This is a genomic window from Nonomuraea sp. NPDC052634 (assembly GCF_040678535.1).
Classification (GTDB): Bacteria; Actinomycetota; Actinomycetes; order Streptosporangiales; family Streptosporangiaceae; genus Nonomuraea; species Nonomuraea fastidiosa.
On sequence record NZ_JBFATY010000001.1, the window covers coordinates 55,632 to 111,024 of the forward strand.

Here is a 55,393-nt window from a genome sequence, read left to right on the forward strand (position 1 = left end):
TGGGTTCGGCGTCGACGATGATGATGGCGATCGGCAGGTCGTCGCTGAGGTGCCACAGGTGGCCGGTGTGGATGAGGGAGGAGGCGCCGAAGCCCTCCAGGCCGCGAAAGACGCTGGCGCCGCCCAGGCCGGCCTGCTTGGCGCGGTGCACGATCTCGGTGAACAGGGGCCGGTGGTGGTACTGGTCGCGCTCGCCCACGATCACGGTCAGCCGGCAGGCGCTGCCTTCGAGCCTCATGGCACGCTCCTTCGCCTAAGACCTCACCGCCCGCCCTCGGCAGGGGCTGTGCCTTTCTCATGAGACCTTGCCCGCCTGGCGCGAAATGACGCCAATGGGTCGCCTTATGGCAGCCCGGTCGGCTGCCGGGATGCGTCCCTCAGGTCAGAGTGCGCCCTTGTGGTGGTGCGGGGAAGCGGCGCGCCTATACTCGTAGGCGGCGATGGATCCCGCCGGAGCCCCCGCGAGCAGCACGTCGCGTGAGGGTTCGAACCGCCGGATGCGGCTGATGGCTTCCTGGCCGCACCTCAGCGCGTCCGGGAAGGGGAACGGATCCAATGGGCAGTTCGCTGTTCGTCGCCGCCGCGCTCGCGATGACCATCCTGATCGGCGGCATGATCTCGGTCGAGGCCGGGCTGCCGGTGTCCATCATCGATCGTCGCCGGGGTGGCGCTGGGCGACACGCGGCACCTGGCCACCCGGATCCGGGCCGGGCACCCCGCCCACGAGATCCTGGCCGCCGCCGAAGCCTGCCACGTCGGCCTGATCGTGCTCGGCCGCAGCGGTCACTCCCGGCTGTGGGGTCGCCTGATCGGCAGCACCACCGAACGCGTCAGCCGGCGCGCACACTGCTCGGTCCTCATCGTCGATGAAGGAAGACTCCACACGACCATGACCTCTGTGACACCAGGCCAGGACCATCCTGGCCCGCCGATGCCCACCGACGCCGGCTTCACCCTCGCCAGGGAGCAGGACGAGCAGCAGGCGCGGGACGTCTTCGCCGTCCGGCCGGCCCGCCACCGCGCCCGCACCGCCGTCATCCTGGCCGTGATCGGGCTGGGCGGCGGCCTCGGCAGCAGCGCCCGCTACCTGCTCGCCCAGGCGCTGCCCACCCCGGCGGGCGGCTTCCCGTGGGCCACCTTCGTCACCAACGTGGCCGGCTGCCTGCTGCTCGGCGCGCTGATGGTGTTCGTGCTGGAGGTCTGGCCAGCCGGCCGCTACGTGCGGCCCTTCCTCGGCGTCGGCGTGCTCGGCGGCTTCACCACCTTCTCCGCCTACACCAGCGAGATCGTCCACCTTGCCCAGGGCGGGCACTGGGCGCCGGCCGGCTCCTACGCCCTGGACAGCCTGGTCGCGGGCCTGGTCGCCGTCTGGTGCGGCATGGCCGCCGCCCGCCGCTTGACCCGCACCCGCCGTACCCGGCAGGCAGGAGGAACCGCATGAGACCGCACGGCAGCGCCGTCCGGCTGACCATCCTCATCGGAGAGGACGACCACTACGAGCACCGCCCGCTGTGCGGCGAGATCGTCCGCCGCGCCCACGCGGCCGGGCTGGCCGGCGCCAGCGTCTTCCGCGGCGTCGAGGGCTTCGGCGCCTCCTCCCTCATCCACACCAGCCGCATCCTGTCCCTGTCGGAGGACCTGCCCATCGCGATCGTCATCGTCGATGCCGCGGAGAAGATCGACGACTTCGTCACCCAGCTGGATGAGCTGGTCACCGAGGGGCTGGTCATCATGGACGAGGTCGAGGTCCACCGCTACGCCGGCCGCCCGGGACCGCGCGCCGGTGAGGGCCGGGAGCGGGCATGACGCTGCTGCTCGTCTTCGCCGGCGGCGTCCTCGGCGCCCCGATCCGGTACGTGCTGGATCGCTCCATCCAATCCCGCCACGACAGCGTCTTCCCCTTCGGCACCGTGGCCGTCAACCTGATCGGCTCGCTGCTGCTCGGCATCCTGCTCGCCACTGCCCCGCCCGGACTGCTCGCCCTGGCCGGCACCGGCTTCTGCGGCGCGCTGACCACGTTCTCCACCTTCGGCTTCGAAACGCTGCGCCTGCTTGAAGAAGGCTCCCTGGCCCAAGCCGGGCTCAACGCCCTGGGCAGCCTGACCGCCGGCATCGCCGCCGCGCTGGCCGGCTACCTGCTGGGCGGGCTGCTGTGAAACGGGGGCCTGGCTAGCACCGGCCGCGCCACCCCCGTCTCTCCCCCTGACAGCGGCGTGGCGGGCACCCGGCCCAGCGCCGCGGCGCACGGCCTGCCTGCCGCTGCCGCCTGGGGCGGCCGGGGCCGGCGCGGCCGGCCGCCGCCCTCGTCGCCTGCGAGGCGTGGCCGTCGGTGGGTGAACCGGAGGCGCGGGCCGTGCGTACCCGTGTACACGCGGCCGGCGGGAGCCGCGGGTGGCCTCTCAGCGGCGGCAGGAGCGTAGATGGCGGTTTCCTTAAGGGTGGACGCGCGGCCGGGTGCGCGGCGCAGCGCGCGCTGGTACCCGGCGCTGGTCGCCGGCGCGTTCGTCGGAACGGGCGCGCTGGTGCTGGTGGCGGCGCTGCGGTTCGGCGGCGGAGCGGGCACCCCGCGGATCGCCGGGTTGCCGACGGCGGGCCCGGTCACCGAGTGGGGGCTGCCGCTGGCCCGGCTGGCGTACGAGCTGTGCGCGGCCGCCTGCGTGGGCACGCTGCTCGCGGCCTGCGTCCTGGCCCCGGCCGCCGCGCCGGAACGCGAGCGGTGCCTGCGCGCGGCCGGATGGTGGGCGCTGGGCTGGGCGTTCTGCTCGCTGCTCACCTACCTGCTGACGTTGTCCAGCTTCATCCCGATGCCGGTGGCGAACCTGCTGGCCGAGCCGGGGATGCTCGGGTTCGGGGCGGGGCTGCCGCAGACGCGGGCGTTGCTGCTGGTGGTGGCGATCACGTTCGTGGTGGCGACGGCGACGATGGCACCCCGCCTGCCGCGCTGGCTGCCCTTGGTGCTCGCGGTGGCGGGGCTGCTGCCTCCCGCGTACGTCGGCCACGCCGCCTCCGCCGGCGACCACGATCTCGCCGTGTCCGGGCTGATGGTGCACCTGGCGGCGATGGCGACGTGGGTCGGCGGGCTCGGCGCGGTGCTGGTGCACTTCCGCCGCTCGCGTGACCTGCCGGTGGTGCTGCGGCGCTTCAGCGCGGTCGCGCTGTGCTGCTTCGCCGCCGTCGCGTTCTCCGGCGCGGTCAGCGGCTGGGTGCGGCTCGGCACGCCGTCCGGCCTGTGGCAGACCCCGTACGGGCTGCTCCTCCTCGCCAAGGTCGCCACGCTGGCGGTGCTCGGATGGTTCGGCTGGACCCATCGCCGCCGCACGGTCGGCGGCGTCGCCGATCGCGGGGTGCGCAGGACGTTCGTCCGGCTGGCGGCGGGCGAACTGGTCGTGATGGCGGTGGCGATGGGGCTGGCGGTCGGCCTCGCACGTACCCCGCCACCGGCGGGCGGCGACGCCGGGGGTCACGCCCATCCGGCGCTGGAGTACGCGCTCGCGCCCTTCTCCCCGGCCGCGCTGCTCACCGAGGTGCGGCTGGACCCGCTGCTCGTGCTGCTGCTCGCGCTGCCCGCCGCCGCGTACCTGATCTGGACGCGCCGGGTGCCCAGCTGGCCGCGCGCCCGCACCGCCGCCTGGTACGCCGGTCTTGCCCTGGCCGCGCTGGTGCTGATCGGCGGGGTGAGCGGGTACGCGCGGGCGATGGTGTCGGCGCAGGCGCTGCAACACGCCGTGCTGGCGCTGGCCGTGCCGCTGCTGCTGGCCGCCGGGGCGCCCATGACGCCGGCCGCGCGGGCGATGTCCCGGCCGCTCGGCGGGGTTTCGTCGAGCCCTCGCGTCCTCGCCCTGCTGGCCACCGCCTGGCCCGCTCTAGCGTTCTTGCTGTACGGCACGGACTGGCTGACCTGGTCGCTCACCGGCTACGCCGAGCATCTGGTCACCGAACTGCTGTTCCTCGGCGTGGGCCTGGCGACGGCCTGGGTGCTGGTGGGCGCGGACCGGCCCGCGGTGCCGCCCGCCTGGCGTCGCGGGCTCGCCGCGGTGGCGGGCCTGACGTACGTGGGAGTGGGGGCGTGCCTGCTGCTCGGGTCGCCGGTCGCGGCGCGGTGGTTCGCGCTGGCCAGGCCGCACGACGCCCCCGACCTCATCACCGACCAGTACCTGGCCGGCGCGGTCTTCTTGATCGTGCCGCTGCTCACGCTCGCACCGGTCGTCCGGCTCCTGGGCCCCAGCAGGTCGTCCGAGAGGGGGTGAGCGTTCAGCCCGCCGCGTGGGACCAGGCGTCGAACACGGTGTACGGCGCCGTGCCCAGCATCTGCTCCCATGCGGCAGGGCGTATCGGATCTCCTTTGTAAAGGCGTCGGCTCCGGCCACAGAACGTCGTCGGTCCGCTGCTCATAAGCGGCGAGAGCCTTGAATGTCGGGGCCGACCGGTCGGGGCAGTCCGGCAGCCGCGACGCGGGCAGCCTCGGCCCCGGCGCCGCCTCGATTTCCTTTGCGGATGCGTCGTAGTCGTCCTTCGCCATGGTGGATGCGGAGGAATCCCGGTATCCGCTGGGGACGAGCCCTGCGCGCGGGCGTCACGTCTCGTCGGTGGCCTCGCGGACGAAGTAGACGCCGTCGGTCACGGCGATGTGGGCGGGGTCGAGGGGGAAGTACGCGAAGTCGGACGAGACGCGCGGGCTCAGGCCGGATACGGCGGCGGCGAGTTCGGCGCCGTCGAGGAGGCAGCGGTCCCAGGGGAGGGCGGCCATCAGGCCCTCCACGGTGCCGGGGGCGGGGGCGTCGCCGGAGACCGTGCCGAGTGCCGAGGCCAGGAAGGCGTAGCCGTCGCCGAGCCGGGTGCCGGCGATCGCGCCGGCACTCGACCAGCGCAGCACCTCGTCGCCGAACCGCATGTGGGCCTCGTTGCGCTGCAGGTGCAGGTTGTGGGAGAAGAGCAGGGCGGGGCCGTGCCGCTCGGCGATGGCGACGAGGTTGGCGGCCATCATCGCGTCGCGCAGGGCCGACAGGCGGCCCCAGCGGGCGGGCGAGTCGTCGGCCAGCCAGTAGTGGTAGCGGAGCAGGCCGGTGGCGGTGCGGGCGTACAGCTCGGCCTGCTCGCGCTCCTCGGCGCTGAGCTGCGGCGCCTGCATGTCGAGGCAGGCGGCCAGGTCGTCGGCGATGATCCGCAGCTCGACGGCCTCGGGGGAGCGGCCGATGGAGCGGGCGGGATTCATGGCCGACTCCTCGTCCTCCCAGCGCTCGTCGGCGCCGAGCAGCGAGTCGAGGGTCTCGCGGGTGCAGGGGAGGGGCTCGTGGAGGAGGTCGTACAGGCCGGTCAGCGCCTCGCGCGGGCTGCGCGCCCAGTATTCGAGCGGGCCGTCGAAGCCGAAGAAGCGCAGCTTCGCGTCGTGCTCCTCGTTGTAGGCGCGCATCCACTGGACCAGGTCGCGGTTGCCGGACATGGCGCCGAAGCCGTGGCTGAAGCCGTGCTCCATGACCTCGTCGAGGCTGCCCTTGCCGGTGGTGACGTAGTCGTCCACGATGCGCGCTTTGAGGCAGTCGATCTCAAGGGCGATCGCGCGGTAGCCCTCGTGCTCGACGAGGTGGGGGAAGAGCTCGTTGCGCAGCGCGCGCAGCTCCTTCACGCGGTGGGTGGCCTCGCCGAGGCCGAGCAGGCGGGGGCGGGAGGGCAGGGAGTCGAGGAACGCCGACAGGGCCGCGCCGTCGAGGGGGTGCGCTGTGTCCTTGATGTCCATGCCCTCAACGGTATCGTTGAACCTCCAGTGTGAACTTGGCTGACGAACAGGCCGGACTCTTCAGCCAAAGTCTCAATCGTGGAGTTCAGGTGGTCGGTTCGGCATCCGGGCGCGTCCGCTATCCGCAGCGGGTCATCGTGGTCGCCCGATCTCGAGACGGCCGCCGTCTCGAGGTGCGCGTGCCCGCGCGCGCCCGCAGTGGGCACGCGTCTGGCCGCCGGGGCGATGGGTGCCGCGATCGCGCACGGCGTCACGGGTGCCTTCACCGACGCCGTGCCCGGCGTGGTCAGGTGGGGAGGCGGTCGCGGTCGGGCCAGGCGACGTCGTCCACCGAGAGGAACGGCGTGGCCGCCACCGCCGCCGGGGTCATCCCGCTGAACGCCACCACGTCCCGGTGCAGGTGCGACTGGTCGGCGTAGCCGCTGTCGGCCGCCACCGAGGCGGCATCCTGCCCGGCGGCCAGCCGGTGCACGGCGTGGTCGAAGCGGATGAGCCTGGCCACCCGCTTGGGCGTGAGCCCGGCCTGCGCGCGGAACCGCGACCACAGCCGCTTGCGGCTCCAGCCGACCTCGTCGCCGAGCCGCTCCACGCGGATCCGCCCCCGGCGGGCCACCATCCGCCGCCAGCAGTGCGCCACCTCCGCGTCCACCGCCCTGCGGGCGTCCTCGCGCCGCCTGATCAGCGCTGACTCGGCGATCGCGAACCGCTCCTCCCACGTCGGGGCGGCGGTCAGGCGTTCCTGGAGACGTACGGCATCGCGTCCCCACAGGTCGTCGAGGGAGACCACCGCGCCGCCCAGCTCCGGCGACGCGCCCAGCAGCTCGTGGGCGAGCAGCGGCGTCAGGCGCAGCTGGAGGCAGGAGGTCTCCTTGGTGAGTCCCCGCCCCCGTACGCCGTTGGGGGCGAGGCCGGAGACGACGCGCCCGCTCTCTCGTGCGCCGAGATCGTCCTCGATAACGAACGACGGCTCGCCCAGCTCGATGAGGACCGTCACCGCGGGATGGGGCACCAGCGCGAGCTCGTGGTACTCGTTGGCGTGGTCGCTGAACCCCGCCATCGCCAGCCCCGGCAGGCGGACAGGTCGCGACGGGACCACGATGTCCCACCGCGGCCCGCGAACCGGTTCCGCCGAACGCACGCCGACATCGTACGTCCGGGCATCACGGCCGGAGCGGCCACCCGGACCTGCCCGATGGCCCGTCTTCGGCCTGGCTCCTGGGCGGGTCGGCGGCCGTTGCGACGTCCCTGGTCTCGCGCGCGATTCCCCGGACGTGATCTGCGCGTGCCAGGATGCTCGGCATGTCGCAACGCGCCCTGAGCTTCGGCATGATCGCCGCCGCCTACGAACGCTTCCGGCCCGGCTACCCGGACGAGCTTGCCGACCTGGTCATGGCGTACGCCGGCCGGCCGGTCACGACGGCGCTGGAGATCGGGGCGGGGACCGGCAAGGCCACGCGGCTCTTCGCCCGCCACGGCGTCGCCGTCACCGCGACCGACCCCGACCCTGCGATGCTCGCCGAGCTGCGCAAGCACGTACCGGCGAACGTCACCACCGTGCGGGCCGCGTTCGAGGACCTGCGGCCGGGCGAGACGTACCCGCTGGTGTACGCGGCGGCGGCGCTGCACTGGACGGACCCGAGCGAGCGCTGGTCGCGCATGGCCGCGCTGCTGGAGCCGGGCGGCGTGTTCGCCTCGGTCGGCGGGCCGCTGCGGCTGTGCGATCCGGCGCTGGAGGAGGCCGTGACCGAGGCGAGGAGGCCGTTCATCGCCGACGACACGATCCCGGCCCCCGACGGCACGCCGTCCGACGCGCCCATGCAGTGGCCGGGCAGCGAGCTTGAACGGTCGGAGTGGTTCCGCGACGTGCGGCAGGAGGTGATCCCGCGGCGTGTCGTGCTGAGCGCCCGTGACTACGCCGGTCACCTGTCCACGGTGTCGGCGTACCTGATGCTGCCGGACGAGCGGCGCGAGCAGGTGCTGGGCCGCATCCTCGAGGTGCTGCCCGAGACCGTGGAGCTGAGCGGCGACCTCACCGTCCACCTGGCCCGCCGCATCGGCTGACCAGGGGGAGACGCGCAGGTCGCGAGCACGCGGGGCGGGCGTCAGGCGCGCACGGGCGTCATGCGCGGATGCGGGCGGCGAGCAGGGCGACGTCGTCCTCGGCGCTCTCGCCCGCCATCGTCCGCACCACCGCGTCGCAGAATCGTTCGAGCGGCAGCGCGGCGGCCGCCTCTAGGGCTGTGCCGAGCCGGTCGATGCCCGCCTCGATGTCGGCCTCCCTGGTCTCGATCAGGCCGTCGGTGTAGAGGACGATCCTGCTGTTCGGCGGCAGGTCCACCTCGATCGAGTCGAACCCGCCGAACCCGAGGCCGATCGGCGTGCCGGTGGGCGGGCGCGGGAAGGAGACGCGGCCGTCGGGGTGCACGACGGCGGGCGGCGGATGCCCGGCCGAGGCCAGCCGGCAGCGTCCGGTGGCCGGGTTGTAGACGACGTACAGGCAGGTGGCGCCGGCCATGCCGAGGCGTGTCCCCGGCGGGTCGGAGTTCTCGTCGGCGAGCCGGATCAGCAGGTCGTCGAGGCGGCCGAGCAGCGCGCAGGGCGGCTGGTCCACGTATGCGAGCGTGCGCACCGCCATCCGCAGCCGCCCCATGGTGGCCGCCGCGTGGATGCCGTGGCCGGTCACGTCGCCGACCACCAGCGCGAGCCGGCCGTCCGGCAGCGGGATCGCGTCGTACCAGTCGCCGCCCACGTCGTGCACGTCGGACGGCAGGTAGCGGGAGGCCAGATCGACCGAGTCGATGCCGATCAGGCGCGGCGGCAGCATGTTGCGCTGCAACGCCAGGGCGGCGGTGCGCTCGCGGGTGTACTGGCGGGCGTTGTCCAGGCTCAGCGCGGCTCTGGCGCCGAGCCCTTCGGCGAGCCCGAGGTCGCTCGTGGTGAACGGCACCCGGTTGTCGGTCCGGACGAACACCGCGACACCGAGGATGTCGCCGCGCGCTTTGAGCGGCACGATGATCAGCGAGTGCATGCCGACGGCGTGGATGATCCTGGCCCGGTCGGGGTCCTGGTCGAGCCAGGTGCCCGGCGCGGTGTTCAGGAACGGCTCGAAGTGGGAGCGGCCCGATGCCAGCACGGCGGTGAACGGCGACGACGGCGGCACGAACACCGCCTCGCCCCGCTCCCACAGCGACTCCGGCAGCCCGTCGTGGATGGAGGCCACGCCCGCCCGGTAGAAGGCGGGCACGCGCATCTCGGTCGCCTCCAGCCGCTGCAGGGGCTCGACACCGGGCAGCACCGCCTCGGCCAGGTCCACGGTGACGTAGTCGGCCAGCGCCGGCACCGCCAGGTCGGCCAGCTCCTGCGCGGTGCGGCGGACGTCGAGCGTGCTGCCGACGCTGATGCTGGCCTCGTGCAGCAGGGTCAGCCGGTCGCGGGGGTGGCTGTGTCCGATGTCCAGCACCATCGAGCACAGGCCGACCGGGCGGCCGTGCTCGTCGTCGAGCCGGAAGAACGAGGTGGACAGCTTGTGCTCGTCGTGCCGGCCCGGCGACGTCCAGTGCGCCTCGCGGTCGATCTGCGGTACGCCGTCGGCGAGCACCTGCAGCATCGCCTCGCGGGCGGCCCGGGCGTCCAGGCCCGGCTCGGGGTCCGAGAGGCGGCGGCCGACCTGGTAGTAGGGGAACACGTGCTGCAACGCCTGCGCGGCCCTGTTGCGCCAGACGCAGCGCAGGTCGGTGTCCCAGATTGCGATCGCCATGGGGGTGCGGTTGAGCAGCGGCTCCAGGAAGGGGCGCATGGCGGGCAGCTCGGCGGCCGGGGCGCGGGGCTCGTCCGGCGGCGCGCCGTCGAGGCGGACGAAGACGCGCCCGCCCTCAGGGTTGCGGATCTCCAGCAGGCCTTCGCGCCTGTCCGCTTGCGGGGATGCGGGGAAGAGGAGTTGCGCCAGCTCGCGGCCGAGCGCCGTCTGGAGCGGGATGCCGAGCAGGTCCTCGGCGGTGCTGCTCCAGCCCGTCACGGCGCCTTCGATGTCGATCGTGACGACCGCCGGCTCCCTGCTGGGGCGGCTCGCGGGTGTGCCCATGAGGCATCCATATCCCGTCAAAGCTGTAAATATGCCACTTTACCTGCGCAAATGGATCCGCCGTCCGGAGCCGCGCCGTCCGGTGCCGCCCCGTCCCGCGTCGCCCTGTCCCGCGTCGCCCTGTCCCGCGTCGCCCTGTCCCGCGTCGCCCCGTCCCCTGTGGCGCCGTCTCGCGTGTGGCCCCCCGGGGCGGGACGCGGTTCTGCGTGCGGCACGCGTGGGATCGGGGCGGGGCACGGTCCTGCGGGCCGGACGCGCCGGACGGGGCGCGGTGCTGGGGCACCGTGCGCGGCGGATGGTGGCGCGGTCCCGGGGGGTGCCGCGTGCGCCGGGTCTTCCCCGGCGCACGCGGCGGGTCATCGCCGGTCGGTCAGGTGAGTTCGATGTAGTCCAGCTCGGCGTACCCGGTGCCGCCGGAGAAGTACGGCGACCCCTTGGCCAGGCGGATCACGTTGTACCCGGCGCGCAAGGACACCGTGGTGCTGACCGTGGCGCCGAACTGGCCCCACGACGGCGTCGGCGGGTAGCTGACCGTGGTCCACGGCCCGCCGTTGTAGGCGAGCCCCTGCGTGGCGGTCGCCCCGGTGGCGTTGGCGTAGCCGATGGTCAGCGTGTACGTCCGTGCGCTCGGCACGTTCACCACGAAGTCCACGTAGCTGTCGGTACGCGGGGTGCCGGAGTTGTCGATCCGCCCCACGTACCCGCCGCCCGAGGCGCTGGAGGAGGTGAGCCGCTGGGCGCGGAAGACGGAGGCGTTCTCGGCCTCGTAGCGCTGCTGGTAGGCGGGAACGCCCGAGACCGGCTCGACGAGGAGCTGGTAGGCGCTGGTCGCGACCATGTCGGGCACGGACACGCTGAGCCGCCCGTCACTGACCTGCCGGGTGGTGGTGGAGACCACGGTGGGCGCGGAGACGGCGGTGAAGCGGCCGCTGGACGGCGTGGACAGCAGCGTGACGCGCACGCTTGAGCCGAGCGCGCCGATGCCGGTGAGGTTGACGGTGTTGGTGCCGGACTCGTTGCCGAAGACGACGTTGACGACTTTGCGCGTGGGGTCGTAGGCGGCGAAGCCGTCGAGGCCGGACGAGGTGGTGGTGGTCGTGACCATGTTCCCGGCCATGTCGCCGTACCACTTGTACAGCCACCACGTGCCGGTCGGCTGGGAGTTGCCGGTGACCAGGCCGTTCATGGTGCCGTACTCGTACCAGAAGGCCCGGTGCGCCGACTCGACGCCGCCGCGCTCCAGCTTGGCGACGTAGCTGGCGATCCTGCCGGGCACGTCCACCTCGGAGGGCGCGGCGTACTCGTTGATCGACAGGCGGCGCGGGCTGATGCCCAGGGACGCCTCCAGGTTGCGGTAGTCGGCGATGTCGGCGGCGATCCTGTCGGGGTTCTGCAGCTCGTGCCAGCAGATGATGTCGGGCAGCGTTCCGGTGTCGCGGGCGTGGGTGAGGAACGACTGCATCCAGGAGCGGCTGTAGGTGGCGGTGCTGGGGCCGACGATCGGGGTGAGCGGGTCGAGCGCGCGCACCGCCCGGTAGGTGCGCACCCAGCCCTCGTTGAACGGCCCCGCGGCGGAGGTGTTCCAGGTGTAGTCGGGCTCGTTCCACAGCTCCCAGGCCAGGACGTTGGTGACGGTGGTGGCCGCCAGCCGGGCCCTGACCATGGTGTCGACTTTGGCGAGCCAGTCGTTCCAGCTCACCCACCGGTAGGGGAAGTCGGGGTAGATGTCGGGCATCCGGATGTACTGCCCGGCTCCGACGCGGTCGGCCTGCGGGGCGATGAGCAGGGAGTCGCCGCCGGGCGGCTGGCCGTTGGGGCGCTGGCCGACGCCGGGCGCGGGCTGGGTGAGCGAGTTGACCCTGAGCGGCAGCAGGGTCGAGTCGGCGGGGCGGTTGTTCTCCGCCAGGCCGTAGAGCCCGCCGGTGGCGGCGTGGGTGACGGGCCGGAACGGCCGGGAGACGTCGACGGTGAGCGTCGCGCCGGCCGCCGCGGCGGGGGTTGCTTCGGTCACCACGGTGGCGGCCGTGGTGACCAAAGCTAAGGCGAGCGCGGTGAGCGTTCGGGCCATGGGGGTCAGGCTCCTTCCTGTATCGGGGGGTGCGAGGGGCGCAGGTCGGTGGCGAGGGGCAGGAAGATCCGCATGGCGGCCGGGCCGCGCCGCGCCCACCCGTGGTAGGGCCGCAGCGGCACGTCGAACCAGTCGCCGCCGTCGCCGTCCACGGGCCGGTCCCGGTACGACCAGGGGGCGTCGGGGAAGGCGCGGGCCCGGCCGCGGACGAGCGCGCCGCCCTCGACGGCGCGCGGCGCGGAGCCGGGATCGATGACGAGGGTGTCGAGCAGGCCGGGGTCCGGCAGGTCGTGCGACTCGACGCACAACACCTCGGGGCCGCGCTCGACCGCGACGCAGCCGCGTACGGCGTCGATGCGCGGATCCGGCCAGGTGAAGCGGGGCGTCACCGGCAGCTCCAGCACGATCTCCGCACCGGCGGCGAACGCCCGCCGCACCCGCACAAAGCCCGGCTCGACCGGCCGGGTGCGCCCGCCCTCGGTGAGCGTGGCCCCGGAGGCCCAGGCGGGCACGCGCAGGGAGAGCGTCCACGGCCGGTCCGAGCCGTCCACGACGCGGACGCGGACAGTGCCGCCGCCGGGGTAGGCGGTCTCGACGTCCACCGCCACCGGCGGCCCGCCGGGCAGCTCGGCGCGGATGCGGCAGGAGGCGTACTGCAGCAGTTGCAGGCCGTCGTCGTCGCTGGTGGCGAGGTAGCCGTGCAGGCCGGCCAGGGTGCGGGCGACGTTCGTCGGGCAGCAGGACACGTCGAACCACGCCGCCCGCTCGCCCGCCTCGGCGCGCGGGCTCACCTCGTCGGGGTCGGCGGGCCGCCCGGCGGCGCGCTGGTGCAGCGGGTTGGCGTAGAAGAACGCCCGCCCGTCGGCGCTGGGCGAGACCGCGACGACGTTGTAGAGCGTGCGCTCGATGAGGTCGGCGTAGCGGACCTCGCCGGTGGCCAGGTAGAGCCGCCAGGACACCATGATCGAGGCGACGCCGGCGCAGGTCTCGCAGTAGGCGCGGTCGGGCGGCAGCTCCCAGTCCTCGCCGAAGCCCTCGTCCTGGTGGCGCGAGCCCATGCCGCCGGTGATGTACGTGCGCCGCGCGACCGAGCGCTCCCACTGCCGCCGCACGGCATCCAGCAGCTCGCCGTCGCCGGTCTCGACCGCGACGTCCACCGCCGCGGCGGCCAGGTAGAGCGCCCGCACCGCGTGGCCGCGCCACACCTCGGCCTCGCGTACGGGGATGTCGTCCTGGAAGTACGCGCGGCCGAGCGGGATGTCCTTCAGCCTGCCGTGGCCGCGCCGCTCGATGAAGAGCCTGGCCTGGTCGACGTAGCGCGGCTCGCCGAGCGCGCGGCCGAACTCGGCGAGGCCGACCTCGATCTCCGGATGCCCGCACACGCCGTCGATCCCGCCGGGCCCGAACGCGCGGCACACGTGGTCGGCGGCCCGCCGGGCGATGCGCACCAGGTCGTCCTCGCCCGCGGTGCGCAGCCGGGCCACGGCGGCCTGCAGCAGGTGGCCGGTGTTGTACAGCTCGTGCCCCATCTCCAGGTCGCTGTAGCGGGGCGGCCGTCCCGGATGGCCGAAGCAGGTGTTGAGGTAGCCGTCCGGGTCCTGGGCGCGGGCGATGCGGGCGGTCAGCCGCTTGATGGCCGCTTCCGCCTCCGGGGCGCCCGAGCGGGCGCTCTCCCAGGACAGCGCCTCCAGCAGCTTGTAGACCTCCGAGTCGGAGAACGACCAGCCGGGCCGGTCGGGCCCGGTGGTGCCGTCGGCGACCCGGTCGAAGTTGGCGAGCCAGCCGAGGCGCTCCATCCACGACTCGCAGTGGGCGAGGGTCGCCGTGGCGTTCACGGCCTGGCGTTCGCCCCAGAACCCGCCGGTGAGCGAGACCTGCGCGAGCCCGAGGGGGCGCACCCGGCCGTGGGAGGGCAGCACGGGGCTGGTCATACGGCGTGTACCTTTCTGTCAGTCCTTGACGGCGCCCGCGGTGACCCCGGCGGCGATGTACCGCTGCGCGAGGACGAGCAGGACCGCCGCGGGCAGCGACGCGATCACGGCGGTCGCCATGATCGAGTTCCATTGCGTGGTGTTGTTGCCGATGTAGCGGAAGATGCCGAGCGTGATCGGGATGACGTCGCTGCTGCGGTTGAGCGTGGAGGCGAAGATGAAGTCCGACCACGCCCACAGGAACGCGAACAGCGACACGGTGATCACGGAGTTGCGGCTGAGCGGCAGCACGATCGAGCGGAACGCCCGCCACGTGCTGGCCCCGTCGATCTGCGCCGCCGCCAGCACCTCGGCGGGAATGCCCGCCATGAACGCGCGGAACAGCAGCACTCCGAACGGCACGGCCAGCGTCGAGTCGGCCACGATCAGGCCCCAGACGGTGTTGAGCAGCCCCAGCCGCAGGTAGACGGCGTAGAAGCCCATGGCCATCACCACGGCGGGGATCATCTGCGCGGCCAGCAGCAGGAAGTCGAGCAGGCGGGTGCCGCGCGGCCGCAGCCTGGCGAGGGCGAACCCGGCCGGCAGCGACACCACCAGGGTCACGACGACCGTGCCGAGGCCGATGAACAGGCTCGTCGCCAGCGCGGGAAGCTGCTGGCCGAGCGCGTCGGCGTACCCCTCGAAGGTGGGGTTCCACGGGAACCAGTGCGGCGGGTCGGCGCGCAGGTCGCGGGTCTTGGTGAGCGAGACGTTGACCATCCAGTAGACGGGGAAGAGCATCACGCCCGCCAGCACGACGCCCAGCGCCGTCTTCCAGCCGCTCCTGGCGGTCTTCACATGGCGGGTCTTCATGCGGTCTCCTCCCTCTGCAGGCGCACGTGCGCGAGCCCGGCGACGAACGCGATGAGGATGAGCAGGTTGCCGACGGCCGCCGCGGGCGAGAAGTCGGGCTGGCCGGTGCCGAACGCCTCCCGGTACGACCAGATGGCCAGCGTCGTCGAGGCGTCGGCGGGGCCGCCCCGCGTCATGATCCAGATGATGTCGACGACCTTCAGCGTGTAGATCAGCCCGAGCAGCAGCGTGATCAGCGACACCGGCCGCAGCAGCGGGAACGTGATGCGGGTGAAGCGCTGCCACGGCCCGGCCCCGTCGAGCCCGGCGGCCTCGTACAGGTCGGAGGGGATGTTCTGCAGCCCCGCGTAGAGGATCACCAGGTTGAACGGCACGCCGAGCCAGATGTTGGCGATGGTGACCGCGAGCAGCGAGGTGCCCGGCGAGGTCAGCCAGTTGATCTGGCCGATGCCGAACGCCTGCAGCGCCGCGTTCACGATGCCGTTGTCGCTGTTGAGCAGCCACGACCAGGTGGAGGCCGAGACGATCAGCGGCAGCAGCCACGGCACCAGGAACAGCGCCCGCAGCACTCCCGACAGGCGGAAGTTGCGGTGGAAGAAGACCGCCAAAGCCAGGCCGATCGCGTACTGCGCGGCGATGGAGGCCAGCGTGAAGACGGCGGTGTTGCGCAGCGCCCGCAGGAAGGTGTCGTCGGACAGGATCGCGCGGTAGTTGTCCAGGCCGGTGAACTCCGCGTCGCCCTGGATGAACGCCCGCGGCGTGTAGTCGTGCAGGCTGAGGTCGATGTTGCGGTAGAGCGGATAGGCGTAGAAGACGAGCAGGTAGACGATGAGCGGGGCGAGGAAGGCGGCGGCCGTCCAGCGCCCCGTCCGCCGCCCGCGGGAGGCGGCGTGCGCCGCCCCGCGCACGGCGCCCGTCCGGGTGTGCGACTGCGAGATCATGAGCCGCTCAGCCGCCGGTCGCCTGCTTCGCCTGGGCCTGCGCCTGCTTGAGCGCGTCCGCGGGGCTGGCCGCGCCGCTCAGCGCCTTCTGCACGCCGGTCCACAGCGCCTCGGAGATCTTCGGGTAGTCGGTGCCGAGGTTGTCGCTGGTGCGGCCCTTGGCGGTGCGGACCGCGTCCACCCACGGCTTCAGGCTCGGCTCGGCGTCGAGGATCTGCTGCTGCCCTTCGGCGGTGGAGGGGATGTAGTACGCGAACGTCTTACCGGTCTCCACCAGCCCCTCGGGCGTGGTCATGCACTCGAGGATCTTCTTGGTGACCTCGTAGCGCGAGGTGTCCTTCTGCACCGGGACGGTGATGAACTCGCCGCCGGTGGGGGTGGGGGCGACGCCGCCGTTCTTGGCGGGGATCTGCACGACGCCGGTCGGGAACTCGGCCTTCCTGGCGCTGTCGATCTGCCAGGTGCCGTTCTCGGCGAAGGCGAACTCGCCGGTCAGGAACTCCTCCCAGGTGGTGTTCTGGGAGTTGCTGATGACCGAGTTGGGGGCGATGCCGCTCTTGACCCACGACGTCCACAGGTCCAGCGCCTCGACGGCCTGCGGCGAGTCCAGCGCGGTGAGCTGCGCGCCCGCGCCCCAGAACCACGGCAGGAACTGGAACGAGCCCTCCTCGGTGCCGATGGCGGCGAACGTGATCGGCTTCTTGCCGGCCGCCTTCACCTTCTTCAGCGCGGCGTCCAGCGTGGCCCAGTCCTTGATCGAGTCAGGGTCCACGCCGGCCTCGTCGAGGATCTTCTTGTTGTAGTAGAGGGCGAGCGTGTTGGCGCCGATCGGGATGCCGTACGTCTTGCCGTCCAGCTCGCCGGCCGCGATCAGGTTCTTGTCGAAACGCGAGGTGTCGAGGCCGAAGTCGGCCATGGTGGTGAGCATCCCGGCGTCCGCGAGCGTCGAGACGGCCGGGTTGTCGAGCAGGATGACGTCCGGCGCGTTGCCCTCCTGGCCCGCGAGCAGGGCCTGGTTGGTCAGCGCGGTCGTGTCGTAGGCGGTGCGCTCGATGGTCACGCCGGCCTTCTCGCCGCAGGCGTTCACCCGTCCGGCCCAGGCGGAGGACTTGTCGTGCTGCGGGTACGGGTCCCACCACGTGTACGCGCCGCCCGAGCCCGACCCCGTGGCCGAGCCGGAGCCGCCCTGCGGGGCGGACGCGCAGGCGGTGAGGGCGGACAGCGCCAGGACCGCGGTTCCGAAGACCGCCGCCCTGGCGGACACTGACGGACGGTTCATCGATTCCTCCAATGTTAACGCTCACATTGGGAGCGTGCCGGACTGATGGGGGGTGAGCGGGTGGTCAGGGGGAGTGGGGGCGCGGGGGAGCGGTGCTGCCCCGGTCGACCAGCTCGGGCGAGATGAAGCGCACCACGAACGGCTCCCGCCTGGCCTGCGCCGACTCCACGCGGCGCACGAGCTGGCGCACCGCCATGGCGCCGAGCCGGTCGGGCGCGCTCTCGATGGAGGAGTAGGGCAGCGAGAACGTCGCGGCGAACTCGGCGGAATAGCGCCCGATGACCGACAGGTCGCCGGGCACCCGCAGCCCGCGCTCGTAGGTGACCGAGGGCAGCGCCGCCGCGGCCGCCTCGTTGTTGATCAGCAGGCCGGTCGCGGCCGGATATCTGTCGAGCAGGTCGTGCAGCAGGCGGCCCACGGCGGGCTGCCGCGACTCGCCGTAGACGGCGTGCAGGGTGACGCCGAGCGCGCGGGCGCGCTCCAGCGCGGCGTCGCGCAGGCGCCACACGTACGCGCCGCCCCGCTCCACCACGTGCTCCGGCTGCGAGACGAGGATCAGCTCGCGGTGGCCGAGCCGGTGCAGGTGCTCCACCATCACCCGGCCGGCCTCCTCGAAGTCCAGGTCGAACACGTCGAGCCCCGAGCAGTCGCCGGGCAGACCGACCAGCGCGCCGGGCTGCGGCGCGGCGCGCAGGATGGGCAGCCGGGCGTCGTCCTGTGCGATGTTCATCAGCACGACGCCGTCGACCATGCGCGAGTCGGTGATGCGCCGCAGTGCGCGCACGCCGTCGGCCTCGGTGACCAGCAGCGTGTCGTAGCCCAGGTCGCGTGCGGTGTTGGTGACGCCCAGGATGTACTGCATCATCGCGGGCGCGAACTCGTCCTCGTGGAACTGGGCGAGCAGACCGAGGACCTTGGTCTGGGCGGTGGCGAGGGCGCGGGCACCCGCGTTCGGCGTGTATGCCAGCGCCTCGGCGGCGGCCAGCACGCGCCGGCGCACCTCCTCCGAGATGGGCCGCTTGCCCGACAGCGCGTACGACGCCGTGCTGCGGCTCACCCCGGCCTCCCGGGCCACGTCTCCGATCGTCGCCACTCTCACCTCCAGATTCGTCGAACCGGTTCGACGGTCGCGTTGCGGTGCTCCCTCGCATCGTCGCTCCGGGCTCGCCTTCTTCAGGGAATCGGGGCAGGGGAGACCGCGGTCGCGGCCTCCGGCGGTCACCGAAGGAGGCGAACCGGTTCGAACGATGTGGCTCGACTGTTGCTCCGCCGCACGGCGGCCGTCAAGGAGGAGCCAGGGCGGCGATACCGAATCGTGACATGCCGGAAATATGGGTCGGTGCGCCGGTGGGCTTCCGAGCTGGGGCGTTGACGGACGCGGCCGGGGCTGCGTAACGTACCCGTAACCCTGCGGTCGCGTTGCGCTGAAGCTCCCTCGGCTCTGTTAGCGCTCACATCCCCAGGGACGTACGCATGCCATTCCCGCGCCTGACCAGGGCGTTGTGCGCCGGGCTGCTCCCGGCCGCGCTCGCCCTGCCGTTAACCGCCACCCCCTCGAACGCCGCCGTCCCGGAGCCCGTGCTCGTCTACGAGTTCGACGCCGACGACGTCACCAGCGGCACCGTCACCGACTCCTCCGGCAACGGCCTGGACGGCGAGCTGGTCAACGCCGGCACCGCCGAGCTGGTGGACGGCGCGTCCGGCGGGCACGCGCTCAGCCTGCCCGGCGGCGCGCCCACCTCGGACGGCGCCTACGTCAAGCTGCCCCTGGAAGCGATCAAGGGCAGGACCGATCTCACCGTGTCCGCCCGCGTCAAGTGGGACGGCACCACCGCCCCCTGGCAGTGGATCTACGCGCTCGGCAAGGACAACGTCCGCTACCTGTTCAGCACCCCGTACAACGGTGACGGCCGGCTGCGCACGGCGGTCACCACCTCGGGCGGCGGCGGGGAGGCGCAGGTCACCGGCTACGCGCCGCTGCCCGCGAACGCCTGGAAGACGCTGACCGTCACCCTCGACACGGTCGCGAAGCGCGTCACCACCTACCTCGACGGCGCCGCCGTCGCCTCCGCGCCGACCACGATCACGGCCGGTCAGCTCGTGGACGACGCCACCACCTTCGCCGGGTTCATCGGCCGCTCGTTCTACCCGGACCCGCTGTTCGACGGCGCCGTGGACGACTTCCGCATCTACGGCGCGGCGCTCACCGCCGAGCAGGTCGCCGAGCTGGCGGGCCCCGCACCCGAGCCGGGCGAGCTGAGCAGGGACACCTTCGAGGTGCGCACGGTCGTCGGCACCGCGCCGGCCCTGCCGCCCGCGGTCCGCGCCGCCTTCTCCGACGGCTACGACCGCGACGTCCCCATCACCTGGGATCCCGTGGACCCCGGCGACTACGCCTCCACCGGCACGTTCACCGTCAACGGCACGGCGGCCGGGCGGCCCGTCACCGCCAAGGTCACCGTGGTCCGGGAGGGCCAGATGGTCATCGACCTGGCCAAGGACACCGGCCCCTTCCACGGCGGCGCGTCCGGCACGCTCTACGGCCTCTACGGCCCGGGGGTGCCGACCAACAACCTCATCGAGGGCATGAAGCTGCGCACGGTCTCCACCAAGGCGCAGGACGGCCCGCAGCACCCCGGCGCCGACGCGCTGGAGGTGGTCAAGCCGCTCGCCGACAGCACCGGCGGCGACGTGTACATCTACATGACCGACATCCACCGCGGCTTCCCCTACCAGTGGCCGGGCGACACCCCCGAGGAGAAGCTCGCCACGTACCGGGAGAAGATCGCAAAGCAGGTGGATCAGGTGCTGAAGCTGGAGCCGAAGTACCGCGAGCACATCGTGTTCGTGCCGTTCAACGAGCCCGAGGGCAACATGTTCGGCACCGGCGAGTGGAGCTACAACGGCGTGAGCTGGCTCAGCGACCCCACCGACTACTTCAGGGCGTGGGACGACTTCTACCGGCTCATCAAGGGCAAGCTGCCCTCGGCCCGCATCGCGGGCCCCAACACCAGCGTGCTCTACTCCCAGGTCAAGGGCTTCCTGGAGCACACCGTCGAGGCGGGCACCGTGCCCGACGTCATGACCTGGCACGAGCTCAGCCACCCCGAGCAGGTGCGCGAGAGCGTCAAGCGCTACCGCGCGATGGAGGCCGAGGTCTTCGACGGCACTGAGCACGAAGGCAGGAAGCTGCCGATCAACATCAACGAATACGCGTTCAACTACCACACCTCGGTGCCCGGCCAGATGATCCAGTGGATCTCCGCCTTCGAGGAGTCGAAGGTGGACGCCGACATCGCGTACTGGAACATCGACGGCAACCTCAGCGACTCGGCCGTGCAGGCCAACCGCGGCAACGGCCAGTGGTGGCTGCTGCACGCCTACGGGCAGATGAGCGGGCACACCGTGGCCGTCACCCCGCCCTACCCCGGCCAGAACTACACGCTGCAGGGCGTGGCCACGCTGGACGAGGCCAGGCGGCAGGCCCGTGCGATCATCGGCGGCGCGAGCAGCGCCGGGCACATCCGTTTCGAGAACGTGCCGGGCGAGGTGTTCGGCGGCAAGGTCCACGCCTGGATCAGGGAGATCCCGTGGACCGGGCAGATCGGCGACTCGCCGCAGCCGCGCGTCGTCGCCGAGCGCGACCTGCCCGTCTCCGGCGGCGCCGTGGTGCTCGACTTCGGCGCCGGTGACCTGCCGAAGCTGACCGAGTCGTCGGCGTACGAGATCGTGCTCTCCCCGGCCGGAACCGGCACCGTGACCGCGCCCGCGCCGCACCTGTGGGAGGGCTCGTACGAGGCCGAGGACGCCGCCCACAGCGGCACCGGCTACAGCCGCAACGGCCCCGAGGGCTCCCCGTCGGACGTGTCGAAGTTCTACACCTCCGGCGGCTACGACGTCGGCGGGCTGCGCACCGGCTCCGACGTCGTTCTCGACTTCACCGTCGAGGTGCCCGAGACCGGGGACTACGACCTGAGCGTCTTCGCCAACTCGCTCAACACCTACGACGCGGTACGCGAGCAGGGCCCCACGAACGTCTTCGTCCGCGTGGACGGGGGAGCGGAGCAGGAGCTGTTCCTGCCGCTCGGCTACAAGTGGGTGGTCTGGGACCACGCCGACACCACGGTGCGGCTCACCGCCGGGCGGCACGTCATCTCGCTGGCCGCGCGCAGCCTCGACGGCGAGCGGGCCACCACGGGAGACGCCATCGTGGACCGGATCGTGCTGCGGCTGCCCAACCCGGCGGCGGGCACCGCGATCTACGAGGCCGAGCTGGCCGAGCTGAGCGGCGGGCGCACCGCGTACGACGTGAAGGGCGGCAAGGTGTCCGGCTCGGGCGGCGCGGTGCTGGCGCGCGGCGAGACGGCGACGTTCTGGGTGTACTCGGCGCGCGACGCCGCCTCCGTCCTCGACCTCAAGCTGCTCTCCGGCACCGCGAAGGTGGCCGTCAACGGCATCGAGGTGCTCGGCGACGCCACGCGCGGCCACGCCGCCGCCACGGTGTCGCTGTCGGGCGGCGTCAACAAGGTCACCGTCACCGGGCGCTCGGGCAAGGCGGTCATCGACCGGCTCGACGTGCGGCCGGACGCGAAGGCGCTGCCCGGGACCGCCTACCAGGCCGAGTCGGCGCAGCGGGCCGGTACCGCCGAGGTCGCCTCGCTCAGCCAGGCCGACGGCGGGGCCGCCGTCACCGGCGTCGGCGGGCGTCCGGGCAACGCCAACACGCTCACCTTCACCGTGCGCGCCGACGCCGCCGGCACGTACGCGATGCGGGTGCGCTACTCCAACCCCGAGCAGTCGCCCGCCACCCACTACAACCCCGACCCGCTGGCCCGGCACGCCGACATCACCGTCAACGGCGGCGAAGCTCAGCGCGTGTCGTTCCCGCACACCTTCCACGAGAACAACTTCTGGGAGCTGACCGTCCCGGTGCGGCTGAAGAAGGGGACCAACACGATCGCGTTCGCCAGCGAGGAGCTGCCGAACTTCGACGGCGACAGCTACGCCTCCGACACCTGGCCGGGAATCCTGCTGCGCTCGCAGTACGCGCCGGTCATCGACAAGATCACCATCGCCCCTTACAGCCGCTGACAGCGGTTTCCAGAGGCCGGTCTGCGAGGGCCGCCCGCCATCGGCGCGGGCGGCCCTCCGCGCGTCCGGGGCCGGCTCGGGCCCATGCGTCGTAGGCCGCCTGCCGCCCGGGGCGGGGCGCCTCGCGCGGCGCGGCGGCTTTACGGGGGCGCGTCGCGCGGCGCGGCGGCTTCATGGGGCGGCGCCATGCGCTGCTACGCCTCGCGCGGCGCCGCCCCGTAGAGGGCCTGATCCACCAGGCGCTCGGCGATCGAGGCGTCGAAGTCGACCTTGAGCACCAGCAGCCGGTGGTAGCAGGCGCCCCACAACTGGTCGACGATGACGTGCAGGTCGGCGTCCTCGCGGAGCTGCCCCTGGCGCTGGGCGATGCGCAGCCGTTCGACGGCGAGGTCACGGCGCGGGATGGCGTAGCTCTGCGACCAGGCGGCGGCGAGGTCGGGGTCGAGCTGGGCGGCGCCGACGAGCTGCGAGACGGGTGCCTGCGCGCCGGACTCCTTCAGCCACCGGACGAACGCCTCGAGCTGCGTGATCAGGTCGGCGCGGATGTCGCCGGTGTCGGGGAACTCCAGCAGCTGCCTGCTGTGGGTGAAGTACGCCTCGGCGGCCAGCGCCCCAGGCGACGGCCACCACTTGTAGAGGGTGGTCTTGCTGCAGCCGGCCTCGGTCGCGACCCGCTCGAACGTGACCGCCGGCATGCCGTCGCGCAGCAGGATGCGCCCGGCGGCCTCCAGCGCGCCGGCGCGCACCTCGGCGGCGGGCCGGCGGCCCCGGCCTCGTCGTACGGCTGCGGTCTCGGACATCGGCACCTCTCTCATATGGACGGAATGTTCATATTCTGTGTATGGTTGGAAATGAACGAATAGTCCATATCTTACTGGAGGGCACCGACCATGCCCGATGACACCCCGCGTGTCGCCCTGATCACCGGCGCTTCCGGCGGCATCGGCAGGGCCACCGCCGAGCGCCTGGCCCGCGAGGGCTACGCGATCGTCGTCCACTACGCCGGCGGCAAGGAGCGCGCCGAGGAGGTCGCGCAGGCCGTCAGGGACGCGGGCGGCCAGGCCGTCATCGCGGGCGGTGACGTGGCCGACGAGCACGCGATGACCGCGGTGTTCGACCTCGCCGAGCGCGAGTTCGGCGGGCTCGACGTCGTCGTCCACGGCGCCGGTATCATGCCGACCGCGCCCATCGTCGACACCGACCTCGACACCTTCGACCGCATCCAGCGCGTCAACGTGCGCGGCACGTTCGTGGTGGACCGGCTCGCCGCCCGCCGCCTGCGCGCCGGCGGCGCGATCATCAACCTGTCCTCCTCGCTCACCCGGCTGCAGGCCCCGACGTACGGCGCGTACGCCGCGTCCAAGGGCGCCGTCGAGGCGATGACGCTCATCCTCGCCCGCGAGCTGCGCGGACGCGACATCACCGTCAACGCGGTCGCGCCCGGCCCCACCGCCACGCCGCTGTTCTTCGCCGGCAAGAGCCAGGAGACCATCGACCACATCGCCTCGCTCAACCCCATGGGCCGCCTCGGCGAGCCCGCCGACATCGCCGAGGCCATCGCCTTCATCGCCGGGCCAGGCCGCTGGGTGAACGGCCAGGTCATCTACGTCAACGGCGGCGCCGCCTGAGCCCGGCGCGCCCCGAAAGGAGCCACGAGCACATGTCCGTCGTTCTCATCACCGGATCGTCCACCGGCATCGGCCGCCGCACCGCCGAGACGCTCGCCGCGGCCGGCCACACCGTCTACGCCACCATGCGCGACCCCGGGGGCCGCGACGCCGCCAGAGCCGCCGAGCTGGTCGCGCAGGCCAAGGACCGGGGCCACGACCTGCGGGTGGTCGCGCTCGACGTCACCTCGCAGGAGTCCGCCGACGCCGCCGTCCGCACCGTCCTGGAGGAGGCGGGCGAGCTGGACGTCGTCGTGCACAACGCCGGCCACCTGTTCATCGGCTACACCGAGGCGTTCACCGGCGACGACGTGGCGAGGCTGTTCGACGTCAACGCGATCGGGGCGCACCGGGTCAACCGCGCGGCGCTGCCCCACCTGCGCGAGCGCCGCGCCGGCACCCTCGTGTACGTCGGCAGCACCAGCCTGGTCAGCACCCCGCCGTTCCTCGGCCCGTACGTCGCCTCCAAGGCGGCCTTCGACGCGCTGGCCGTGGTGACCTCGTACGAGGTGTCGCAGTTCGGCATCGAGACCTCGATCGTGATGCCCGGCCCGATCACCCAGGGCACCGACCACTTCGCCAACGCCTCCCGGGCGAGCGACGACCGGGTGACCGCCCAGTACGCCGAGCTGGACCCGCTGGTCGAGCGCACCCACGAGGCCCACGAGCAGCTCTTCGAGCCGGGCACGACCGCCGACCCGCAGGACGTGGCCGATGAGATCCGCCGCATCCTCGCCCTGCCGGTCGGCAAGCGGCCGTTCCGCTCGGTGGTGGACGCGGCCCAGGCAGGGGTGGAGCACGTCATGGCCTTCAGCGACCTGACCAGGCAGGCGTTCGTGCGCCGGCTCGGGTTCGCCGAGACGCTGGAGCTCAAGCGATGAGAGCCCGCGCCGCGACGGCGGCCCTGCTGGCGGTCTTGACGGCGGGCGCCTGCTCGGCGGCGCCCGCCCCAGCGTCACCCGGCCCGTCCCAGGCGGACGCCCGGGCACCCGCGACCGGCCCGTCCCGGGCGTCCACGCCCAGTGCGTCCCGGCTGGAGGTGACCGTGTCGCCGGGCCCGGTCGCCACGCTCGGCGAGCCGGTCGAGCTGACCACCGGCCTGCAGGCGCCGTGGGGCCTGACGTTCCTGCCCGACGGGTCCGCGCTGGTCTCGGAGCGCATCAGCGGCCGCATCCTGCGCATCCCGGCCGGGGGCGGCGCGGCGCGCGAGGTCGGCGTCGTGCCGGACGTGCACGCCGGTTCGGAGGGCGGGCTGCTCGGCATCGTCGCCTCGCCCCGCTTCGCCACCGACCGCACCGTCTACGCCTCCGTCTCCGGCCGGGACGCCAACCGCATCGTCGCGCTCACCATCGCACCCGGCTACGACGGGGTCAGCGTGGAACGGGTGCTGCTCGACGGCATCCAGACCGCCGACAGGCACCACGGCGGCCGCCTGGTGATCGGCCCCGACGGCCACCTGTGGATCGGGACCGGCGACGCGTTCGAGCCGGAGAACGCCGCCACCCCCGACTCGCTCAACGGCAAGATCCTGCGCATCGCGCTCGACGGGTCCGTGCCGGAGGACAACCCCGGCGACTCGCCCATCTACTCCAGCGGACACCGCAACGTGCAGGGCATCGCGTTCGGGCCCGACGGCACCGCGTACGCCTCCGAGCTGGGCCACCGCACCTGGGACGAGGTGAACGTGCTGCGCGCGGGCGCCGACTACGGCTGGCCGGAGACCGAGGGCACCAACGGCTCCACCGGCGTGCCGCCGATCGCCACCCTGCACCCCGACGACGCCAGCCCCTCCGGCCTCGCCCACGCCGCGGGCTCGCTGTGGATCGGGGCGCTGGGCGGGCAGCGGCTCTGGCAGCTCCCCGTCGCGGGCGGCGCCGCCACCGGTGACCCCGTCGCCCACTTCCACGGCGACTACGGCCGCATCCGTGCCGTCGAGGTCGCCCCCGACGGCTCGCTGTGGCTGGTCACCTCCAACACCGACCGCGCCACCTGGGGCGGCACGGACCCGCGCCCCGGCGACGACCGCATCCTGCGCGTCGAGGTCCGCGAAGGCCGCCGCTGAGACGGCGGCCGGCGGGCCACGCGGCCGGGCCCGCGCACCCCGCCGCTGAACGCCGCTGAGACGGCGGTCAGCGGATCAGGCCGACGAACATCGTGCGGTGCAGCACCTCCACGTGGGCCCGCGCCACGCGGACCGCCTCCACCGCATCGCCCTGCTCCAGCGCCGCCACCAGCGCCGCGTGCTCACGGTTCGACTCGCGCAGGTAATCGAGGGGGTAGGGCAGGTAGTAGCGGTACAGGCGGCGCAGTACCGGCGCGTAGTGGGAGACCGCCGACTCCACTCCCGAGGCCGCCGCGAGCGCGAGGTGGAAGCGTTCGTCGCTGGTGTGGAAGTCGGCCCAGCCCGAGGCCCGGTCCATCTCGGCGACCAGGGCCTTCAGCTCGGCCAGCCGCTCGGCGGTGACGGCGGTGGCCGCCAGGTGGGCCAGCCCGCACTCCAGCAGCAGCCGCTGGTCGATGAGCCGGTGCACCTCGGCGGCGGCCGTCCGGTACGCCTCGGTCTCGGCCACCTTCCCGATCGCCGGCTCGTCGGCCACCATCGTGCCGCCCGAGCGGCCCCTGCGGCGTACCAGGACGCCTTCCTCGCACAGCGCGGTGAGCGCGCGCCGCACGGTGATCTCCCCGACGTCGAGCGCGCGGGCGACGTCGGCGGTGGGGGGCAGGCGCTCGCCGGGCTTGAGCAGGCCCAGATCGACGGCCAGGGCGATGCGGGCGCGCACGGTGTCGAGCGCGCTGAGCCGCCGCAGCCCCTCCAGGGCCTCCGAGTTGAGCGCGTCCAGGGCGTCCATGGCCACCACCGTAACGTTGCTTAAAAAGCTCAATATGAGCTATTTTTGGGCATCGCCAGCGTACGTGCTGGTCAGAAGGCAGGTGACGATGCCCAGGCCACTTCCGGTCGCGCTCGCGCAGAGCGAGCCGCTGCCCGCCGGCACGCCGGTGTCCCGGTTCGCCGAGCACGTGGAGGACGTGCTGGCGAGCCTGCCCGGCACGCGGATGGTGATCTTCCCGGAGCTGCATCTGTTCGGCAGCCGGGTACGCCCGGCCGAGCGCGACGCCGAGCTGGCCGCCACAGCGCAGCCGCTGGACGGCCCCCTGGTCAGGGAGCTGGCCGCGCTCGCCGGCGACCTCGGCGTCTGGCTGCTGCCCGGCACGATCTGCGAGCGGGGCGAGGGCGGCGCGCTGCACAACACCGCGCTGGTGCTCGCCCCCGACGGCACGCTCGCGGCCTTCTACCGCAAGGTGTTCCCTTGGCGGCCGTACGAGCCGTACCGGCCGGGTGATCGTTTCGTCGTCTGCGACCTGCCCGGCACCGGCCGTATCGGCCTGGCCATCTGCTACGACGCCTGGTTCCCCGAGGTGGCCAGGCATCTGGCCTGGATGGGCGCCGAGGTGATCGTCAACCCGGTGCTGACCACCACCGCCGACCGGGCGCAGGAGCTGGTGCTGGCCCGCGCCAACGCCATCGTCAACCAGGTCTTCGTCGTCTCCGTCAACGCCGCCGCGCCCACGGGCACCGGCCGCAGCCTGATCGCCGACCCCGAGGGCCGCGTCCGGGTCGAGGCGGGGGAGGCGGTCACCGTCCTGACCGACGTGCTCGACCTGGACGACGTCACCCGCGTCCGCCGCCACGGCACCGCCGGGCTCAACCGCGTCTGGTCGCAGTTCACCGACGCCGACCCGCCCCTGGAGCTGCCCCTCTACCAGGGGCGCATCGACCCCGGCCGGTGGAGGCCGGCCGGCACACCCCCGGAGTGACCATGTCATCCACCTCTCACCCCACGCTCCGGCGCACGCTCGGCCTGCGCTCCGTCGTCCTGTTCGGGCTGGCGTACCTGACGCCGCTCATCGTGCTCGGCATCTTCGGCGTCGTCGCCGAGACCACCTCGGGCGCGGCGCCGTCGGCGTACGCGCTGGCGCTGGTCGCGATGCTGTTCACCGCGCTCAGCTACGGCCGCATGGCCGCCGCCTACCCCGTCGCCGGCTCGGCCTACACCTACGTCCGCCGCACGATCGACGCCCGCGCCGGATTCCTCGTCGGCTGGGCCGTGCTGCTGGACTACTTCTTCCTGCCCATGGTCATCTGGCTGATCGGCGGCTCCTACCTGGCCGAGCAGTTCCCCGCGGTGCCGACGCCGGTGTGGATCGTCGCGTTCATCGTGCTCACCACCGGGCTCAACCTCGCCGGCATCAAGGTCGCCGACCGGGCCAACTCGCTGCTCATGATCTTCCAGATCCTCGTGCTGGTCTTCTTCGTGCTGCTGGCCGCGGGCCACCTGGTCAGTGGGCGCGGGCCCGCGTCGCTGTTCAGCCTGACGCCGTTCACCGGTGAGGGTGCGAGCGTGACGACGGTCGCCGCGGGCGCGGCCATCGCCGCCTACTCCTTCCTCGGCTTCGACGCCGTCACCACGCTCACCGAGGAGACCGTGGAGCCGCGCCGTACCATCCCGCGCGCCATCCTGCTGGTCGCCCTCATCGGCGGCGGCATCTTCGTCGTCGTCGCCTACGTCACCCAGCTCGTCCACCCCGGCGGCGCGTTCGCCGACTCCTCCGCGGCGGCCTCGGAGATCGCGCGGACCATCGGCGGCAGCCTGTTCGGCGCGTTCTTCCTGGCCGGGCTGGTGGTGGCCCAGTTCACGTCCGGGCTCGCCGCGCAGGCCAGCACCACCCGCCTGCTGTACGCCATGGGCCGCGACGCCGTGCTGCCCCGCCGCGTCTTCGGCTACCTGCACCCGCGCCTGCGCACCCCCGTCTTCTCCATCCTGCTCACCGGCCTGGTCGGGCTCATCGCGGTCAGGATGGACGTGGCCACCTCCACGTCGTTCATCAACTTCGGCGCCTTCACCGCCTTCGTCTTCGTCAACGTCGCGGTCATCGCCCTCTACGTCCGCGAGCGCCGGGCCGGGCGGCGGCCTGGCGTGCTCGCGTACGTGGCGGCCCCGGCGATCGGCGCGGTCATCGACCTGTACCTGCTCACGCAGCTCGACGGCCACGCCATCACGCTCGGGCTGATCTGGCTGGCCGCCGGCGCCGCCTACCTCGCTTACCTGACCCGGCTGTTCCGGGTGCCGCCGCCCGAGCTGGACTTCGCCGAGCAGTCGCAGGCCGCGCCGGTCAGCTCGGGCTGAACCAGCGGGCCGGCGCGGCCTTCAGTCCGTCGGGGTCGCCGCCCGCGCCGGCGCCAGCCGCCCCGTCCTCTACCGCCACCGGCCCCAGCGCGAGGACCTGCTGCTCGCCACCCTCACCGCCTGCCGGCGCCCGATCGGGATCCCCGGCACCGGCAACGTGCGCGACGACGTGGCTGCCGCTGCTGCGTGTTCGACCGCCGGCGTCTGCATGCGTTGATAATCGTTGGCCTCGCGGCCGGGGCGCGGGCTAGGGTGGCGGCGTTTCCGCGCCAGGCAGGTCACGTACCTGCAGAGGGGAGCCGCCGCGATGACGGCACAGCTCGTCGCACTCAGCTGGGACGCACTCGACCCCGCCGCACTGGCCCGCTTCTGGGCCGGCGTGCTGCGCTGGGAGAGCGTCGATGACCCGCGCGGCGGCGTCGCGCTGCTGCCCGCCGACGACACCGGCTTCCGCATCAGGTTCCAGCCGACCGATGCCGTCAAGACCGGCCAGAACCGGATGCACTTCGACCTGACCAGCGCCTCGCTCGACGAGCAGCAGGCCACGGTCGAGCGGGCCCTCGCGCTCGGCGGCCGGCACATCGACGTCGGCCAGACCCCCGACGATGGGCACGTGGTGCTCGCCGACCCCGAGGGCAACGAGTTCTGCGTCATCGAGCCCGGCAACAAGTTCCTCGCCGAGTGCGGCTTCATCGGCGCGCTCGCCTGCGACGGCTCCCAGGAGGCCGGCTACTTCTGGAGCGCCGCCCTCGACTGGCCGCTGGTGTGGGACCAGAACCAGGAGACCGCGATCCGCTCCCCGCGCGGCGGCCCCAAGATCACCTGGGGCGGCCCGCCCGTCGCGCCCAAGCGGGGCAAGAATCGTCTGCACGTCGACCTGGCCGCCGGCGGTGAGCTGGAGGCGGAGGTCGAACGGCTGCTCTCCCTCGGGGCCGAGCGCATCGACATCGGCCAGGGCGATGTCCCCTGGGTGCTCCTCGCCGACCCCGACGGCAACGAGTTCTGCGTACTGCCGCCCCAGTGAGGCGGCCGCGCCTTCGCGGGGGTTCGGCTGGGCGGACGCGTGGCCGGCGGACCCTCCGCCGAGGGCTGAGCGTGACGCGCGGCCCGCGGTGATGCGGGGCGCGTGACCCCGGCGCGGGGTGGCGTGGCGCGCATGGCGGACCCATGTGGGTAAGATCGGCATCGAATGTTCGATGGCGATCGTACACATGGGGGATGGCATGGCGCGGACGGTGCGCTTTCACGAGCTCGGCGGGCCCGAGGTGATGCGGCTGGAGGACGAGGATCCGGGCGAGCCGGGCCCCGGCGAGGTACGCCTGCGCGTGGAGGCGATCGGCATCAACCGGGCCGAGGCGCTGTTCCGCAGCGGCCACTACATCGAGCCGGTCAAGCGGTTCCCCGCAAGGCTCGGCAACGAGGCCGCCGGCGTGATCGAGGCGGTCGGGCCGGACGTGACCGGGTTCGAGCCGGGGCAGCGGGTCAGCGTCGTGCCGAACTTCTCCCAGAACGATTACGGCGTCTACGCCGACGCGGCCATCGTGCCCGTCAGGTCGCTCGTGCCACGCCCCGAGCAGGTGGACGCGGTCTCCGGGGCAGCCGTGTGGATGCCGTACCTGACCGCGTACGGCGCGATGGCCGAGGTCGCCCGCATGAGAGCGGGGGACGTGGCGGTGGTGAACGCGGCGTCGAGCAGCGTCGGACTGGCCGCCATCCACACCGCGGACCGGCTGGGCGCGCGGCCGCTTGCCGTCACCCGCACCCGCGCCAAGGCCCGGCAGCTCGCCGAGGAGGGCGCCGCCGAGGTGATCGTCTCCGACGAGGAGGACGTGACCGCGCGCGTGCTGGAGCTGACCGGCGGCAAGGGCGCCGAGTACATCTTCGACGCGGTCGCCGGCCCCGGCGTCGTGGACCTGGCGCGGGCCGTGGCACCCGGCGGCACCCTGTTCCTGTGGGGCGCGCTCAGCGGGCAGCCGACCCCGTATCCGGGGTTCGACCTCGGCATGCCGGCGCTCAACATGCGCACGTACACGATGCTCGAAATCGCCGAGGATCCCGAACGGCTGCGCCGCGCCGCCGCGTTCATCACCTCAGGGCTGCGCGCTGGAGCGTTCCGGCCGGTCGTGGATCGGGTGTTCCCGCTGGAGCAGATCGTGCAGGCGCATCGGCACATGGAGTCGAACACGCAGTTCGGCAAGATCGTCGTGACGACGGCGTAGCTCGGAGCCAGAACCGCGCCGGCCCCGCGCCGCCGAGCGGCCCGGCCGCCCTGCGGAAGGTGCCGGATCGGCGCTGGCCGCGGCGGCTTCCCGGAAGGCGCCGTCTCGGCGTGAGACCCTTCCCACGCTAGCGACGGCGACCTGCGGAATCCCCCAGCAAGGGGCAAAGCCTTCCCCGCCGGCCAAGGCCGTCGCGGGTCAGCTCGTGGCCTGCTCCGGGAGCGCGAAGGCGCGGCGGGCGTGGGTGAGGAAGGCGCGCACGGCGGGCCCGTACGGATCCCTCCAGGTCAGCGCGAGCCGGGCGATCTGCTCGGCGTCGTCGATGACCCGGGACGTGAGCCGGTCCTGGTAGTCCGCCACCATCGACTCGCTGAGCACGCCGACGCCGAGCCCGCGCCCGGCCAGGGCGGCGATGGCGTCGGCGGCGGTGGCCTGGAACGCGATGGCGGGCCGGCACCCGCGCGCCGCGCACGCCTGGTCGAACGCCTGCCGCAGCCCCGTCCCCTCCGGCATGCACACGATCGGGTACGCCGCCACGTCGGCCAGCGTGACCCGTCCCAGCTCGGTGAGGGGATGCGCGGGCGGGACCGCGGCGACGAGACGTTCGCTGACGATCGTCATCTCGGCCAGCCCGTCGGAGACGGTGGGGGAGGCGGTGCCGACGAGCGCGAGATCGACACTGCCCGCGCGTACGGACTCGGCGAGGACGTCGGAGTTGTCCTCCAGCAGCGAGATCTCCACGCCGGGATGCGCCCGATGGAAGGCGGCCAGCGCGTCGAACAGCGGGGTGATCGTGCACCCGTTGACCATGCCGACGACGAGCCGGCCCTTGATGAGGTGGGCGACCTCGCCGACCGCCTGCTCGACGGCGTTGGCGGCGGCGAGCGCGGCGCGGGCGTGGTCGAGCGCGGCCTTGCCGGCGACGGTGAGCGTGGCCGTACGCCCCGAACGGTCGAACAGCTCCGCGCCGAGCTCGCGTTCGAGCTGCCTGATCTGGGCGCTGACGCCGGACTGGCTGATGTGCACCCGCTCGGCCGCGCGGGTGAAGTTCCGCTCCTCGGCGACGGCGACGAAGTATTCGAGCTGCCGCAGTTCCATAAGTGTTGATTCTAGTTCTCATCAGAACTAGCTGTTGGACTTCTCGAACGGTCCGGTGCCACCCTGGAGGAAAGCCGAGAGTTTCATGCGGAAGGACATACATGTACGAGAAGGCCATGCGGCCCGAGGACATCACCCGCCTGTTCGTGGAGCGCTCCAACGCCGGCGACGCCGCCGGGGTCGCCGCGCTCTATGAGGAGGACGCCGTCCTCGCTTACCCGCCGGGCAGCCAGACCAGGGGGCGGGAGGCGATTCGGCGGCTGTGGGAGAAGGTACTGGCCAACCGGCCGCACTTCGAGCCCGAGGAGCCGCTGCCGACGTTGATCAGCGGTGACATCGCGCTCACCTCGACTCCGCCCAAGGACGGGGCGGGGGCCCGAGCCCAGGTCGTCCGCCGCCAGCCGGACGGGAGCTGGCTGCGAGTGCTCGACCAGCCGGAGTTCGTGCCGGTCAAGCGGGAGTCCTGACCGGCCGCCCAGGGGCTCCGTCCCGGCCGGCCGGCCGATCAGTTGATCTACGATGTAAAGGCGGTCGCGATGGTCAGCCCCGGCCACGCATCGGCAAAACGCCCCACATCAACGGTCAAAGGGGCGAGATCAGCGATGGGCCGGAAGTGAACGGTGGTGCCGGTCGTGCCGTCATCGGGCACGGGCTCCAGGCCGGTGACGGGTACACCGCGCTCGTACCGCTGCGTCCACGACCCGTTCACCCGGCGGTTGGTGTGGACCAGCCAGTCGCTGAGCGCGGCGACGACGGACATGCCCCGGCGCGGATGCCCGTCGGGGAGGGTCTGCGCGGCCGGGTCGTCGAAGAAGCGCAGGTCCTTCGTGGCCATCACCGGCTTCTTCACGGGACGGCCGTGCTCGTCGAAGCGGGTGTCGGTGCCGCGCCCGTTGTCGGCGACCGCCACGGATCCGTCGGGGTGGAGGGTCACCGTGCAGTGCCCCCCGCCGGCGGACGCCGCCTCGTCGGCGGGGTGGGCGAGGACTTCGAGGATCAGGTGCAGGACCCCGCCGGGCGCGAATTCGGCGGGGTTCTCGCGGATGCGGGCGAGGTGGGCGTGGTCGATGTCGATCGCCCAGTCGTGGGTGGTGTTGCGCCAGGATGCTCGGGCTGTACTCACCTCAACACCCTACGATCAAGCGGGTACTCATGGGACTCCGCTGAGGAGGGATGCCCACGTGACGAGCCGCACCTACGAGCCCGGCTGCTGGCTGACCCCGGCCGCGGCGCCGCGCGCGTCGCCGATCGAGGGGACGGGCCTGTTCGCGGTCGATGCATCAGGCACCCGGGCGAACCGCTCGAAGCGGGAGCGAGTGCGTGGCTGCGGGGGCCGAGCGGTGAGCGCCGCGAGCACGCGTCCGCCGCGCGGCGACCGACCGGGATCGTCGCGATCAGGCGCGGGCGGGGTGGCGGGCGAGCCACTCTTCGCGGGTGATGGCGTACTCGACCTCGCCCTGCTCGCTGCCCGGCAGCGGCTCCGGCCAGTCCATGTGGAACGTGCGGACGTACGTCATGCCGACGGAGGCCATCGTGGCGCGGGAGGCGGTGTTGACCGCCATCGTCTCGGCGAAGACGCGGTTGAGACCGAGGTCTTCGAAGCCGTGCCGCAGCAGCTCACGGGCGCCCTCGCTGGCCAGGCCCTGCCGCCAGTGGCGGCGCAGCAGCCGGTAGCCCAGCTCGGCCTGACCTTCGACGGGGCCCTGGTCGGGGCGGTGCGGCGGCTCGAGGATCCACCAGCCGACGAAGTCGCCGTTCACGAAGCCCGCCCAGAAGCCGAGCCCGGGGACGCGCTCGGCGACGGCCAGGCGCTGCCGGTGTGCCTCCTCGACCTCCTCGCGGGTGCGGGCGCGGCCGGTGAGGTAACGCATGACCTCGGGGTCGGAGTCGAGCTCGATCTCGTGTTCAAGGTGCTCGTCGGCGAGGGGGACGAGGTCGATCCGGTCGGTACGCAACTTCGCTTGGGACATGTCCGCATTCTGGCGGGCGGCCAGGGGGCGAAGCACCCGGTTTTCTCTGACCGGGCGGGTCAGGCCCGTGCATCGGTCGTCACGCAGGTGAGTCGGCGAGGATGCGTTCCAGGGTGCGCCGCCCTATGAGGCTCATCGGCGGGTTGCTCTCGACGTAGTACCAGACCAATCCCATCGCCTGCTGGAACGCCCACGCCTTGCCGCGCTCCCATTCGAGGTCGTCGCTGCCCAGGGCGGCTCGCAGCTCCTTGCGCGGCCCGGCCTCCAGCAGGTGCCAGGCGCTCACGAGGTCGAGCGCGGGGTCGGCGGCGCACAGCCCGCCGGTGTCGAGCACGCCCGCCAGCCGCCCGTCCGCGACGAGCACGTTGCCGGGGATGAGGTCGCCGTGGTTCATCACGTCGGGCGCCTCGCGCGGCAGCTCGCGCAGCTCCGCCCAGATCCGGCGCAGGCGGGGCACGTCCAGCAGGCGCTCGCTGCTGCGGAAGCAGGTCTCCATCCACTCGTCGTGGGAGCGCAGGTCGCCGCCCCTGCCCCGGCCGGAGAACGTGCGGCCGCGGGTGTCGATGGCGCGGACGTCGCCGATGAGGCCGGCCAGGTCGCGGGCGAACGCGTACGACTCGCCCGGGTCGTCGTCGGTGGCGACGGTGCCGGGCAGCCAGGTCTGCACCGACCACGGCAGCGGGTAGCCCGCTCCCGGTTCGCCGAGCGCGACGGGCTCGGGCACGGGAAAGCGGGTGGCCGCCGCCAGCTCGCCGGCCGCTCGCGCCTCCGCCTCCAGCGTGCGGCGCACCGCCTCGGGCTCGCCGGGCTGCAGCGGGAACCTGGCGGCGAGCCGGTCGCCGATGCGGACGATGGCGTTGACCGTGCCCTGGGCGTCGAGCATCCTGACGGGCAGGTCGCGCCACTGGGGGAACTGCTCGTTCACCAGCGTGCGCACGGTCTCCGGCGAGATCGTCAGTTGGTCGGCGTGCATTTTCACGCTGGGCAACGTTGCCGGAGGCCGGTGGCCGTCCGCAAATCCTTTTACCGGCTTTCCGTCCGAGTGCGGTCAGGGACCGACGTCGGTCACGCCGCAGACGTCGCAGCGATAGGTGATGCCCAGGTCGTCCTCGCCGAACTCGTTCCACGCATGGGCGGCTCCGGTGAGGTCGTACCGGTCGCCTGAGCAGAGCACCCGCGCCCCCTTGCGGCCGGAGGGAGTGGGGGCGATGGGTGTGAGCATGGGGGTCTCCCGGGGGTTGGATGACGTAACGGTCAGCGGGCAGGCTCCTTTCCTGAAAGCGAGCGTTGAAACCGTCAGAGCAGGACATCGCACGTCAATGCCCTGATGAGACCGCCTGTTTCCAGCGGCGAGCGGTCACCGGTCCGCGCCCGCCGGAAAAGCGGTCGACCGGCGTTCGGGCGCGCTGTCATCATGCTGACTATGACGGCCGAGTCCCGCGAGCGCGTGCGGCGCTATTTCGACGAGTTCGGCGACGCCGAGTGGCACCGGCTCACCGGCGACGTCAAGGGACGCGTGAGCCTGGAGGTGCACCGTCGCTTCCTGGCCCGCTTCGTCAAGCCCGGGCACCGGGTGCTGGAGATCGGCGCGGGCCCCGGGCGGTTCACGGTCGAGCTGGCCGCCCTGGGCGCGACCGCCGTCGTCACCGACCTGTCCCCGGTCCAGCTCGCGCTCAACGCCGAACACCTGCGGGGCACCGCGGCCGAGTCCGCGGTGGAGCGGCGCGAGGTGCTGGACATCTGCGACACCGGCCGGTACGCCGACGGCGAGTTCGACGCGGTGCTCGCCTACGGCGGCCCGCTGTCGTACGCGTTCGAGCAGGCCGAGGACGCGCTGCGCGGCCTGCTGCGCGTGACCCGGCCGGGCGGCGTGGTGGTCGGTTCCGTCATGTCGCTGATCGGCATCTGGCGGCACTACCTGCCCCAGATCACCGAGGAGGCCGAGGTGATCGGCGAGGACGCCAACGACCGCATCCTGCACACCGGCGACCTGCGCCTCAAGGGCGAGCAGGAGGGGCACATCTGCCGGATGTTCCGCTCCGGAGAGCTGTCCGCGCTGATCGAGGCGGCGGGCGGGCGCACGGTCGCGCTCAGCGCCAGCAACTGGGCCTCGCTCAGCGACCCGGCCACGCTCGCCGTGCTCGAAGCCGACGAGGACCGCTGGGCGCGCTTCCTGGAGCATGAGGTGACGGCCTGCGCCGAGCCCGGGGCCGTGGACGGCGGCACGCACCTGCTGTTCGCCGCCCAGCGGCCCGGGTGAGAGGTCCTATGGATCGGTGGCCGCAGAACGGGCTCGGTGCCGACCGGCGTGTGACGCCCGGCGTCAGCGGGCGTGCTCCTGCCCGGCCGGCTTATCGGCGGTCGCGGGGGTGCGGTCGCGCCGGTCCGGTAGCGCGACGGCGAGCGCGGCCACGCCCGCCAGCATGGCGGCGATGAGCACGAACGCCCGTCCGTAACCCTCCGCCAGACCGGCGGGATCGCCGCCGCCGGGCCCGGCCGTCAGCGCCACCAGGGCGGCCAGGCCGAGCGCGCCGCCGGCCTGCTTGGCGGTGTTCATCAGCCCGGACGCCGCCCCCGCGATCTCCGGTGTCACGCCCGACGTGACGGTGACGGTCAGCGGCGTGTTCAGCAGCCCGCCGCCGAGGGAGATCAGTACCGCAGGCCCCAGGATGGCCGTCACGTAGTGGCCGCCCGGCGCGATGCGGCTCTGCCAGAGAAAGCCCGCGGCCCCGATCAGCGCGCCCGCGGCGATGAGCACCCGGTCACCGGCACGCCGCATCAGCCACGGCGTCACCCGCAGCCCGACGAGCATGGTCAGCAGCGTGTGCGGCAGGAACGCCAGCCCGGTCACCAGCGGGCCGTAGCCCAGGACGTCCTGCATGGACAGCGTCAGGAAGTACCACATCGGGTTGAGGCACGCACCGGCCAGCAGCATCGCCACGTTGCCCAGCCAGATCGCCCGCGCCCGCACCAGCGCGTACGGGATCAGCGGGACAGCCGCAAAGCGCGCCTCCACCAGGACGAACACGCCGAGCATGACGCACCCGGCGGCCACGGCGGCGGGCGAGCCGGACACCCCGTACGCCAGCGCCGCCAGCCCGCCGGTGGCCGTCAGCGCGCCCAGCACGTCCAGCCGGTCCCCGGACCGCCCGGGGCCGGCGGGGATGCGGCGGACGGCGGCCAGGCAGGCGAGCCCGATCGGCACGTTGATCAGCAGGATGGACCGCCACGACAGGTACTGCGTCAGCGCCCCGCCGATGAGGTTGCCCGCCGTGCCGCCCGCCAGGCTGACGGCCGTCCAGACCGCGATGGCCCTGGTGCGGCGCGGTCCCTCGGGATGGGCGGAGGTCAGGACGGTCAGCGTGGCCGGAGCCAGGATCGCCGCCCCGACGCCCTGGCCTGCCCGTGCGGCGATGAGCAGGCCGGATGTGTCCGCCAGTCCTCCGGCCAGGCTCGCGGCGGTGAACACGGCCAGGCCGGTGGCGAAGACCCGCCGGTGCCCGTACAGGTCGGCCAGTCGGCCGCCGAGCAGCAGCAGCCCGCCGAAGGTCAGCGCGTACGCGTTGCCGACCCAGGCCAGACCGCGGGGATCGACGTCCAGCGCGTCCTGGATGGAGGGCAGCGCCACGTTCACCACGGACACGTCCAGCACCACCATGAACTGCGCCGCGCACAGCAGCGCCAGGACGATCGCCACTGGCCGGCCCCCTAACATTCCGATGTGTTCACATCGTACTGACTGGGAGACTCATCGAGGCAGGAGGGCCTCGGCGAGCAGCCGCCACTGCGGCATCGCCGACGCGCCCGGCTCGATCCCGATCACCTGAACGGTCACGTGATCGGCCCCCGCCTCGTGGTGGGCGCGCAGCTTGTCCGCGATGACCTCCGGCTCGCCCCAGAACACGAAGTCGTCCACCAGCCGATCGCTGCCGCCACCGCCGATCTCCTCGTCGGAGTAGCCGAGCCGCCGGAACTTGGCGACGTTGTACGGCTGCGACAGGTAGGGGCTCAGGTGCTCGCGCGCGATCGCCCGCGCCTTGCCGGGGTCGGACTCGAACAGCACCGGGTGCTCGACCGCGAGGAACGCCTCCGGCCCGAGGATCTCGCGCGACTGCGCGGTGTGCGCGACGTTGACGTGGTAAGTTTGCGCGCCCGCCGCCCGGTCGCGGGCCAGCTCCAGCATCTTGGGCCCGTACGCGGCCAGGATGCGCCGCATCGGCCCCTTCGGCGCCGGGTTGGCGGTCTGCAGCGCGTCCATCTCGTCCAGGTACGCCGCCATCGCGGCCAGCGGCTTCACCCCCGGCTTCGGCTCGCCCCCGAACCCCAGCCCGAGCACGTGCCGGTCCGGGTAGCCGTCGGCGAGCAGCAGCGCGCCGCCGTGCGCCCACTTGGCGCCGCGCGACCAGATCTGCGCGATGCCGTTCACCACGCGGATGCGCCCGGTGCTCGCCAGCAGGAACGCGGCGTGCGTGAGCGCCTCGCGCCCGAGCAGCTCCGGCACCCACACGGCCGGCCAGCCCAGCTCCTCAAGCTCCTGGACCGACTCGCGCACCTGTGCGGCGGGGAGGTGCTCGAAGTCGAAGGTGTAGATGCCGAAAGGGCCGAGGTCGAGGCGGTCGTTCCCGCTCATGGTGGTTTCTCCTCATCACAGAAGACGGGCAACAGGTCGGATCAACATCGCATATTGTCGATGCGAATGTGTGCGGCCTCCCGCCCTCGCCCGCGCCAGGCGCGACGGTGGGGACTCGGGGTCGCGCACCGACCGGCCGTCGGCCCGGTTTCAGGACGTCACCAGACGACGTACGGGCTCTCCACGCCGCCGCCCCACGACGGGTCGCCGGTCAGTCGCCAGCGCTGGCGCACGTCGGTCTTGGCGCCGGTGCGCGGGGGCGTGAGCGTGAACGGGCCGCACGTGGCGACCTCGCCGGGGCCGGGCAGGACGCCCGTGCAGATGAACGGCTGGGACAGGTTCGTATCGGCGTCGGTGTCGTAGAGCTGCACGTGGACGTCCGACCGGACCGATCCTCTGACCTGGCCCTTCAGGTGGATGACGTCCCCGGTCACGGCCATGCACGGCGACATCTCCACACCGCCGTCCGTGCGCAGCCAGGAGCGGCAGCGCCACTGCGGGGCCGCCTCCCGTACGGGCGGCTCCTCCTCCCCTTCGGTGTCCGGCTCGGTCCGCCGGCGCTCCGGCTCCGCCGTTTTCGTCTTCGGCTTCTGAGCGGAGCGCGTCGGCGCCGAGGTCGCCGGGTTGGGCGCGGTGGTCGTGACCGTGACGACCACCTTCGGAGTCTCGCGTCGTTCCTTGGGCTTGGCCAGCGACTTCGGCGTCGGCGTGGTGAAGTCGACGGCGGCCGCCGACGGGGGCGCGCTGCTCGGCCCGGCCGGGGTGGATGGGAGCGTGCTGGGCGCGGCGACCGGGGCAGCGGGCTCCTGCTTCCACGGTGTCGTGATGGCCAGCGCCGTACCGGCGAGCACCAGCGTCAGGGCGGCGCTCCCGGCGATCACCAGCCCCCGTCGCGACCGCTTGCCCGGCGGAGCAGCAGCCCCCGCGCCTGTTGCCGGAGCGCCCGGACGCCCACCGGCAGGCGGCGCACCCGCCCCTCGAGGCCAGGTAGGCGGCTCCACCGGCCCGGCGGGCGGCTGCGAAGGCGTCTGGACCGGCACGGGCTGCGGCCCCGGCGAGGCGGGGGACTGGGGGACGGCCGGCATGGGCCCGGACGTGACGGAAGCGTGGGGGACGGCGGGCATGGGCCCGGACGTGACCGGCCCCGGCGCGGCACCCGGCCCAGGGGACCAGGCGCCGGAGGCAGCGGGATCGGACGGCGTCGGGGCCACCACGCCGGGTGCCGCCGACTCCGGCGACCAGACACCGGAAGCGGCAGGGCCGAAAGGCGGCGGAGTCGCACCGGCCTGCGGGACGCCGGAGATGCCGGGGCCGGAGGCGTTCGGGCCGGTACCCGAGGAAGAGGCGTTCGGGCCGGGGCCCGGGCCGGTACCCGAGGAAGAGGCGGGGAGAGGTTCGGAGGTGCTGGAGGAGGGGTCGCTGCGGGGGACGGGCGGCAAAGCGGGCAGGCCCTCGAGGGACGGCGCCGCCTGGTGGAGCGCCGCGGCCACCTCCGCGGCGGCCGGCCGCGCGTGCGGGTCCTTGCCGGAGCAGGACCAGATCAGGCTCCACAGGGCGTCGGGCATGCCGGGCAGCCGGCGAGGCATGGCCGTGGCGTGCTGCCGCAGCAGCGCCATCGGATGGTCGCCGGCGAACGGAGGCCGCCCGGCCAGCAGCTCGTACAGGATGAGCCCGACCGCGTAGACGTCCACGGCGGCGGTGGGGGAGTCGCCCTCGGCCACCTCGGGGGCGAGGTAGGCGGGGGTGCCGAGGATCGAGCTGGTGCCGGTGAGCCTGGGGCCGTGCACGATGCGGGCCACGCCGAAGTCGCTCAGCCGCGCCCGCCCTGAGGTGTCGATCAGCACGTTGCCCGGTTTGACGTCGCGGTGCACCACGCCGAGGGCGTGCGCGGCCGCCAGCGCCTCGGCGACCTGCGCCATCAGCCGGGCCGCCTCGGCGGGCGGCAGCGTGCCGCGCCGGCGCAGCAGCCCGCGCAGGTCGCCGCCCTCGACGAGGTCCATGACGAGGGCGAGGCGGTCGCCTTCGATCACGAAGTCGCGCAGCGGGACGATGTGGGGGTGGTCGAGGCTGCGCATGACGTTGCGTTCCTGAACGAAGCGCAGCACCAGATCCTGGTCGCCGGCCAGGCCGTCGCGCAGCAGCTTCACCGCGACGATCTCGCCGGTGTCGCGCTGGCGCGCCCGCCGTACCGTGCCCATGGCACCGCCGCCGATCTCCTCCAGCAGCACGTACCGGCTGCCCAAAGAGGTCTCGGGCCCGCCCTGAGTCATTTGCCGTGTTCCCCCTCCGCGATGTGGAGATCAACAATAGCCAGGCGGGCGATTAACGAGGAAGTTCACGCAGGCCGCGATCACGCGCGGCCGGCGGCCTCGCCGAACGGCGGTGGCGTGCCGTCGCGCACCCAGCGGGCGAGGTGGCGGACGGCGGCGACCTCCCACACGCGCAGCGCGGGCCCGTCGGGCCGCCGGGCCGACAGGTAGTCGAGGGTGACGACGTCGGTCTCGGTGAGCAGCGCCGGCACCGGCACCCGCAGGTCGTCCCGGAACGGCACCGGCGTCGGGTCGAGCGCCGGCGGATCGGGCAGGACGAGCCGCGCGGCGGCCCCTATGGGCGACAAGTGGGCATGGGATGATCGGCGCGTGACGCGCAGCAGACGTACCCGCCCCGCCGGCCCGGCCGATGGCATGCCGACGCGGTGCTCGTTCTGCGGCGAGCCGTACGCCGAGGCCGTCCGCGTGGTCGCGGGTCCCGGCGTCTACATCTGCGACGTCTGCGTGGACCTGGCCGCCCAGATCATCGCCTCGTCCCCGCCCGGCTCCGGCGACGCGCCCCGGCCGGTGCACCGGGGTCCCGACCCGCGTACCGACGCGTACCTGGCGGGCATGTCCGACGACGACATGCCCGCGGTGCTGCCCCGTCAGGCACTCACCGTGGAGCAGGCCGAGCGCGATCTGCGCGCCTGGGTGCGGCTGCTGCGCGAGCGCGGGGTGACGTGGGCCAGGATCGGGACGGCGCTCGGCGTGTCACGGCAGGCCGCGTGGGACCGGTTCGCGGCCGACGCCGGCGCGTCCGCCGAGGACCGCACCGGCTGATCCAGTACGGAGGATGACGATGACCACTTCGGCGCAGATCGGCGTGCACGCGCTCGGCGGACCCACCGCGATCCTGGAGGTGGGCGGGTTGCGGCTGCTCACCGACCCCACGTTCGACCCGCCCGGCTCGTACGAGGTCGCGCCCGGCCGCGTCCTGACCAAGACCGCGCCGACGGCGCTGACCCCCGGCGAGGTCGGCCCGATCGACGCCGTGCTGCTCTCCCACGACCAGCACAAGGACAACCTGGACGACGGCGGGCGGGACTATCTGAAAGGCGTGCCGATCGTGCTCACCACGGCGAGCGCGGCCGACCGCCTGGGCGGCGCGACCCGAGCCGTGCCCGTGTGGGAGCACGTCGACCTGCCCCGCCGCGGCGGCGGCTCGCTGCGGGTCACCCGGGTGCCCGCCCTGCACGGACCCGAGGGCAGTGAGCCCGTCGTGGGGGAGGTCGCCGGGTTCGTCCTGTCGGGCGAGGGGCTGCCGACCGTGTACGTCAGCGGCGACAACGCCTCGCTCGGCCACGTCACGGAGATCGCCGGACGGTTCCCGGTGGACGTGGCCGTGCTGTTCGCCGGAGCGGCCAGGACCGCCCTTCTGGACGGCGCGAACCTGACGCTGACCAGCGCCCAGGCCGCCGAGGCCGCCCGCATCCTGGACGCCCCGCACGTGGTGCCGCTGCACTTCGAGGGCTGGGGCCACTTCTCGGAGGGCGCCGGCACCCTTGAGGACGCCTTCGCCGCGGCGGGCCTGGCCGACCGGCTCACCCTGCTGCGGGCCGGCATGAGCACCACGCTCACGGTGACGTTGCGCTGACGCCTCCCCGGCCCGTCGCGCTGACCTCTCCTGCGAGCGCGGCGAGCCCGGCAGGGCGGCCGGGAAGGCCGGATCGCGGAGGGGCCGGTTCCGGATGACGGGGGTCAGGCCGCCGGGGTCTCGGCGGTGGCGACGAGCGTGGCGCGGGCGAGGGTGTGGCCGGCCATGGTGAAGCCGAGGTAGGCCGGGGTCGCGTCCGCGGGCACGCCGATGTCCTCGACGTCGAGGGCGCGCACGGTGAAGAAGCAGCGGTGCTCGCCGTGCCCGGTGGGCGGCGCGGCGCCGATGCAGCGGGCCATGCGAGCGTCGTTGGGCAGCTGCAGGGCCCCGGCGGGCAGGCCGGAGCCGGTGTCGTCGCCCGCACCCTCCGGCCGTGCCCGACACCGGTGCGGCCAGATGGCGGCAGATCGCCGAGGCCAGGGCACTGACCGACCAGTTGGACCGGCTCTGGACGGCCGGCGAGCTGGCCCGCCGCTGGTCCGGCGCCGTCGCCCCCGGCCGGGACGCCGTCGCCGAGCACCGCCGCTGGAGGAGGCGGCCCTGGCCCGCGACCCGATCGGGCCGCCGCACTGCTGCGCGAGCACGTGCTGCGCACCGTCGAGACGCTGACCGGCGCGTCCCGTACTCCTGCTCATTGACAGGCGATGATTTCTGCTCGAGAGTACGTCCATGGGCGGTGACCAGCTCTCGGAGGTGTTCGACCTCGTCGAGGTGCAGGGGCAGATGTCGGGGGCGTTCGAGGTGCGGGGCCGCTGGCGCTCGCGGCACGCCATCGACCACCCGCTGAAGCTCATCGCCATGATCCAGGGTCACGGGCGGCTGCTCACCGACGGCCTCGACGCGCCGGTCGAGCTGGGCCCCGGCGACGTCGCCATCCTCAACGACCGGTCCTGGCTGGACGTCCAGGGCGGCAGCGGCGACGGGCTGGTGACCGAATTCGTCCCCGGGCCGGGCTTCAACATCTACGGCGAAGGCGGCGGCCCCGCCGGGTTCGTCGTCGGCGGGTACGTCGATCTCAACCACGTCGGCAGGACGCTGCTGGGCCAGGCGCTGCCGCCGGTGGGCCACGTGCGCGCCGCCGACACCGCCGCCGCCGGCCTGCACCGCAACCTGCACGCCCTGGCCGAGGAGGCGCGGGCGAACCGGATCGGGGCGGCGTTCGCGATCCGCCAGTACGCCCAGCTCCTGGTGCTGGAGCTGCTGCGCGCCTACATCGACCAGGCCGAGCTGCCCCCGGGCTGGCTGCGGGTGATGGCCGACGAGCGGCTGCGCCCAGCGCTCACCCTCATGCACGCCGAGCCCGGCCGCCCCTGGAGCCTGGAGGAGCTGGCCAGGGCCGCCGCGATGTCGCGCACCTCGTTCGCCGAACGCTTCAGGACGATGGCCGGTGTGCCGCCGCTGACGTACCTCAACCGGTGGCGGATGCTGCTGGCGCAGCGAGCCCTGCGCGACGGTGACGTCCGCGTCGGGTCGCTGGCCGCCCGGCTGGGCTACGGGTCGGAGAGCGCGTTCAGCACCGCGTTCAAGCGCGAGGTGGGCATGTCGCCCCTGCGCTACCGATCCAGCGTCCGCCAGGCGGTCTCCGTCTGAGGCGGCAGGCCGGCGCCGGATCCGCCGCCCGTAGGGCGCCGGCCCGCCGCACGCCTCAGACCGTCTTCTTCGCGCCGCCGTCGATGACGTAGTCGGAGCCGGTCACGTTCACGGCGTACGGCGAGGCGAGCCACGCCACGAGCGCGGCCACCTCCTCCGGCTCGATCAACCTGCCCGTCGTCACGCCGGTCGCCGCCGGCAGACCGGCCAGGAACTGCTCGAGCTCCAGGCCGTGCACGCCGGCCAGCAGCTCGCCGTACCCGCCGGGCCCCTCCCACATGGCGGTACGCGCGCTGCCGGGGGAGATCGTGTTGACCCGCACGCCCTGCGGGCCCACCTCCTCCGACAGGGCCTTGCCGAACGCCGTGAGCGCCGCCTTGGCCGTCGAGTACGGCACCGGCCCCGCGTGCGGCATCCGCGCGGAGATCGAGGAGATGTTGACCACGCTGCCCTTGCGCCGCAGCAGGCTGGGCAGGGCGGCGCGGGTGGCGCGCACGGCGCTGAAGAGGTTCAGCTCGTAGGTGTGCTGCCAGATCTCGTCGGTCATGGCCGCGAACCCGCCGGCCAGTTCCGGCCGCGCGTCCCCGCCGCCGACGTTGTTGACCAGCAGGTCGATCTCGCCCAGCTCGGCGAGCGCGGCCTCGATCACCTCGCCGGGGCCCTGCGGCGTGGCCAGGTCCGCCGGCACGGCGAACGCGCCGGTCTCCTTCAGCTCCGGCGTGATCGTACGCGCGGCCGCGACGACCCGCATGCCCTCGGCCGTCAGCGTCCGCACGATCGCCAGGCCAAGGCCCTTGCTCGCGCCGGTGACGACGGCCGTCTTGCCGTTCAGTTGCAGATCCATAGCAACTCCCACTGTCAGTCGCATCACGTATGTTGCGAGAAACATAGAACTTGCACAGAATTGTTGCAAGTTCTGGGGTAAGAGGAGCCATGGCGTATCCTTCGGTGCGTGAGTGGGACGATCCGGCCGTTGCGGTCCGACGCCGAGCGCACGGTGCGGACGATCCTGGAGGCCGCCGAGCGGGTGTTCGGCTCGGACCCCGCGGCCAGCATGGAGCAGGTCGCCGAGGCCGCCGGGGTGGCGCGCACCACCGTGCACCGCCGCTTCGCCTCCCGCGACGCGCTGCTGGGGGCGCTGGGCGCCGTGGCGGCCCGCGAGTTCGCCGCGGCCGTCGAAGCCGCACGTCCCGAGACCACCCCGCCGCTGGTCGCGTTCTACCAGGTCACGGTCAACGTGCTGCGGGTCAAGCGGCAGTGGCCGTTCGCGCTCAACCTGTACGGGCCGGAGCACGAGGAGCCGGCCCGCGTGCACGCCGAGGTCGAAAAGCGCTGCGACGAGCTGTTCAAGAAGGCACAGGACTGCGGTGTGCTGCGCGCCGACGCCGACCTGATCTGGGCCAGGAAGAGCTACTACGCCCTGATCGGGGTGGCGGCTCGGATGCACGAGTACGACATCGACGAGGCCGCCTCCCGCGTGGTCGACACGCTGCTGGGCGGTGTCGGCACCGGCCAGGGCCTGGTCCGGCCGCGGCAAAGCTGAAGCCGGGCTGGCGCCGTCACCTCACTGCGGCCGGAGCGCCGCCTCCCGCGGGCGGGACGGGTCCGGCAGCCGTACGGCGGCGAACACCAGCAGGGCGACGGCGGCCAGCGCGAAGACGACGTTGCCGATCAGGTCGGTCGCGGCGGGCACGGGCACGGCGGGCGGCTGCGGGAAGCCGTGCCAGGCGTAGGTGAGGACGTAGCCGGCCCCCAGCGCGTACGTCTGCCGCACACCCCAGCCCGGCCGCCGCGACCAGCGGGCCACCAGCACGCAGACGGCGGCGTACAGCGCCAGGTCGACCGCCACCACCGGCCAGGCGCCGAGCGTCCCGGATGCCAGGTTGGCCAGCCAGAACACCGCCCCCGCCACCAGCGAGAACCCGAGCACCACCCACGGCCCGGGCGCCGAGCCCTGCCCCACCGTGCCGGACGTCGGCGCCGACTCTCCGACCCGCGCGTCCGTGCCGGGCTCCGCCGCTGCCGTACGGCGGCGCAGAGCCGTGACGGCCAGGACGGCCACGACCGCCGCCAGACCCGCGAGCTGCACAACCGACGGCAATGCCGCCTCCCCGGCGTACGCGGCGGCCGCCGCCGCGCCCAGCACGAACAGCACCCCGGCCACCACCAGCCCGGGAACGCGCAGCCACGGCTCGGACGCCCGGGCGGGCACCAGCGCCTCCATGACCGCGATGGGAGCGCAGATGCTGCCCGCGACGTGCACGCCGCCGAGCACGAAGCTCGCCCACCAGGCGCTCACGCCCACCCCGGGCAGCCACGCCTGCGCCGCCAGGTCCATCCCGGCGAAGTTCGAGGCGAACAGGGATCGGGTGACCAGGCCCTCCTCGACCAGCGCGTACGCCAGCGCGAGCAGGACGATGCCGGGCCAGCCCGCGCCCCGCCGCCTGGCCAGCTCGCGGACGAGGAGCGCGCCGCCGCCGTACAGCGGGGCCAGCGTGATCAGCGCCGGCAGCATGGTGATGGGCAGGTTGCCCAGCAGGAACTCGCCGGCCAGCGGCGACAGGAAGAAGAGCCCGATCGCGGGCGCCACGCGTTTCAGCATGTCTCCAGCCTTCCGAGCGCCGGTCGGGGCCGGTAGTGACGTTCGTCAGAGCCAGCCTCTGGCCTCCGCGGCCCGCGCCGCCTCGGCCCGGTTGCGGGCGCCCAGCTTGCCGATCGCCGACGACAGGTAGTTGCGCACGGTGCCGTCCGACAGGAAGAGGCGGCGGGCGATGTCGGCGATGGTTCCGCCTTCGGCGGCGGCGCGCAGAACGTCGCGCTCGCGGCTTGTGAGCGGGTTCGCGCCGATGGACAGGCTGGCGGCCGAGAGCCCGCGGTCGAACACCTGGCCGCCCGCGTGCACCCGCCGTACGGCATCGGCCAGCTCGCCCGCCCTGGCGTCCTTGAGCACGTAACCGGCGACGCCCGCGTCCTTGGCGCGCCGCAGGTACCCCGGGCGGCCGAACGTGGTCAGGATGATCACCTTGACGCCGGTCAGCCCGGCCGCCGCCGTCAGCCCGTCCAGTCCCGGCATCTCGATGTCGAGCAGGACCACGTCGGGACGGCACCGCTCCACCGCCTCCGCCACCTCGTCGCCCCGGCTCACCTGGCCGACGACCTCGATCCCAGGCTCCAGCCCCAGCAACGCCGCCAGCGCCTCCCTGACGAGATGCTGGTCATCGGCCAGCAGCACGCGGATCACATCGGTCGGCGGGACATCGCTCACGACGGCTTCCCGGGGACGGCGGGCGGAACGTGAATGAGCTCCGAGCGCGGATCACGATGGTCGCTGGAGCGGACGTCGGCGGGTGGTGCGGTGTCGTCTCCGGACGGAGCCCCTGCGGGCGGTGCGTCGCCGGGCACGGGGATCTGCGCCTTGAGCAGGAAGCCGCCACCCTCGGCCGGACCGGTGGCGAGCGTGCCGCCGGCGACCTCGACACGCTCGGCCAGCCCGCGCAGGCCGTTGCCACGGCCGCCGGCCAGGCCATCGAGATCACCGACATCGCCCGGCGCGGGCTCACGGCCGGCCAAGCCGCGGTGGTCGCCTGCACGTGCGTGCGCGGGGCCGCGCCCGTCGTCGCGCACCTCCGCGTAAGCCTGCCCGTTCGCCGTACCGAGGCGGATCCGGCACGTGCGGGCGCCGCTGTGCCGGACGACGTTCGTCGTGCCCTCCCTGACCACCCAGGCCAGCACCGGCTCGACGGTCGGCGGCAGCGGCCCGGCAGAAACCGTCAGCCGCACGCCGGCGGTGGCGAGCGCGCGGCGCGCGCCGTCCAGCTCGTCGGCCAGCGACAGCTCCCGGTAGCCGGCGATCGCCTGCCGCACCTCGGCGAGCGCCTGCCGGGACAGCTCCTCGACCTGCTCCATCTCGGCTCTGGCCCGTTCGGGATCGGCGTCGACCAGCCGGGCGGCGAGCTGGCTCTTCACCGTCATCACCGCCAGGCTGTGGCCGAGCAGGTCGTGCATGTCGCGGGCGAAGCGCAGCCGCTCGTTGTCCACGGCCAGCCGCTCCACCTTCACGTTCGCCTCGCTCAACGCCCGGTTGGCGGCGTTGAGCCGGAGGAACGCCCGGATGGCCGCGGTGAACACGACCGACTGGACCGGAATCCACCACATCTCCGCCAGGGACTGGCCGAGCAGGACGAGGGCCAGCGTGCCCGCCACGATCGTCGCCCCCGCCGCCACGGGCAGCGCCCGCTCGGGCAGCGCCCGCTCGGGCAGCGCCGTGGCGACGGCCGTGATGAGGAAGTACGAGGCGGCGAACACCCACAGCTCGCCCAGCACCGGCACCAGCGCCGCCGCGACCCCGTACAGCAGGGCGAGGGCGTACGGGGTGGCGTTGCGGTGCGGAAGCTCCAGAGCGGTCCACGCGACCCGCAGGTAGAGCCCGGCGAACCCGGCCACGCCCGCCACCACCGCCGCGACCACGACGGCCGAAGGGCCCGAGGCGAGGAAACCGGGGATGGGCCACACCAGGACGACGAGGTAAACGGAGGTCCACAGCCGGGCCTTCATGCCTGCAACCCTAACCAGCGCCCCCGCCCGTACGTACCTGACGAATGTCACTGACCCGGCAGGACGGTCACAGCCCACGAGCCCGTGCACCGAGCCGCGACCGGACGTGGACCACGTGCCGCCACCGTCGGACGGCCGGCCTAGGCGCCGTCGAGGACCTCGCGCAGCCGGCGCGCGAACGCGTCCGGCTGCCCCGCGTACCCGAACTCGCCGTCCGTGAACCCTCCGTGATGGCTGGGGAAAACGGTCGCCTTCTGGCCGAGGAGTTCGGCGGCGGCCTCGGCGGTGCGGGCGGTGACGATCCCCGCCGACTCCTCGCCCACCGCGATGAGGACGCGGGTGGGCGCGGCGGAGAGCGCGGCGAAGTCCGGCCGGTAGCCGCTGACCGCCCACGACCGGTCGGACAGCAGCGGGTCGTCGCGGGAGCCGTCGTCCTCCGTCGGCAGGCCGAACGCGGCGGGGTCGGGGGCGGGCTGGGCGAAGTAGTCGTCGGTGTACTCGCCCTGCCACGAGGTCATCGCGATGAAGGCCGCCATCCCGGCGCCCCAGCCCTTGCTCTCGTACGCCTCCCGGACCTCGGCGCTGGCGCGCAGGGCGGCCTCGGCGTCGGGTAGCAGCGGCAGGAGCGGCGGCTCGTGCGCGACCAGGGTGCGCACGTCATTCGGGTACGCGGTCACCAGGGCGAGCGAGGTCACCGCGCCGCCGCTGCTGGCGAACATGTCGACCGGGCCACCGACCGCCTCGATGATCGCGTGTACGTCACCGGCCTGGGTCTGCGGGTTGTGGTCGTCACGGCCGTCCTTGCGGACGCTGCGCCCGAGCCCGCGCGGGTCGTACGTGATCACGGTACGGTCGCCGAAGCGCTCGGCCAGCGCCCTGAACCCGCTGGCGTCCATCGGCTGGCCGATCATGAACAGCGGCGGGTGGGCGCTCTCGCCCGGCAGCGGGCCGTGGATGTCGTAGGCGAGGTCGGCTTCAGCCGTCTTGAGGATGTGGGTTGTCGTCATGCCCATGGAGACTCCGGCCGCCGGGAAAACTCATCGGTGCCAGTCAATCCGATCCGACGAGAAGCCCCTGCTTCGGGATGGGTGTTGATTGTGCGGCCGGGCATGGCCTACGGTGCGGCGATGGACGTCATCGGCTGGCTGCTCGACTCCGACCCCGCGATCCGCTGGCAGGTGCTGCACGACCTCACCGGCGCCCCACCGGAAGAGGTCGCCGCCGAGCGCGAACGCGTGGCACGGGAGGGCTGGGGCGCCCGGCTGCTGGCGTTGCGGGGCGACGACGGCCTGTGGGCCGGCGGGGCCTGCTTCCCCCAGGGGTACCGCGGCGACGAGCCGGGCCAGCCGTGGACGGCGACCATGCACACCCTGCAGTCCCTGCAGATCCTCGGCCTCGACCCGAAGTCGGACCTGGCACAGCAGGTGATCGCCCGGGTGGCCGGGAACGGCAGGTGGGAGCACGCCGGCCAGCGGTACTTCGACGGCGAGGTCGAGCCGTGCATCAACGGCAGGACGGTCGAGACCGGCGCCTACTTCGGCGTGGACGTCTCCGGCATCGTGGCGCGCCTGCTGGACGAGCGGCTGGCCGACGGCGGCTGGAACTGCGAGGCCGAGAACGGCTCCGTGCGCTCGTCGTTCCACACCACGATCAACGTGCTGGAGGGGCTGCTGGAGTACGAGCGCGCCACCGGCGGATCCGACGCCGTGCGGGAGGCGCGCCGCGCGGGGGAGGAGTTCCTGCTGGAACGCGGCCTGTTCCGGCGCAAGAGCACCGGCGAGGTGGCCGACCCGGCGTTCCTGGAGTTCGCCTTCCCCTACTACTGGCGGCACGACGTGCTCCGCGCGCTCGACTACTTCCGCAGGTCGGCAGCCGCTCCGGATCCCCGCATGGCGGAGGCGGCGGAGATCGTCGAGGCCAAGCGGCAGCCCGACGGCCGCTGGCGGCTCGACCGGGTCCATCCGGGACGCGTCCACTTCGCGTTCGAGGACGGCGTGGGCCGGCCGAGCCGCTGGAACACCCTGCGTGCGCTCCGAGTCCTGGCCTGGTGGCGATCCTGAGACCCCAGATCGGCGGTGAACCCTGAAACGGGTGCCCGGCGCGGCCCGCGCTGCTAGCGTCTGGAGGTGATCTTGTATCCTGCCGGGGAAAGGACAGCCGTGTATCGCCGTCTCCTCGTCCTGATCGCCACCGCCGCCGCCCTCTTATCGGGCATGACCGTGCCCGCGCACGCCGCGGTCGCCACGGAAGCCGTCTTCAACGACCCCGTCAACGACCCGGCCGCCATCCAGAACCGGATCGTGCAGCTCATCCAGGGCGCCGACCCCGGCTCCACGATCCGGGTGTCGATGTACTACGCCACCGACCCGACGATCCCCGACGCGCTGATCGCCGCCAAGAACGCCGGCCGCAACGTCCAGGTCATCTTCGACAAGAAGATGAAGGGGACGGCCATCCTGGCGTCGCTGGCCGCCGCGCTCGGCACCGACACCGGGCAGAGCTCGTGGGCGCTGGTGTGCCCGGACGGGCGCGGCTGCATCGGCGACCGCCCGCTGTACGGGTCGGTGTCGCTGAACCACAACAAGTTCTTCCTGTTCTCCCGCACCGGCGGCACCGACAACGTCGTCGTGCAGTCGTCGGCCAACCTGCACACCGGCCGTGACGGGCTCAAGGGCTGGAACTCGGCCCTGGTGCTGGCGGGCAACGCCGGGATCTACAACGCGTACACCGGCTACTTCAACGACCTGAAGGCCCAGCGGGTGAACAACAACTACTACGACACCCGCACACCGGTGACCTCGGGCGCCGCCAAGGTGCACTTCTACCCGCGCCAGGAGAGCAACGGCAGCCCCACCGACCCGGCCGAGGACACCATCACCACGGTGCTCGACCACGTCGAGTGCCACGGCAACAGCGAGGTCGGCACGGTGGACGGCACCCACCGGACGATCGTGCGGGTCGCGATGGGCATCTTCAGCCGCACCCACCTGGCGCGCAAGCTGCTCGCCCTGGACAAGGCGGGCTGCTACGTCGAGGTCGCGCTCAACTACAACAAGGACAGCGACTCCGAGGTGTCCTCGATGAACGAGCTGGTCAAGACGACCGGCGCGTACAACGGGATCAACGTCCGCTACTACTGCACCGCCGACCCGATCTGGATCCACTCCAAGTACCTGATCATCGAGGGCAAGTACTACGGCGTGCCCGACCGGAAGATCGTCTGGACCGGCAGCCACAACTGGAGCTGGAACTCCCTGCGCCAGGCCGACGAGGCGCTGCTGCAGCTCGAGGACGACACGATCTTCGACAGGTTCCGCTCCAACTACTACGCGGTACGCGTGGGCAGCGGCATCCGCTCGGCCGGCAACGGCACCCCGGCCCGCTGCTGAAGCCGAGCGAGCGCGGCGGGATCACGGCAGCGTGGCGCGCGGGTCGCGGCGGGCGAGCCGGCGCAGCAGGTCGGGGAAGCAGTAGCCGGTCATCGCGCCGTCCGCGCCGCGCTCCATCTCCAGGTCGAGGAACAGGCCGCCGTTGCCGCACAGGATCGACAGGCGCGGCATCTCGCCCGCCGCCTCGGCCGCGCGCAGCGCGCTGATCTTCCCCAGGCCCGGCCAGTCCTCGTGCTTGAGCATCACCACCGACGGCACCTCCACCGCCCCGCGCCATCGCCTCGCAGGCCAGTTCCCGCATCGCCGCGAAGCCCGGCGCGGACACCCCGACGACCACCGGCAGCGCGGTGCGGTCCAGCACCGTCGCCACCACCTGCACCGCCTCGGCCGGCGTCAGCTTGGGCGCCTCGCCGAGCTGCCCGAGCAGCGTCAGCCCGTCCACGCCCGCCTCCTCGTAGAAGTCGGTCAGGCGGCGCAGGCTGTCCAGGTCGAGCGAGCCGTCCGGGTGGAACGGGGTGGGCGCGATCGCGTACACGCCACGGGTGGTCCTGCTGCTCATGGGCGTCGTCCTGCCTTCCGGCCCGGGGGAGGTCACCCCGATCACATACCCGGACCGGCGCCCCGACCCGATGACCGAATCCGGCCGTCCATTACCCCGGCCGGGCTGCCCGTGCGCCTGCTGATCGGCATCCTCCTGCACCGCGACCTGGGCGACCCGCAGCTCGCCGACGCCGGGCTGCTGGAGGTCGGCACCCGGGTGGCGGACGTGCTGCCCGGCTTCGCCGTCGCCGACCCGCAGGTGACGCGCGGCGTGACGATCGGGCAGCTGCTCACCCACACCAGCGGCATCGCCGGCGACTTCACGCTCGACACCGGCCGCGGCGACGACTGCCTGGCCCGCCACGCGGCCGCCTGCGCCGAGGGGGGCGGGGCGGCCCGTGTCAGACTGCCGGTATGACGCACAACCACGTTGAGGATCCGGCCTGCGAGGTCGCTCACGGCGCGAGCCCCGCCGAGGACGACGGGCGGACGCTGGTCGCCGTCTTCGTCTCCCCGGTGGCCGAGCACCTGCTGCGCTTCGGCGACGAGCTGGGCTTCCGTACGGTGCTCTTCGACCCCGACCCGGCCCGGCACACCGGCGGACGGCCCGCGGTCACCCGGCTGGACGACGTCATCGACGGCACCTGCGACGTCGTGCTCACCGACCACCACCGCGAGGAGATCGGGCCGGTGCTGCGCGACCTGCTCAAGTCCCCCGCGCGCTGGATCGGCATCATGGGCAGCCCGCGCCACGAGGGCCCGCACGTGCGCGCGCTGACCGAGCTGGGAGTCGCGCCGGAGGAGATCGCCCGGGTGCACCGGCCGATCGGGCTCAACATCGGCTCGCGCACCCCCGCCGAGATCGCCCTGGCGACCGTCGCCGGGCTGATCGCCGACCGCAACGGCCGCCCGGGCGGCTTCGCGTTCTAGACATTCCCGGTACGGGGCCTCCGCCCGGGCGCGTCTCACTCCGACAGGGCCGTGCGCAGCTTGGTCAGCACGGCCCGCAGGATGCGGGAGACGTGCATCTGCGAGATGCCGAACTCCTTGGCGATCTCCGACTGCGTCATGTTGCCGTAGAAGCGCATGAGCAGGATGTTCTTCTCGCGCGCCGGCAGGGCGTCGATGAGCGGCTTGACCGAGTGCCGGTCGAGCAGGGTGTTGAGCGACTCGTCCTGCGCGGGCAGGAAGTCGCTCAGCTCGGCCGCGTCGTCGTCGCCGTTGTTGACCGGGGCGTCCAGCGACAGCGTGCTGTAGGCGGTGGACGCCTCCAGCGCGAGCAGCACCTCCTCCTCCGAGATGCCCATCTTCGCGGCCAGGTCCGCCACGGTCGGCGAGTGGCCGAGGGACTGGGTCAGCTCGGCGGTGGCCTTGTTCATCTCGATCCGCCGTTCCTGGTAGACCCGCGGCACCCGGATCGCCCACGTACGGTCCCGGAAGTGGCGCTTCACCTCGCCCATCATGGTGATCATGGCGTAGCCCCTGAACTCGTGGCCGAGCTCGGGGTCGTAACCGTTGACGGCCTTCATCAGGCCCACGTACGCGGCCTGGCGCAGGTCCTCCATCGGCTCACCGCGGTAGCGGTAGCGGCGGGTGACCTCGCCGACCAGTCCCTCGTGCATCTCGACCAGGCGCTCGCGGATGCGGACGGCGTGCAGTTCGGAGATCTGGGGGTCGGCCAGCTCGGAGAGAAGCTCTTCGGCGGTGAACTGCTCAAGTGCGGGGGTCAGGACGGGCATCTGCTGCTCCAGAAGGTGCTGCGGCCCCGCCTGAAACACAAAAAGCCCAGGCAGAGGCACGCTTGATTCGCGTGGGACGAAGCCCTCTGCTGGACTTCGAGATCAACCATGCCCGCTAAACGCACTTAAACACTGAAATAAGGTAACGAAAAGGTCACGGCTGAAGATTCCCCGGTCAGAACCCGCTCGCGGGCACCGGACGGCCTCGAGGGGCGGTGAGGGCGCCTGCGAGATGGCCCGGAGGCGGGTGGGGCCGGTCGCGAGGTGGCCCGGAGACGGGTGAGGTCAGCGCGAGGTGGCCCGGAGGCGCGGGTGAGGCCGGTCGCGAGGTGGCCCGGAGGCGCGGGTGAGGTCAGTGCGACGGCGACGGGGGACGCCACACGGCTGCCGGCGGCGGGGCGCGAGGCGCCGACGCGGTAGGCGCTGGCGTTGGAGCGCGTCGGCGCTACCGGTGATCGTGGGGGTGTCCGCACCGGGCTTCGCGGCGAGGAAGCGCGGTGGCGGACGGCCGCGAGGGCGGTGGGAGGGCGCGGCACAGCGGCCGGCGGCGGGGCGCGGGAGGCGGTGGGGCACCGGAGTGGGTGGAGGCGATGCCGGAGGGTGCGAGCGATGCCGGAGGGCGCGGGGCGGAGCCGGAGGTGTGAGCGGGAGGCTGCGGGCGGGGCCGGAGGGAGGTTGTTGGCGCCGTCCCCTTCCCGTGCGTGAGCGCGGGGACGGCGCCGCCCAGTGACGTTCCCTGAAGTACCAAGGCTCACACCAGCCACGCCTCTGTATTGACAAGATTTTCTCCAAGAGGTGAAGGATCGTGGTGAAAAATGCCGTAATATCCGAAATTGCCCACCCTCCAGCGCCTCCCCTGCGGAATGCGAGAAACATTCACTAGGGCCTGCCGTGATCGCCCGGAATAGCGGAAAACGTGAATGATATT

52 protein-coding genes and 1 pseudogene (1 of these 53 running past the window's edge) are annotated in these 55,393 nt (G+C 73.0%); 23 read left to right on the forward strand and 30 right to left on the reverse strand.

All coding sequences use genetic code 11. From position 1 onward, the window contains the following. Positions 1-238 carry the 5' portion of a DUF190 domain-containing protein gene (locus AB0K67_RS00270; RefSeq protein ID WP_364050363.1) on the reverse strand. The gene continues 125 nt to the left of window position 1, outside the view, so 238 of the gene's 363 nt are visible here — the first part of the coding sequence; the start codon lies at positions 236-238; its stop codon lies beyond the left edge, outside the window. A 426-nt stretch (positions 239-664) separates the two neighbouring features. On the opposite strand from AB0K67_RS00270, the gene crcB (AB0K67_RS00275) reads away from it, so the two are divergent. The 4 genes from crcB (AB0K67_RS00275) to AB0K67_RS00290 all read left to right on the forward strand — a co-directional run bounded on the left by crcB (AB0K67_RS00275) (position 665) and on the right by AB0K67_RS00290 (position 4,247). Continuing rightward, positions 665-1,441, forward strand: a complete 777-nt coding sequence (crcB, locus tag AB0K67_RS00275; protein WP_364050366.1) for a fluoride efflux transporter CrcB — start codon at positions 665-667, stop codon at positions 1,439-1,441. Next, positions 1,438-1,806, forward strand: coding sequence for a DUF190 domain-containing protein (locus AB0K67_RS00280; protein ID WP_364050369.1), 369 nt, complete (start codon positions 1,438-1,440; stop codon positions 1,804-1,806). Before crcB (AB0K67_RS00275) ends, AB0K67_RS00280 begins: the two co-directional genes overlap by 4 nt. Beyond that, positions 1,803-2,156, forward strand: a complete 354-nt coding sequence (gene crcB / locus AB0K67_RS00285) for a fluoride efflux transporter CrcB (RefSeq protein ID WP_364050372.1) — start codon at positions 1,803-1,805, stop codon at positions 2,154-2,156. The genes AB0K67_RS00280 and crcB (AB0K67_RS00285) overlap by 4 nt, the downstream gene beginning before the upstream one ends. A gap of 264 nt (positions 2,157-2,420) precedes the next feature. Then, positions 2,421-4,247 (forward strand): cytochrome c oxidase assembly protein, encoded by a 1,827-nt coding sequence (locus tag AB0K67_RS00290; RefSeq protein WP_364050375.1) that lies wholly within the window; start codon positions 2,421-2,423, stop codon positions 4,245-4,247. 326 nt (positions 4,248-4,573) lie between these two features. Here the strand turns inward: AB0K67_RS00290 and AB0K67_RS00295 are convergent, their stop codons facing one another. After that, entirely contained in the window at positions 4,574-5,734 is a 1,161-nt protein-coding gene (locus AB0K67_RS00295; RefSeq protein ID WP_364050378.1) for an erythromycin esterase family protein, read from the reverse strand. A 286-nt stretch (positions 5,735-6,020) separates the two neighbouring features. Beyond that, positions 6,021-6,872, reverse strand: a complete 852-nt coding sequence (locus tag AB0K67_RS00300) for a helix-turn-helix domain-containing protein (protein ID WP_364050381.1) — start codon at positions 6,870-6,872, stop codon at positions 6,021-6,023. Positions 6,873-7,033: 161 nt separating this feature from the next. Between AB0K67_RS00300 and AB0K67_RS00305 the strand changes: the two genes are divergently transcribed. Beyond that, positions 7,034-7,795 (forward strand): class I SAM-dependent methyltransferase, encoded by a 762-nt coding sequence (locus AB0K67_RS00305; protein WP_364050384.1) that lies wholly within the window; start codon positions 7,034-7,036, stop codon positions 7,793-7,795. Between the two features lie 58 nt (positions 7,796-7,853). On the opposite strand, the gene AB0K67_RS00310 is transcribed toward AB0K67_RS00305, so the two are convergent. From AB0K67_RS00310 to AB0K67_RS00340, 7 genes are all read right to left on the reverse strand, one after another. Continuing rightward, positions 7,854-9,815 (reverse strand): SpoIIE family protein phosphatase, encoded by a 1,962-nt coding sequence (locus AB0K67_RS00310; RefSeq protein ID WP_364050387.1) that lies wholly within the window; start codon positions 9,813-9,815, stop codon positions 7,854-7,856. A gap of 370 nt (positions 9,816-10,185) precedes the next feature. Continuing rightward, on the reverse strand, positions 10,186-11,883 hold the full coding sequence (locus AB0K67_RS00315; protein WP_364050390.1) for a CBM35 domain-containing protein: 1,698 nt from the start codon (positions 11,881-11,883) through the stop codon (positions 10,186-10,188). A 5-nt stretch (positions 11,884-11,888) separates the two neighbouring features. Continuing rightward, positions 11,889-13,814, reverse strand: a complete 1,926-nt coding sequence (locus AB0K67_RS00320) for a beta-L-arabinofuranosidase domain-containing protein (RefSeq protein ID WP_364050393.1) — start codon at positions 13,812-13,814, stop codon at positions 11,889-11,891. Between the two features lie 18 nt (positions 13,815-13,832). Beyond that, on the reverse strand, positions 13,833-14,666 hold the full coding sequence (locus tag AB0K67_RS00325; protein ID WP_364050396.1) for a carbohydrate ABC transporter permease: 834 nt from the start codon (positions 14,664-14,666) through the stop codon (positions 13,833-13,835). Further along, positions 14,663-15,607: a sugar ABC transporter permease gene (locus AB0K67_RS00330; RefSeq protein WP_364050399.1), complete on the reverse strand. Its 945-nt coding sequence runs from the start codon at positions 15,605-15,607 to the stop codon at positions 14,663-14,665. Before AB0K67_RS00330 ends, AB0K67_RS00325 begins: the two co-directional genes overlap by 4 nt. A gap of 7 nt (positions 15,608-15,614) precedes the next feature. Beyond that, on the reverse strand, positions 15,615-16,886 hold the full coding sequence (locus tag AB0K67_RS00335) for an extracellular solute-binding protein (RefSeq protein WP_364050402.1): 1,272 nt from the start codon (positions 16,884-16,886) through the stop codon (positions 15,615-15,617). Between the two features lie 64 nt (positions 16,887-16,950). Beyond that, positions 16,951-17,979 carry a LacI family DNA-binding transcriptional regulator gene (locus AB0K67_RS00340; protein ID WP_364050405.1) on the reverse strand — a complete coding sequence of 343 codons (1,029 nt, stop codon included), beginning with the start codon at positions 17,977-17,979 and terminating at the stop codon, positions 16,951-16,953. 380 nt (positions 17,980-18,359) lie between these two features. Here AB0K67_RS00340 and AB0K67_RS00345 point away from each other — a divergent pair, with 380 nt between their 5' ends. Beyond that, positions 18,360-21,977, forward strand: a complete 3,618-nt coding sequence (locus AB0K67_RS00345; RefSeq protein WP_364050408.1) for a LamG-like jellyroll fold domain-containing protein — start codon at positions 18,360-18,362, stop codon at positions 21,975-21,977. 194 nt (positions 21,978-22,171) lie between these two features. On the opposite strand, the gene AB0K67_RS00350 is transcribed toward AB0K67_RS00345, so the two are convergent. After that, the gene (locus AB0K67_RS00350; RefSeq protein ID WP_364050411.1) at positions 22,172-22,777 is read right to left on the reverse strand and encodes a TetR/AcrR family transcriptional regulator C-terminal ligand-binding domain-containing protein; all 606 of its coding nucleotides are present in this window, start codon (positions 22,775-22,777) and stop codon (positions 22,172-22,174) included. A gap of 90 nt (positions 22,778-22,867) precedes the next feature. Here AB0K67_RS00350 and AB0K67_RS00355 point away from each other — a divergent pair, with 90 nt between their 5' ends. The 3 genes from AB0K67_RS00355 to AB0K67_RS00365 are packed head-to-tail and all read left to right on the forward strand — an operon-like array spanning position 22,868 to position 25,706. Then, positions 22,868-23,605: an SDR family oxidoreductase gene (locus AB0K67_RS00355; RefSeq protein ID WP_364050414.1), complete on the forward strand. Its 738-nt coding sequence runs from the start codon at positions 22,868-22,870 to the stop codon at positions 23,603-23,605. A gap of 32 nt (positions 23,606-23,637) precedes the next feature. Continuing rightward, positions 23,638-24,525, forward strand: coding sequence for an SDR family oxidoreductase (locus AB0K67_RS00360; protein WP_364050417.1), 888 nt, complete (start codon positions 23,638-23,640; stop codon positions 24,523-24,525). Then, positions 24,522-25,706: a PQQ-dependent sugar dehydrogenase gene (locus AB0K67_RS00365; RefSeq protein ID WP_364050420.1), complete on the forward strand. Its 1,185-nt coding sequence runs from the start codon at positions 24,522-24,524 to the stop codon at positions 25,704-25,706. The genes AB0K67_RS00360 and AB0K67_RS00365 overlap by 4 nt, the downstream gene beginning before the upstream one ends. 67 nt (positions 25,707-25,773) lie before the next feature. Here the strand turns inward: AB0K67_RS00365 and AB0K67_RS00370 are convergent, their stop codons facing one another. Next, a complete protein-coding gene (locus AB0K67_RS00370) occupies positions 25,774-26,493 on the reverse strand; it encodes a GntR family transcriptional regulator (protein ID WP_364050423.1) in 720 nt (239 codons plus the stop codon). A gap of 88 nt (positions 26,494-26,581) precedes the next feature. On the opposite strand from AB0K67_RS00370, the gene AB0K67_RS00375 reads away from it, so the two are divergent. The 4 genes from AB0K67_RS00375 to AB0K67_RS00390 all read left to right on the forward strand — a co-directional run bounded on the left by AB0K67_RS00375 (position 26,582) and on the right by AB0K67_RS00390 (position 31,049). Beyond that, on the forward strand, positions 26,582-27,460 hold the full coding sequence (locus tag AB0K67_RS00375) for a carbon-nitrogen hydrolase family protein (protein ID WP_364050426.1): 879 nt from the start codon (positions 26,582-26,584) through the stop codon (positions 27,458-27,460). Positions 27,461-27,462: 2 nt separating this feature from the next. Continuing rightward, entirely contained in the window at positions 27,463-28,830 is a 1,368-nt protein-coding gene (locus AB0K67_RS00380; RefSeq protein WP_364050429.1) for an APC family permease, read from the forward strand. A 307-nt stretch (positions 28,831-29,137) separates the two neighbouring features. Continuing rightward, positions 29,138-29,854, forward strand: coding sequence for a VOC family protein (locus tag AB0K67_RS00385; RefSeq protein WP_364050432.1), 717 nt, complete (start codon positions 29,138-29,140; stop codon positions 29,852-29,854). A 172-nt stretch (positions 29,855-30,026) separates the two neighbouring features. After that, a complete protein-coding gene (locus tag AB0K67_RS00390; protein ID WP_364050435.1) occupies positions 30,027-31,049 on the forward strand; it encodes a zinc-dependent alcohol dehydrogenase family protein in 1,023 nt (340 codons plus the stop codon). Between the two features lie 198 nt (positions 31,050-31,247). On the opposite strand, the gene AB0K67_RS00395 is transcribed toward AB0K67_RS00390, so the two are convergent. Beyond that, positions 31,248-32,147 (reverse strand): LysR family transcriptional regulator, encoded by a 900-nt coding sequence (locus AB0K67_RS00395; RefSeq protein WP_364050438.1) that lies wholly within the window; start codon positions 32,145-32,147, stop codon positions 31,248-31,250. A 101-nt stretch (positions 32,148-32,248) separates the two neighbouring features. Here AB0K67_RS00395 and AB0K67_RS00400 point away from each other — a divergent pair, with 101 nt between their 5' ends. Next, positions 32,249-32,614 carry a nuclear transport factor 2 family protein gene (locus AB0K67_RS00400; RefSeq protein ID WP_364050441.1) on the forward strand — a complete coding sequence of 122 codons (366 nt, stop codon included), beginning with the start codon at positions 32,249-32,251 and terminating at the stop codon, positions 32,612-32,614. 47 nt (positions 32,615-32,661) lie between these two features. Here the strand turns inward: AB0K67_RS00400 and AB0K67_RS00405 are convergent, their stop codons facing one another. The 4 genes from AB0K67_RS00405 to AB0K67_RS00420 form a co-directional block, all read right to left on the reverse strand. Then, positions 32,662-33,270 (reverse strand): hypothetical protein, encoded by a 609-nt coding sequence (locus AB0K67_RS00405; protein ID WP_364050443.1) that lies wholly within the window; start codon positions 33,268-33,270, stop codon positions 32,662-32,664. A 271-nt stretch (positions 33,271-33,541) separates the two neighbouring features. Next, positions 33,542-34,117, reverse strand: coding sequence for a GNAT family N-acetyltransferase (locus AB0K67_RS00410; RefSeq protein ID WP_364050446.1), 576 nt, complete (start codon positions 34,115-34,117; stop codon positions 33,542-33,544). Between the two features lie 79 nt (positions 34,118-34,196). After that, positions 34,197-35,090 (reverse strand): aminoglycoside phosphotransferase family protein, encoded by an 894-nt coding sequence (locus AB0K67_RS00415; RefSeq protein ID WP_364050449.1) that lies wholly within the window; start codon positions 35,088-35,090, stop codon positions 34,197-34,199. A gap of 75 nt (positions 35,091-35,165) precedes the next feature. After that, a complete protein-coding gene (locus AB0K67_RS00420; protein WP_364050452.1) occupies positions 35,166-35,339 on the reverse strand; it encodes a hypothetical protein in 174 nt (57 codons plus the stop codon). Between the two features lie 201 nt (positions 35,340-35,540). Between AB0K67_RS00420 and AB0K67_RS00425 the strand changes: the two genes are divergently transcribed. Then, positions 35,541-36,377: a class I SAM-dependent methyltransferase gene (locus tag AB0K67_RS00425; protein WP_364050455.1), complete on the forward strand. Its 837-nt coding sequence runs from the start codon at positions 35,541-35,543 to the stop codon at positions 36,375-36,377. Positions 36,378-36,440: 63 nt separating this feature from the next. Here AB0K67_RS00425 and AB0K67_RS00430 read toward each other — a convergent pair whose 3' ends face one another. The 4 genes from AB0K67_RS00430 to AB0K67_RS00445 all read right to left on the reverse strand — a co-directional run bounded on the left by AB0K67_RS00430 (position 36,441) and on the right by AB0K67_RS00445 (position 41,364). Next, entirely contained in the window at positions 36,441-37,832 is a 1,392-nt protein-coding gene (locus tag AB0K67_RS00430; RefSeq protein ID WP_364050458.1) for an MFS transporter, read from the reverse strand. Between the two features lie 33 nt (positions 37,833-37,865). Beyond that, the gene (locus AB0K67_RS00435; RefSeq protein WP_364050461.1) at positions 37,866-38,747 is read right to left on the reverse strand and encodes a TIGR03620 family F420-dependent LLM class oxidoreductase; all 882 of its coding nucleotides are present in this window, start codon (positions 38,745-38,747) and stop codon (positions 37,866-37,868) included. A 158-nt stretch (positions 38,748-38,905) separates the two neighbouring features. After that, a complete protein-coding gene (locus AB0K67_RS00440; RefSeq protein WP_364050464.1) occupies positions 38,906-41,017 on the reverse strand; it encodes a protein kinase in 2,112 nt (703 codons plus the stop codon). Between the two features lie 80 nt (positions 41,018-41,097). After that, a complete protein-coding gene (locus AB0K67_RS00445) occupies positions 41,098-41,364 on the reverse strand; it encodes an alpha/beta hydrolase domain-containing protein (RefSeq protein ID WP_364050467.1) in 267 nt (88 codons plus the stop codon). Between the two features lie 22 nt (positions 41,365-41,386). Between AB0K67_RS00445 and AB0K67_RS00450 the strand changes: the two genes are divergently transcribed. Together AB0K67_RS00450 and AB0K67_RS00455 are read left to right on the forward strand one after the other, a co-directional pair. Then, on the forward strand, positions 41,387-41,839 hold the full coding sequence (locus tag AB0K67_RS00450; RefSeq protein WP_364050470.1) for a ClpX C4-type zinc finger protein: 453 nt from the start codon (positions 41,387-41,389) through the stop codon (positions 41,837-41,839). Between the two features lie 13 nt (positions 41,840-41,852). Further along, positions 41,853-42,653 (forward strand): MBL fold metallo-hydrolase, encoded by an 801-nt coding sequence (locus tag AB0K67_RS00455; RefSeq protein WP_364050473.1) that lies wholly within the window; start codon positions 41,853-41,855, stop codon positions 42,651-42,653. A 104-nt stretch (positions 42,654-42,757) separates the two neighbouring features. Here AB0K67_RS00455 and AB0K67_RS00460 read toward each other — a convergent pair whose 3' ends face one another. Next, positions 42,758-43,426 carry a hypothetical protein gene (locus AB0K67_RS00460; RefSeq protein WP_364050476.1) on the reverse strand — a complete coding sequence of 223 codons (669 nt, stop codon included), beginning with the start codon at positions 43,424-43,426 and terminating at the stop codon, positions 42,758-42,760. On the opposite strand from AB0K67_RS00460, the gene AB0K67_RS00465 reads away from it, so the two are divergent. Further along, a complete protein-coding gene (locus AB0K67_RS00465) occupies positions 43,323-44,243 on the forward strand; it encodes an AraC family transcriptional regulator (protein WP_364050479.1) in 921 nt (306 codons plus the stop codon). The genes AB0K67_RS00460 and AB0K67_RS00465 overlap by 104 nt on opposite strands. A 55-nt stretch (positions 44,244-44,298) precedes the next feature. Here the strand turns inward: AB0K67_RS00465 and AB0K67_RS00470 are convergent, their stop codons facing one another. After that, on the reverse strand, positions 44,299-45,087 hold the full coding sequence (locus AB0K67_RS00470) for an oxidoreductase (RefSeq protein ID WP_364050482.1): 789 nt from the start codon (positions 45,085-45,087) through the stop codon (positions 44,299-44,301). A 108-nt stretch (positions 45,088-45,195) separates the two neighbouring features. On the opposite strand from AB0K67_RS00470, the gene AB0K67_RS00475 reads away from it, so the two are divergent. Further along, positions 45,196-45,786, forward strand: coding sequence for a helix-turn-helix domain-containing protein (locus AB0K67_RS00475; RefSeq protein ID WP_364050485.1), 591 nt, complete (start codon positions 45,196-45,198; stop codon positions 45,784-45,786). 21 nt (positions 45,787-45,807) lie between these two features. Here AB0K67_RS00475 and AB0K67_RS00480 read toward each other — a convergent pair whose 3' ends face one another. From AB0K67_RS00480 to AB0K67_RS00495, 4 genes are all read right to left on the reverse strand, one after another. After that, entirely contained in the window at positions 45,808-46,845 is a 1,038-nt protein-coding gene (locus AB0K67_RS00480; protein WP_364050488.1) for a hypothetical protein, read from the reverse strand. A 45-nt stretch (positions 46,846-46,890) separates the two neighbouring features. Next, positions 46,891-47,484, reverse strand: coding sequence for a response regulator transcription factor (locus AB0K67_RS00485; RefSeq protein WP_364057361.1), 594 nt, complete (start codon positions 47,482-47,484; stop codon positions 46,891-46,893). 20 nt (positions 47,485-47,504) lie between these two features. Continuing rightward, complete coding sequence (locus AB0K67_RS00490; protein WP_364050491.1) at positions 47,505-48,797, reverse strand: sensor histidine kinase; 1,293 nt, start codon at positions 48,795-48,797, stop codon at positions 47,505-47,507. Positions 48,798-48,937: 140 nt separating this feature from the next. Beyond that, positions 48,938-49,804 (reverse strand): alpha/beta hydrolase, encoded by an 867-nt coding sequence (locus AB0K67_RS00495; protein ID WP_364050494.1) that lies wholly within the window; start codon positions 49,802-49,804, stop codon positions 48,938-48,940. Positions 49,805-49,924: 120 nt separating this feature from the next. Between AB0K67_RS00495 and AB0K67_RS00500 the strand changes: the two genes are divergently transcribed. Together AB0K67_RS00500 and AB0K67_RS00505 are read left to right on the forward strand one after the other, a co-directional pair. Continuing rightward, positions 49,925-50,857 (forward strand): squalene cyclase, encoded by a 933-nt coding sequence (locus AB0K67_RS00500; RefSeq protein ID WP_364050497.1) that lies wholly within the window; start codon positions 49,925-49,927, stop codon positions 50,855-50,857. A gap of 99 nt (positions 50,858-50,956) precedes the next feature. After that, a complete protein-coding gene (locus AB0K67_RS00505; protein WP_364050500.1) occupies positions 50,957-52,186 on the forward strand; it encodes a phospholipase D-like domain-containing protein in 1,230 nt (409 codons plus the stop codon). Positions 52,187-52,207: 21 nt separating this feature from the next. Here AB0K67_RS00505 and AB0K67_RS00510 read toward each other — a convergent pair whose 3' ends face one another. Both AB0K67_RS00510 and AB0K67_RS00515 read right to left on the reverse strand, forming a co-directional pair. Then, positions 52,208-52,435 (reverse strand): hypothetical protein, encoded by a 228-nt coding sequence (locus AB0K67_RS00510; protein WP_364050503.1) that lies wholly within the window; start codon positions 52,433-52,435, stop codon positions 52,208-52,210. 28 nt (positions 52,436-52,463) lie between these two features. Beyond that, positions 52,464-52,745: pseudogene (locus tag AB0K67_RS00515) on the reverse strand (dihydrodipicolinate synthase family protein); the annotation flags it as partial. Between the two features lie 111 nt (positions 52,746-52,856). Between AB0K67_RS00515 and AB0K67_RS00520 the strand changes: the two are divergent. Together AB0K67_RS00520 and AB0K67_RS00525 are read left to right on the forward strand one after the other, a co-directional pair. Continuing rightward, positions 52,857-53,144 carry a serine hydrolase gene (locus AB0K67_RS00520; RefSeq protein ID WP_364050506.1) on the forward strand — a complete coding sequence of 96 codons (288 nt, stop codon included), beginning with the start codon at positions 52,857-52,859 and terminating at the stop codon, positions 53,142-53,144. After that, positions 53,141-53,656, forward strand: a complete 516-nt coding sequence (locus tag AB0K67_RS00525; protein WP_364050509.1) for an XdhC family protein — start codon at positions 53,141-53,143, stop codon at positions 53,654-53,656. The genes AB0K67_RS00520 and AB0K67_RS00525 overlap by 4 nt, the downstream gene beginning before the upstream one ends. A 35-nt stretch (positions 53,657-53,691) precedes the next feature. Here the strand turns inward: AB0K67_RS00525 and AB0K67_RS00530 are convergent, their stop codons facing one another. Further along, positions 53,692-54,465 (reverse strand): SigB/SigF/SigG family RNA polymerase sigma factor, encoded by a 774-nt coding sequence (locus AB0K67_RS00530; protein ID WP_364050512.1) that lies wholly within the window; start codon positions 54,463-54,465, stop codon positions 53,692-53,694. Positions 54,466-55,393 lie beyond the last annotated feature (928 nt).

Bases quoted from the DNA above. Each gene is read 5' to 3' on its own strand.
- AB0K67_RS00280 (WP_364050369.1), top strand. From the start codon at position 1,438: ATGAGACCGCACGGCAGCGCCGTCCGGCTGACCATCCTCATCGGAGAG.
- crcB (WP_364050372.1), top strand. From the start codon at position 1,803: ATGACGCTGCTGCTCGTCTTCGCCGGCGGCGTCCTCGGCGCCCCGATC.
- AB0K67_RS00290 (WP_364050375.1), top strand. From the start codon at position 2,421: ATGGCGGTTTCCTTAAGGGTGGACGCGCGGCCGGGTGCGCGGCGCAGC.
- AB0K67_RS00295 (WP_364050378.1), bottom strand. From the start codon at position 5,734: ATGGACATCAAGGACACAGCGCACCCCCTCGACGGCGCGGCCCTGTCG.
- AB0K67_RS00305 (WP_364050384.1), top strand. From the start codon at position 7,034: ATGTCGCAACGCGCCCTGAGCTTCGGCATGATCGCCGCCGCCTACGAA.
- AB0K67_RS00310 (WP_364050387.1), bottom strand. From the start codon at position 9,815: ATGGGCACACCCGCGAGCCGCCCCAGCAGGGAGCCGGCGGTCGTCACG.
- AB0K67_RS00315 (WP_364050390.1), bottom strand. From the start codon at position 11,883: ATGGCCCGAACGCTCACCGCGCTCGCCTTAGCTTTGGTCACCACGGCC.
- AB0K67_RS00320 (WP_364050393.1), bottom strand. From the start codon at position 13,814: ATGACCAGCCCCGTGCTGCCCTCCCACGGCCGGGTGCGCCCCCTCGGG.
- AB0K67_RS00325 (WP_364050396.1), bottom strand. From the start codon at position 14,666: ATGAAGACCCGCCATGTGAAGACCGCCAGGAGCGGCTGGAAGACGGCG.
- AB0K67_RS00330 (WP_364050399.1), bottom strand. From the start codon at position 15,607: ATGATCTCGCAGTCGCACACCCGGACGGGCGCCGTGCGCGGGGCGGCG.
- AB0K67_RS00335 (WP_364050402.1), bottom strand. From the start codon at position 16,886: ATGAACCGTCCGTCAGTGTCCGCCAGGGCGGCGGTCTTCGGAACCGCG.
- AB0K67_RS00345 (WP_364050408.1), top strand. From the start codon at position 18,360: ATGCCATTCCCGCGCCTGACCAGGGCGTTGTGCGCCGGGCTGCTCCCG.
- AB0K67_RS00350 (WP_364050411.1), bottom strand. From the start codon at position 22,777: ATGTCCGAGACCGCAGCCGTACGACGAGGCCGGGGCCGCCGGCCCGCC.
- AB0K67_RS00355 (WP_364050414.1), top strand. From the start codon at position 22,868: ATGCCCGATGACACCCCGCGTGTCGCCCTGATCACCGGCGCTTCCGGC.
- AB0K67_RS00360 (WP_364050417.1), top strand. From the start codon at position 23,638: ATGTCCGTCGTTCTCATCACCGGATCGTCCACCGGCATCGGCCGCCGC.
- AB0K67_RS00365 (WP_364050420.1), top strand. From the start codon at position 24,522: ATGAGAGCCCGCGCCGCGACGGCGGCCCTGCTGGCGGTCTTGACGGCG.
- AB0K67_RS00370 (WP_364050423.1), bottom strand. From the start codon at position 26,493: ATGGACGCCCTGGACGCGCTCAACTCGGAGGCCCTGGAGGGGCTGCGG.
- AB0K67_RS00375 (WP_364050426.1), top strand. From the start codon at position 26,582: ATGCCCAGGCCACTTCCGGTCGCGCTCGCGCAGAGCGAGCCGCTGCCC.
- AB0K67_RS00380 (WP_364050429.1), top strand. From the start codon at position 27,463: ATGTCATCCACCTCTCACCCCACGCTCCGGCGCACGCTCGGCCTGCGC.
- AB0K67_RS00385 (WP_364050432.1), top strand. From the start codon at position 29,138: ATGACGGCACAGCTCGTCGCACTCAGCTGGGACGCACTCGACCCCGCC.
- AB0K67_RS00390 (WP_364050435.1), top strand. From the start codon at position 30,027: ATGGCGATCGTACACATGGGGGATGGCATGGCGCGGACGGTGCGCTTT.
- AB0K67_RS00395 (WP_364050438.1), bottom strand. From the start codon at position 32,147: ATGGAACTGCGGCAGCTCGAATACTTCGTCGCCGTCGCCGAGGAGCGG.
- AB0K67_RS00400 (WP_364050441.1), top strand. From the start codon at position 32,249: ATGTACGAGAAGGCCATGCGGCCCGAGGACATCACCCGCCTGTTCGTG.
- AB0K67_RS00410 (WP_364050446.1), bottom strand. From the start codon at position 34,117: ATGTCCCAAGCGAAGTTGCGTACCGACCGGATCGACCTCGTCCCCCTC.
- AB0K67_RS00415 (WP_364050449.1), bottom strand. From the start codon at position 35,090: ATGCACGCCGACCAACTGACGATCTCGCCGGAGACCGTGCGCACGCTG.
- AB0K67_RS00420 (WP_364050452.1), bottom strand. From the start codon at position 35,339: ATGCTCACACCCATCGCCCCCACTCCCTCCGGCCGCAAGGGGGCGCGG.
- AB0K67_RS00425 (WP_364050455.1), top strand. From the start codon at position 35,541: ATGACGGCCGAGTCCCGCGAGCGCGTGCGGCGCTATTTCGACGAGTTC.
- AB0K67_RS00430 (WP_364050458.1), bottom strand. From the start codon at position 37,832: ATGTTAGGGGGCCGGCCAGTGGCGATCGTCCTGGCGCTGCTGTGCGCG.
- AB0K67_RS00435 (WP_364050461.1), bottom strand. From the start codon at position 38,747: ATGAGCGGGAACGACCGCCTCGACCTCGGCCCTTTCGGCATCTACACC.
- AB0K67_RS00440 (WP_364050464.1), bottom strand. From the start codon at position 41,017: ATGACTCAGGGCGGGCCCGAGACCTCTTTGGGCAGCCGGTACGTGCTG.
- AB0K67_RS00455 (WP_364050473.1), top strand. From the start codon at position 41,853: ATGACGATGACCACTTCGGCGCAGATCGGCGTGCACGCGCTCGGCGGA.
- AB0K67_RS00465 (WP_364050479.1), top strand. From the start codon at position 43,323: ATGGGCGGTGACCAGCTCTCGGAGGTGTTCGACCTCGTCGAGGTGCAG.
- AB0K67_RS00460 (WP_364050476.1), bottom strand. From the start codon at position 43,426: ATGGCGTGCCGCGAGCGCCAGCGGCCCCGCACCTCGAACGCCCCCGAC.
- AB0K67_RS00470 (WP_364050482.1), bottom strand. From the start codon at position 45,087: ATGGATCTGCAACTGAACGGCAAGACGGCCGTCGTCACCGGCGCGAGC.
- AB0K67_RS00480 (WP_364050488.1), bottom strand. From the start codon at position 46,845: ATGCTGAAACGCGTGGCGCCCGCGATCGGGCTCTTCTTCCTGTCGCCG.
- AB0K67_RS00490 (WP_364050491.1), bottom strand. From the start codon at position 48,797: ATGAAGGCCCGGCTGTGGACCTCCGTTTACCTCGTCGTCCTGGTGTGG.
- AB0K67_RS00495 (WP_364050494.1), bottom strand. From the start codon at position 49,804: ATGACGACAACCCACATCCTCAAGACGGCTGAAGCCGACCTCGCCTAC.
- AB0K67_RS00500 (WP_364050497.1), top strand. From the start codon at position 49,925: ATGGACGTCATCGGCTGGCTGCTCGACTCCGACCCCGCGATCCGCTGG.
- AB0K67_RS00525 (WP_364050509.1), top strand. From the start codon at position 53,141: ATGACGCACAACCACGTTGAGGATCCGGCCTGCGAGGTCGCTCACGGC.
- AB0K67_RS00530 (WP_364050512.1), bottom strand. From the start codon at position 54,465: ATGCCCGTCCTGACCCCCGCACTTGAGCAGTTCACCGCCGAAGAGCTT.